We start from the raw sequence: 57671 nt of genomic DNA, 5'->3' as shown, positions 1-57671 counted from the left end.
AGGCGTTGGGTGGACCAGCTGCGTACCATCTGCCGCGATCGCGGCTGGTCCACGCAGATCGAGATCGCGCCCAACACGCAGCTACCGGCTGATCGCCTGCGCATCGAGGTGCAGGTCACCGTGAGCACCGATTGAGCCCGGCGCCTGCAGCTGGGTTTCAGCCGCCAGCCAGGCAGGCAGGCACAACCCTCTGCCCGGAATTGGCATGGACCAATCGCGAAATGGCTGTGGATGCTGCCTGGAGTTGAAGGCCAACCGCAGCCGTTGGGCAGCAACTGTTTACCCGTGCCACCGCAAGAGCAAAGCGTGGGGGCACCGCCCGCACCGATGTATTCGACCCGAGCCGTTCGCTGTTGCGCAGAGGTTCGGTCACGACAGCCGAGATTGCAGCGACTTGCTGCGGGCATGCGGGCGGCAGGCGGCAGGCGGCAGGCGGCAGGCGGCAGTAGCCTAAGCCCAGCGCATCCGCGTACAAGCGTTCCACCTTCAGGCTCACAGCGCATCGGTGCGCGTGCGCCTCCGGCGTTGGTGTCGGTGCCAACTCACTCCATCGAGTACAGCAGCTCATCGGCGCGCTTGGCCGTTGAATGGGCGGATCATCGCGCGCAGTCCACCAAAGTCCCGGCCAAGGCAGATTCACGAAGTGCGCCCTCCCCGCGCCATCCCGGCATCGACGCTTGGTGCAACGCGACTCCAGGCATCAATGCTCGCCAGCAGTGTGCAATGACCAATAACAGCACAGACGTCAACAACCGCCGGCCTTCACTGCACCAATCAGCCTTCGGCCACCTCACCGTTCTCGCCAGTCTCGCCGTCCTCGCGCAACAGGCTGCTCAGCACGTGGTCGCGCCACACGCCATTCAACTGCAGGTAACGCCGTGCGCGGCCTTCGATCTGGAAGCCCAGCCGCGCCAGGACCTGTGCGCTGCGCACATTCTCCGGCACGTACTGCGCCATCACCCGGTGCAGACCCAACGGACCGAACACGAACGCGATGCCCTGCGTGGCAGCCCAATGCATCAGGCCACGCCCTTGTGCCGCGGCATCCAGACCATAGCCAAGATGGCAGGCTTGAAACGCACCGCGCTGGATCTGGGTAAACCCTACCGTACCAATCACCTGCTGCGCCGCGACCAACACCAGCTGCAGTTCGCGCTCGCCAGGAACCGAAGTGCGATAGGCGATGCAGAGCCGCCGCCAGCCGTCTGCGGTGTAGAACGCCTCCGGTCGCAGCGGCATCGCATTGGCCAGATGCGTGCGGTTGCGCGCGTGATAGTCGGCGACAGCCGCAGGGTCGACGCTGGCAAGGTCGCAGAGCAGCACACCGTCGGCATGCCGCCGCGGCAAAAATGCCGGCAAGCTCATTGCCTGCCTCCATCACTGCGTTGTTGTACATAGCCGCCTGCGTGAGACACGGCTAAAGCAGAAACCGGGTCAGCCGCCCTCAGGCGGCGTCGGCCGCTGCAAGCGCCTGCGCCACCTGCCACTCGATGGCATCCAGGTTCGGCAGCAGCGCGCTCTGCTCGCCGAGCAGCACGCGCATGTGCACGCCTTCCGGCAACGCGTCTTCCGACGCGTCGGCCAGCAGTCCGTCGCGCGGCACCGAGATCAGCTGCGGGAACGAGGCCGTCAGCAGGGCGAAGTACGGCAGTGCGGGATTGCCGCCCAGCGCCTTCAGCACGATGACCTTGTTGTTGAGCGCGGTAGGCTCGTCGCCCAGGCCGCTGAGGCGTGCGAACGACAACAGCGGCACCTTCCAGCCGTACCAGTCGATGCGCCCGACCACCCAGCGCGGCATGTCCGGCAGCGCTTCGACCGCCACGCGCGACATCACCTCGGCCACCGTCGCGTTGGGCAGCAGCACGCGCTCGTTGCCCGCCTGAATCAGGACGCCGCGGATTTCGTCGTTATTGGCGTAGCTCATCGCACTGTTCCGATCTGAGAGGGAGCGCCCGACTTACGCCGGCCAACGCTGTGCCAACGCCTGCGCCAACTGCGCGGGGTCGCCGGTCAAAATACCTTGTCGCGCCAGCCGCGCTGCCGCAGCCGGGTCGTAGCAGCCGTCGGCGGACTGACCCGCCAGCCAGGCGCCCTGCTCGGCCAGCGCCAGCGAGGCCTCCACCAATGCTTCGTTGGCACCGCTGAGCATCAGCACGGCGCTGTCGGCCGGCGGCAAGGCAGCGATCAACCCGGCCGGATCGCTCTGCGCCACGAAGGCCAGTGCGCCGGCGTGCTGCTGCAGGCCGATCTCGTCGGACAACACATAGACCTTGCCCGGCGCGACGGTCTGCCCGGCTTCACCCAGCTCCACCGGCAGCGCGGACACACGCCCCATCTGCCGCACCAGGTTGCCGTACTGGCCACCATCGAGCGTCATGCGCACCAGGACGGCACGCGGAAATTCCGGCGGCAATGCGGCCAGCAGGCGACGGATCGCATCCGGCCCGCCGATCCCGGCCATCACCAGCACAGCACCTGTGACCTCGCCGCTGTGCTCCAGATCCACCAGCGACAAGCCGCCGGTCGACAACGCGTCCATGTTCAATTCGGTGCGCGGACGCACCACCACGGTGACCTCATCCACCAGGCCCCAGGTGCTGGAATCGCCCAGCGTCTGGCCGGCTGTGTCGGCACCGGCCGATGTCTCGGCGTGCTCGGGGGCGTGAGTGAACAAGCCATCACCGGGCACGCTTTCGAAGGCATGCGCGGCCGCTTCCAGATGCTGGTCCAGTTGCAGGTCCGAATGCTGCGGCGGCGCCAGCGCCAGGCCCGGCTCGGGCTGCAGCGACGGCTCGCTTTCGGTGCCGGGCGGCAACACGTCGGCATGGCCATGCAGCTTGGCGGCCAGATGGCGCACCCAGCGCTGCGCTTCCCAGCCCTCGCGGCGCACGGTCAGCTCGGCTTCGTCGAAGATCACCGTGACGCCGGGCATGTTGAAGGCCGGCTCCAGCGCTTCGAGCGCGTCTTCGATCGACGGCTCCAGCGCGACCAGCACCGCCACCGGCTCGGCATCGCGCAACATCTGCACATCGACTGCGCAGGGCTCGTCTTCCAGCACGACGTGGGCGCCGGCCAGGCCGAGCGCTTCGCGCAGGCGCTCGCGCGCCTGTCCGGGACGGCCCAGCAGGGCGACCGGAGTTCCCATTGCGCCATTAGTCTCGGACACGGGCGATCCCCAGCAGGTCATACACGTTTCGCATCAGATCCAACTCTTGGTAAGGCTTGCCCAGGTACCGCTGCACGCCGATCTCGAAGGCGCGCTGGCGATGCTTCTCGCCGCTGCGCGAGGTGATCATCACGATCGGCACCGCCTTGAAGCGCGGGTCGGCGCGCATCGCGGTCGCCAGTTCGTAGCCGTCCATACGCGGCATTTCGATATCCAGCAGCATCAGGTCGGGCACGCGCTCTTCGAGCAGTTCCAGCGCCTCGACACCGTCGCGTGCGGTGGTGACGTCCAGGTTGTGACGTTCCAGCACGCGGCTGGTGACCTTGCGCATGGTCAGCGAGTCGTCCACCACCATCACCAACGGCACCTGACGCTGCGCTTCGGTCTGCGTTTCCAGCGCCGGACGCGCCGGTTGGCTGAGATAGCGGCGCACCAGCGGGGCCACGTCCAGGATCACCACCACGCGGCCATCGCCGGTGATGGTGGCGCCGTAGATGCCCGGCACCGAGGCGATCTGCAGGCCCACCGGCTTGACCACGATTTCGCGGTTGCCCAGCACCTGATCGATCGCCACTGCTGCGCGCAGGTCGCCCGCACGCACCAGCAGCAACGGCACCTGCGCCTGACCATCGGCGCGCGCGGCGGCCTGGCCGACCAGCGAGCCGAGATCGTGCAGCACGTACTCTTCGCCGGCGTAGTGGTAACCGCCCTCGCCCGACTCGTAGCGGCTGCGCGAGATGCGGCCGATACCGCTGACCGACGCCACCGGCACCGCGAAGGTGGTGTCGCCAATGCGCACGAATACCGCCTGGGTGACCGCCAGCGTCTGCGGCAGGCGCAGGGTGAAGGTGACGCCCTGGCCGCGCACCGAGTGGATGTCCACCGAGCCGCCGAGCTGACGCACTTCGTTGCGCACCACGTCCATGCCCACGCCACGGCCGGCCAGCTGGCTGACCTGCTCGGAGGTGCTGAAACCGGAGGCGAAGATCAGCCCATCCAGTTCGGCCTCGCTGAGCTCCTGGCCGGGTTCGATCAGGCCGCGCTGCTCGCCGCGGCGACGGATCGCCTCGCGGTCCAGCCCGGCGCCGTCGTCGGCCACTTCCAGCACGATTTCCGAGCCTTCGCGGCGCAGACGGATCGCGATGCTGCCCTCTTCGGGCTTGCCCGCGTCGCGCCGTTGCTCGGGCGCTTCCAGCCCGTGCGCCACCGAGTTGCGCAGCATGTGTTCCAACGGCGCGACCATGCGGTCGAGCACGTTGCGATCGAGTTCGCCCTGGGTGCCTTCCAGCAGCAGATGCACCTGCTTGCCGGTGTCGCTGGCGGCCTGGCGGACCACGCGGCGCAGACGCGGCACCAGGCCGTCGAACGGCACCATGCGCGCACGCATCAGGCCGTCCTGCAGCTCGGAGCTGACCCGCGACTGCTGTTGCAGCAGGCCGTCGTATTGACGCGAGAGATCTTCCAGCACGCCTTGCAGACCGCCCAAGTCGGCGGCCGATTCGTTCAGCGCGCGGCTGAGCTGCTGCAGGGTGGAGAAGCGGTCCAGTTCCAGCGGATCGAAGGTGCGATCGCCCTGGTCCTGCTCGCGCTGATAACGCGCCACGATCTGCGCTTCGGTTTCCAGATCCAGACGACGCAACTGGTCGCGCAGACGGGCGTTGGTGCGATCCAGTTCGCCCATGGCGCCGCGGAAGGCACCCATCTGCTGTTCCAGGCGCGAGCGGTAGATCGCCACTTCGCCGGCGTGATTGACCAGGCGGTCGAGCAGGTCGGCACGCACGCGCACCTGTTCCTGCTGCGCGCGCGGCAGCAGTTCTTCCTCGACCTGGCCGTCGACCGGGATGGGCGCCGACAGCGGTGCCGGTTCCACCGACGCCTTGGCGATCGCACGCACATCGGCGTCGCTGGGCTCTGCGGCATTGCGGCCACGGGTGCGGGTCTCGAAGGCTTCCACCAGGTCGGACGGCATCGCCACGGCGCGGTGCATGCCGGTGCGGGTCAACAACTGGTGCAGGCGGTCGAAGCCGCGCTCGAACAGGCGCACGTCGTCGCGGTCGATGTCGGTGCGGTTGGCCGCCACGGCTTCCAGCAGCGATTCGATCGCATGGCCGAGGTCGCCGATGGCGTTGATGCCGGCCATGCGCGCGCCGCCCTTGAGCGTGTGCAGGTCGCGCTGCAGTCCGTTGAGGACCTCGCGGTCTTCCGGCACCTCGCGCATGCGGGCGATCAGACCATCGCAATGGTCGAGCAGGTCGCGGCCTTCCTCGACGAAGATGTCAACCAGTTCGCCATCGAGCTGGTCGAAGTTGAGCGGGCCGGTATCGAAGGCTGCGCCCACGTCGCTGGCGGCGCTATCGGCCGCTGCGGCGTCTTCCACCGGCGCGCTGAAGGCCACGGCTGCGACGTCTTCGTGTTCGCTTGCGGAGTCGGCTTGCCCGACTTGGTCGGCGTGTTCGGTGTGTCCGACTAGTTCGGCGTGTTCGGTGTGTCCGACTAGTTCGGCGTGCTCGGGATACTCGACTTGTTCGGTGTATTCGACTTGCTCGGGATGCTCGACGCTCGTTGCGTCGATGGCATCGAGCGTTGCGTCCGCGTCTGGATGCTGCGCATGGACCTCTGCATCGGCACGGGAATCCGCCTCGGCGTCGGCAACAACGTCCGATTGCAGCTCCGGCGCAATTTCCGACTGCGGATCGCCGGTCTCTTCGACCCGATCGGCCACCTGCGCCATCTCGAAGGCCTGCACCGATTCGATGGTGTGTTCGGGTAGCGCTTCCGCAGCCTGCTGTAGGTCCGCCGCGTGCTCTGCGTCTGCGGCCTGTTCCACGTCCGCAGTCTGTTCCGCCTCTGTCGCCTGCTCTGCTTCAGCGTACTCTGCTGCTGGAGTCTGCTCTGCTTCTGCAGCGCGCTCGGCTTCCGCAACGTGCTCGACTTCGTCGGCATGCGCGTGCGCGTTCAGGTGCTCCTGCTCGCCCGAATCGACATGCGCTTCCGATTGCGCAGCCTCGTCCGCATGCGCAGGTTCCTGCAGGTGCACCTGCTCGCCCGACAGCGCGTGTTCTTCGGAAGGCGACTGCTCGCCCACCGGCGCCGTGTCTTGCAACTGGTCGCCAAACTGCGCGTCGGCATCGTGCGACAACGCCACATCGCCGTGCTGCGCTGCCTCGTCGGCAGGCAGCTGCGCGTGCTGCGCCTGCGCATGTACCGCTTCCAATGCCTCGATGGTCTCGACAGGTGCTTCGTCCGTGGACGCCGCGTCGGCATCCTGCGCGCTTGCGTCGCCCCCGCGCTGGTCGTGCCGGTCGTGCACGGCAGCGGGCTCGCCCGGCGACGCCTGCTCGGCGTCTGCACGCTCGGCAGCAATCTCCCCGGCTTCCGGCGCGGCGAGCGTCTGCGCGTCGCCCAATGCGGCTTCCGCATCGGACAACTCGTCCACTGCCAGGTGCCCGCCAGCTTGCGGCAGGTCGCTTGATTGCTCATGCGCCGCCGCATCGTGACTGCCGGCCTGCTGCAATCCGGTCGCATCCCAGGCATCGGCGTCGACCACCGGCTCATCGGCCGGCGTGTCGTGCCCATCGACGCCAGGCGACTCGGCCTCGGCTTCGTGCTGGTGCTGGGCAGCATCGCCATGCGACGCCTCGGCGAGCTGCTCCGCTCCCGCATCGGAGGCGACTGCATCACCGGCCGGGGCCTGCGCAGCCTCGACCGAATCAGCAACCTGCTCCTGCTCCAGCGCAGCAACGTCAGCCGTCTGCGTCTGTTCGTGCGGCGCCGGTGCGTCCAACGCTAGCGCCGAGGTGTCTTCGGCCTCGGCCTCGGCCAGCTCGTCCACCGCGATCGCTGCATCGGCGTCGGCATCGGCGTGCGCATCGGCATCCCCTGCGTCATCGGCGACATGCGCGGGCGCGCTGTGATCGCTCGCATCCGCCGGCAGGATGCTGGCGTCCAGGTACCGCGACAGATCCTGCGCGCCGGTCAGCTCGACCGCCGACTCGCTGCTGACCGCCATCTCGCCCGGCGCATCCAGATCCTCCAGCTCGTCCAGGAATGCCTGCGGTGGCCACTGCGCTTCCGGCAGCGTCTCCACCAGCGCGCGCAGGTGCTCGCTCAACGGCGCAAACGACGGGATCAACGGCGCATCGGCACGCAAGGCGGTCACGGTGGTGGCGATTGCCGCCGCCGTTGCGGCAATGGCGTCGATGCCCTCCTGCGAGGGGAGCAGCGATGCGGCAAGCAGACGCTTGACGTAGCTCTCGGCCGGCGTGGTCACCAGCGTGATTTCCGGCACGTCGGTCATCGCAAACGCGCCACTCATGGTGTGCACCGCGCGCAGCAATGCTTCGCTCGCCAACTGCGGCCCGGCCTGGCTGGCCTGCAGCCAGGCGTTGACGGTTTCCAGGTGGGTGGCGACTTCGGCTTCCAGGATCTCGCGCAGCACGCTGTCCACCGACGCCGGTGTGCCACCGGTCGCCGCGAACACGCCTGCCGTTGCCGGAACGAAGGCGACATCCGCAGCCACCGGCGTCGCCGGCACGGCCACGTAATAGACTTCTTCGCCCGCGGCCACGCGCTCGGCAACTGCCTGGATGTCCGGCAGATCGGCGCTGATGCGGCCCTGGTCGCGCAATGCGGCGTTGAATTGCGGCAGCACCTCGTAGGCCAGCTCGACCATTGCCACCACTGCGGGGCTGGCCGGCCGCGAATTGTCGAGCACGCGGTTGAGCATGCTCTCGATCTTCCAGCTGAACTCGCCGAGCGCCTGCGCACCGACCAGACGACCGCTGCCCTTCAAGGTGTGGAAGACGCGGCGGATCGGGCGCAGGTTGTCCTGGCTGTGCGGCGCGGCGCGCCAGACCGGCAGCAGCTGGCCCAGATTGACCAGTTCCTCGTCGAATTCCTCCAGGAACACGTCGCGGATGTCGTCGTCGATATCGCTGTCGCCAAAGCCGCCGAAGATGCCGGCATCGGCACCGGCCTGGGCCGGCTCGCTCACTGTCGGCTCGGGCGCTGCCTTTGCAACCTGAGCCTCGGTATCGCCAGTCTGCGCTGCCTGCGGACGCTGCACATCGAACTGCGCGGCGGCCGCGTCGAGCTCGGCCAAAAACGCCGTCGATGCGGCGTCCAGTTCGAACTCGCTGACCACCGCCTGCTGCACGCGCGGCGCGCTCTGCTCGGCGGCGGCGTCGGCCGGGGCTGGAGGCGGTTCGGGCGCGGAGTCGACGAACGGGTCGTCCCGCTGCTGCGGCGCCACGGGCGGCAGCGGCGGTGGCGAGAACGCATCCTCGAGGCTGGTCTGCGCGCGCCTGGTCTGGGCCTGCGCGATGAAGTCCAGCGGTGCCTCGGTCTGCTCGGCATCGCCCGGCAACTCGATCTGCTCGATCTGCAATGGCGCCGGTTCGGCAAGCGCCGGCGTGGCGTTGTCGTCCTGCTCCAGCGCGCTCAGATCCACGGTATAGCTGACCTGCGCGGCATCGGCCGACACGCTGCCGTCCTGCTCGGCCGACACCGGGTCGAACACGGAGGTGGCGATCGGTGCGGCGTGCTCGGTGGTTTCCAGCTGCCAGTCGCCGGGCGCCTGCGCGCCATCGTCGGACAGGTCCAGCGGCGCAACCGTCAACGGCACGTGGGCCTGGCCGGAGACGCTTTCTTCGGCGGCGACCGGGTCGAACGAGAACACCGTATCGGTGGCGGCAGCACCGGTGTCGTGCACCACGCTGGCGGCAAATGGCGCCTCGACCACGGTTTCGTTGGCCCATTCCAGCGACGGCACAGGCGCGGCATCGTTGTCGGCCTGCGGCGTGTCGGCACGCTGCAACGGCGGGGCGACCACCGGCTGCGGTTCTGCCAGGCTGCCCGGCTGATCGGCACCGACCGGCAAATCGGACGGCTGGCCCGAGGGCAGCGGCCAGTAGCGCAGCGTCTCCAGGCTGTTGCGGGTGATGTCCAGGATCTCCTCGCGGCCGGGACGGCGCTCGCGCAGGGCTTCCAGGTAGTACTCCAGGCTGGCCATCGCATCGGCCAGGGTGTCCAGCTGGCGCCCGCTGGGCACGCGCTGCTTGCCGATCAGTTCCAGATCGACATAACGGCGCACGCCCTCCAGATAATCGGCCGCCTGCGGCAGCTCGAGGATGCGCAGCGCCCCGCCGACTTCGCCGAGCAGATGCGGCACCTCGGCCAGGCGGGCGTGGTCCCAGTTGGTCTCGATGAAGGCGACGAAATGCTCGCGCGCCGCACCGAAATTGGCGATCGCCTCCTGCGCCAGCACGTCCACCGTGCGCCGCACTTCCGAGGAGGTGGCGCTGTTGCCGGCTTCGTTGCCGTCGCCGACATCGGCGCCCAGGCTGGCGACCTGGTCATCCAGCGAGGCATCGACATACAGCAGCGCGCCGGCGATATCCAGCAACACGCCTTCGTCCATCTGCACCTGGCCCTCGACCACCCGTGCCAGCGCATCGCGCTGCTGCACGACCACATTGCGCGCCACGCCCAGGCCCATCATGCCCAGGGTGTCGGCAACGCTGCCGAGATCCTTGACCTGGGTCTGCAGCTCGGCGATCTCGCCGCCGGTGCGCAGGTGCAGGTCCAGCGCGTCCTTGACGCGCAGCAGCTCTTCCTTGACCGCATTGCCGACGGTGTCGAGCAATTCGCGATTGCGCCCGCTCAGGCTGCCGCGCGCGTGATCCAGCTCGGCCTCGGTGGCGACGCCGGCCTGCGGATCGAACGCGAACAGCACGCTTTCGTTCAGGCCCGGCTGACCGCGCGTGGCGCGGATCTCATTGAGCAGCGGCAGCAGCACGATCGGAATGTCGCGGTGACCGTTCTGCAGGCGCTCCAGGTAATCGGGCAGCAGCACGGTGCCGCGCATCAGCATGGCGCAGGCTTCGTCGCGGTCGGCGACCTCGCCGGCCTGCACGGCCTGGGCCAGCAGTTCCAGCTCTTCGGCCACCATCGCCGGGGCATACAACTCGACCATGCGCAAGGTGCCCTGCACCTGGTGCAGGTAGCCGGCGCAGAAGCGCATCCGACTGGTGTCGGACGGTTCTTCGGCAAAGTACTCGATCTCGTTGCGCGCCTGGCGCAACGTCTCGTCCAGCTCCGGCTTGACCCAGCCCAGCGCGGCGTGACTCATCGCATCGCGAAGCGCACTCATTGCAGCCCCCTGCCTACGGCCGGGCTACCGCCGAGGCGGCCACCGGTCTGTTCCTGCATCGACGTAACGCTACTACGCGCCATCTGCTGATCCTTTCCCGTTCCGCGTCGTGCTCACGCCGGCAGCTTGAAGTCGGCGACCGAACGGCGCAGATCGGCAGCGAGCTGGGCCAGGTTGCCGATCGACTCGGCCGTCTGCTCCGCACCCTGCGATGTCTGGCTGGTGATCTGACGGATCACGCCCATGGTCTGTGTGATATCCGTCGCCGCGGCCGACTGCTGGTGCGCGGCGATGGAGATGTTCTTGATCAGGTTGTTCAAGGCGTTGGACACACGCTCGATTTCGGTCAGCGCGGTGCCCGCGTCTTCGGCCAGGCGCGCACCGGACACCACTTCGGAGGTGGTCTGCTCCATCGAGCTGACCGCCTCGTTGGTATCGGCCTGAATGGTCTGCACCAGGCCTTCGATGCGCCGGGTCGCACCGGAGGTGCGTTCTGCCAGGCGCTGCACTTCGTCGGCCACCACCGCGAAACCGCGACCGGCCTCGCCGGCCGATGCTGCCTGCACCGCGGCGTTGAGCGCCAGGATGTTGGTCTGCTCGGAAATGTCGTTGATCAGTTCCACGATCGAGCCGATCTCCTGCGAGGATTCGCCCAGGCGCTTGATGCGCTTGGAGGTTTCCTGGATCTGGTCGCGGATCTGGTCCATGCCCTGGATCGTCTCGCGCACCACGCCGGCACCTTCGGCGGCGATCACCACCGAGCGCTGCGCCACTTCGGCCGACTCGGTGGAGTTGCGCGACACCTGTTCGATGCTGGCGGCGATTTCGCTGATGCGCTCGGAGGCGGTAGTGATCTGGTTGGCCTGCTGGCCGGCCGCGTCGGCCAGCTGCATCGCAGTGGCCTGGGTCTCCTGGGTCGACACGGCGACCTTGGCCGAGGTGTCGTTGATCGTGGTCACCAGGTGGCGCAACTCGTCCACGGCGTAGTTGATGGCGTCTGCGATCGCGCCGGTCATGTCCTCGGTCACCGAGGCCTTGACGGTCAGGTCGCCCTCGCCGAGCGAGCTGATTTCGTCCAGCAGGCGCATGATCGCCTGCTGGTTGCGGCTGTTGAATTCCACCTGCGCCTGGTAGCGCACGTCCTGCTCGCGCGAGCGCACCCGCACCGAGCTCCAGACAAAGCCGATGATCGCCAGCAGCGCCAGCAGGCCGGACACCACGCCCAGCCAGAAGTTCGGAAACAGGCGCGTGTCGCGCACCGAGCCGAATGCCGAAAACGCATCGAACAGCTTCTTGCTGTCGTCCAGCATCCTGTTCGAGCCGGCGGTCAGCGCGGCGGCCGAGGACTGCGCGGCGAACAGGTTGCGCGAGCTGGCCAGGATGGCGTCGACGTCCTTCTTCATCGTCGCCCACTGCGCCTGCGACTGCTCCAGCGCCGACAACGCGGCCGGGTTGCGCACCGCGGCGATGCCCAGTTCGTCGTTGCCTGAGCGCAGGCCTTCGAGCATCTGCGTGAACACCACCGAGTCGCGTGCCAGCGCATCGCCGGAGGCGGCGGCATTGGCGCCACCGGCGCGCATTTCGGTCACCCGGCGCGCCATGGTGCCGGCGACCACGACCTGCTGCAGCGTGTTGTAGATCTGCGCCGCGGGCGCGCCGCTGACCGTCATCGCGCGCACCACTTCGTTCAACTGCGCTTGCAGCTGCGGCACGCTGCCGGAGAAGCGTTCGGCGTTGCCGGCCAGACCGAGCACCGCCGGTTCGCTGGCGATGACCTGATCGGCGTTCTTGCTCAGCGGCACCCAGGTCGCCTTGAGCTGGGCCATCGCACCGGCGACCGAGCCTTCCTGGCCGTAGCGGCCATCCAGTTCGCTGACCGTGCTGTCGATACGGCCCTTGGTGTCCTTGAACGCGGCGAACGCCTTGGGGTCGCCGGAGACCGCTTCGCGGCCCTGGTTGGCCAGCTGCTGCGACAGCACCTGCAGATCGGCCGCGCCGGTGCCGGCACCGGCCAGGCGACTGCCCTGCCAGGTGGCGACGCCGGTATTGGCGCCGAACACGATCATCGACAACACCAGCAAACCAAGCCAGAAGCTGGTGCTGACGCTGCCGAGCTTGTTGGTCTTGCGGGCGTCCGGGGCGGTACTCATGGTTCGACCTCGATCTGTATGACGTGGCGGGGTCGCGGCTTAGGCCGCGGCCTGCCGGAATTCAGGAGTGCGCGACAGCAACGCCAGGGAGAACACGCCCCAGTCCTGCGTCTCGTTGCGGAAGGCACGGTCGATGAAATGGGCATAGCGGCCTTGCGCCAACTCGCCGGGTTCCACCGCCTGGACCTGCTCGAAGCTGCGCTGGCCGTACAGCTCGTCGATGGTCAGCGCGACGTCGCCGCCGCTCTGGCGCATGATCAGCACGCGCTGGCCTTCCTGCAGCACCGTGCGACGGCCCTCCAGGAACTGCTTCAGGTCGATCACCGGGAACAGGTTGCCGCGCAGGTTGCCCACGCCCAGCAGCCAGGGCTGCGCGCCCGGCACCGGCGTGACCGGCGGCATCGGCACGATTTCCGCAACTTCGCGGAAATCCGAGACCAGCCGCCGGGTGCCGACGCGATAGCCGACGCCGCGCCAGATGTCGGCCGAGAACTGGCGTTCCGGCAGCGGCGTGGCGTGCGCAAGACTACGCCGCTCGTAGTCTTCGAGAATGTCGAATGGAGAGCGCATCAACGCACCAGTTGTTTGATGCGCGCGATCAGATCGTCTTCGCGCGGCGGCTTGACGATGTAGTCGCTGGCACCTTGCCGCAAACCCCAGGCCTTGTCGGTTTCCATGCCCTTGGTGCTGACCAGCAGCACCGGGATGTCCTTGGTGGCCTGGTCGCGCGCCAATGCACGCGTTGCCTGGAAACCGCTCATGCCGGGCAGCACCACGTCCATCAGCACCAGATCGGGCGCCTGGCTGCGAATCAGCGCCAGTCCCTCTTCGGCATTGTCGGTGGCGACGACCGTATGGCCTGCTTTTTCCAGCCATTGACTGAAGACTGCCCTGTCGGTGGGCGAGTCCTCGATCAATATAATTCGAGCCATGTTGCCTTTCCCCCTGGTCAGGCGTGGACGTACGTGCGAATCGCGCTCAGTAGTTCTTCACGTGTGAACGGCTTGGTCAGATATTGCTCGGAGCCGACGATGCGGCCGCGTGCCTTGTCGAACAGGCCGTCCTTGGACGACAGCATGATCACCGGCGTCGACTTGAAGAGCTGGTTGCCCTTGATCAACGCGCACGTCTGGTACCCATCCAGGCGCGGCATCATGATGTCGACAAAAATGATCTGAGGTTGCTGGTCGGCAATCTTGGCCAGTGCCTCGAAACCATCGGTTGCTGTCACCACTTCACAGCCTTCCCGCTTCAGCAGCGTTTCGGCGGTGCGGCGAATGGTCTTCGAATCATCGATCACCATCACCTTCAGTCCTGCGAGTTCCCCACCCGCAGCCATGTTTTCAGTCATGCAAATATCCCCGGACGCGCGACGCTTCTTCCCTGCCGGCGTCGCTACGAAACTGCATGTATATCCCAAGACCCGCATTGACTGTCAAGGGTACCTTGCCGGGGGCCCGCCAGGCGGACGTTCCGACCGTGTGCAGCTGCGGGCCGAGCGGCAAGTCGCGCATTCACGACCGGCCGGGCGCGCCATCGCCACCGCTTGAAGTTACCATCGGCAGCCTGTTCCAAAGGTTTAGCTCCCCATGTCGCTCGACGTCGTCGTGGTGATGGATCCCATCGCCTCCATCAAGATCGCCAAAGACACTACCTTCGCCATGTTGCTGGAAGCGCAGCGGCGTGGTCACCGCCTGCAGTATGTGCGTCCGGGCGGCCTCAGCCTGCGCGAGGGACGCGCGGTGGCACAGGTCGCGCCCTTGCGCGTGCGCGAGGACAAGGCCGGCTGGTTCACCCTGGGCGAGTTCGCCGAACTGGAATTCGGCCCCGGCCAGGTGGTGCTGATGCGCAAGGACCCGCCGGTGGATGCGGAGTTCGTCTACGACACCCAGGTCCTGACCGTGGCCCAGCGCGCCGGCGCGCAGGTGGTCAACGACCCGCAGGGCCTGCGCGACTACAACGAGAAACTGGCCGCATTGCTGTTTCCGCAGTGCTGCCCGCCGACCCTGGTCAGCCGCGACTCCGCCGCGCTCAAGGCGTTCGTGCTCGACCACGGCCAGGCCGTGCTGAAGCCGCTGGACGGCATGGGCGGGCGTTCGATCTTCCGCAGCGGCAGCGGCGACCCCAACCTCAACGTGATCCTGGAGACGCTGACCGACGGCAATCGCAAGCTGACCCTGGCGCAGCGCTTCATCCCCGACATCAGCGCCGGCGACAAGCGCATCCTGCTGGTCGATGGCGAGCCGGTGGACTACTGCCTGGCACGGATTCCGCAGGGCGACGAATTCCGCGGCAACCTGGCCGCCGGCGGACGTGGCGAAGGCCGGCCGCTGTCCGAGCGCGACCGCTGGATCGCCGCGCAGGTGGGCCCGGAGATGCGTCGCCGCGGCATGCGTTTCGTCGGCCTGGACGTGATCGGCGATTACCTGACCGAGGTCAACGTCACCAGCCCCACCTGCGTGCGCGAGCTGGATGCGCAGTTCGGCCTGAACATCGCCGGGCTGCTGTTCGACGCGATCGAGGCCGGCGCGGCGCAATGAGCGCGGCCGCGGCACTGCCGGCTCCCATGGACGAGCGCCGCCGGCTGACCGCGACGCTGGTGATCTCGCTGCTGCTGCACGGCGTGCTGATCCTGGGCGTAGGGTTTGCGGTCAGCGAGGACGCACCGCTGGTGCCGACGCTGGATGTGATCTTCAGCCAGACCAGCACCCCGCTGACGCCCAGGCAGGCCGATTTCCTGGCCCAGGCCAACCAGCAGGGCGGCGGCAATCACGCCACCGCGCAACGCCCGCGCGACAGCCAGCCCGGGGTGGTGCCGCAGGACCGCAGCGGGCTGGCACCGCAGGCGCAGCGTGCGACCACGCTGCAGGCGCCGGAGCCGACCCAGACCCGCGTGGTGGCCAGCCGCCGCGGCGAGCAGGCCGTGCCAACGCCGCAGCCGAATCCGCAGACCGACCTGCCCTCGCCCACCGATGCGCAACGCGTGCAGCGCGACGCGGAAATGGCCCGGCTCGCCGCCGAGGTGCATCTGCGCTCGGAGCAATATGCCAAGCGCCCCAATCGCAAGTTCGTCTCGGCCAGTACCCGCGAATACGCCTACGCCAACTACCTGCGTGCGTGGGTGGACCGTGCCGAGCGCGTCGGCAATCTCAATTACCCGGACGAGGCGCGCCGGCGCCGACTCGGCGGCAAGGTGGTGATCAGCGTGGGCGTGCGCCGCGACGGCAGCGTGGAAAGCAGCCGCGTGCTGGTCTCCAGCGGCACCCCGGCGCTGGATGCGGCAGCGCTGCGGGTGGTGCAGCTGGCGCAGCCGTTCCCGCCACTGCCCCGGACCAAGGACGACGTGGACATCCTGCAGGTCACACGCACCTGGCTGTTCCTGCCCGGCGGCGAGCTGCACGACGATCGTTGAGCCGTCGCGCGTCCCGACAGGGACGCGTCATGGTCGCGCACCGACAACGCACGCAGCGCCGGTGTCGACAGCCCTTCGCAGCGGGTCTGCAACACCTGCTGGCGCTGTCCGCCGAGCAACGCGGCACGCAACTGGAAAGCGAACAGCCGGCAGGCATCCAGCGCTTCGTCAGCGGCATGCATGGTGCGCGAACTGTCGGTGGTGCCGAGCGCATCGCCCACCGCCAGGCCCAGCAGACAGCCGCGGAAACGCGCGCGCTGCAATTCATCGGTCATGGCGCGGTGCCGGCGGCCTTGGCTGCGCGCGCGGCCTGCTGCTCGAGCAGGGTCAGCGCCACGTTGTCGCGCAGATAGGCCGGTTCCACCCGCTCCGGCGCCACGCCTTCGCCGCGCAGCAGCGCGGGCACGGCCAGCGTCAGCAGGTCGGCGGCATGCGGCAATGCGGCGGCATCGATGCTGCTCAGCCGGGTCGCAAAGCGTTGTTGCAGCACTGCCTCGGCAGCGGCGAATCCGCTGCCGACACCGGCAAAGCGCTGCAGCGCGTCCGGCACGAGGCATTCCTGCGGTGCGCAGACCACTTCCGGCACCAGCTCGCGCAGCACGTCGCCAGCGCGCGCGAAGACGCCGGCATACACCTCGCCCATGCGCGCATCGATGCAGGCCAGCACCTGCGTCGCCTCGGCGGGCGCGCGCAGGGCCAGCACCTGCAGCGTGGACACCGCCAGCACCGGCACGTCCAGGCCCAGCGCGATGCCCTGCGCAATGCCGATCGCCAGCCGCACGCCGGTGAAGGCGCCCGGGCCACGACCGACCGCAATCGCGTCGAGCTGGCGGCGCGCAATGCCGGCGTCGGCCAGCAGTTGCCCGGCCCACGGCAGCGCCAGTTCGGCATGGCGACGCGGCGCCAGTTCGAAGCGCTCCAGCACGCGGCCATCCACGTGCAGCGCGACGGAACAGGCTTCGGTGGAGGTCTCGAACGCGAGGACTTTCATGGCAGGACCGCAGGCAGGAAGGAGAAAGCTCAGGCGTCGCCGAACGGCAACGCGAGCACGCCATTGTCGCCCACCGGCTCGGCGACGCCAAAGAACGCGCGCACGTCGCCGATCTCGCGGGTGCGCGCAAACGGCGGCAGCGACTGCATGAAGGTGCGGCCGTAGCCCTTGTTCACCAGGCGCGGGTCGCACAGCACCAGCACGCCACGATCGGTCTCGCTGCGGATCAGCCGGCCCACGCCCTGCTTGAGCGCGATCACCGCCTGCGGCAACTGCTCGTCGCGGAACGGGTTGCCGCCGTCGCGGCGGATCGCATCCAGGCGCGCTTCGAACACCGGGTCGTCGGGTGCGGCGAACGGCAGCTTGTCGATCACCACCACGCTCAAGGCATCGCCGACCACGTCCACGCCCTCGCGGAAGCTGGCCGAGCCCAGCAGCACGCCGTTGCCGGAAGTGCGGAAACGCTGCAGCAAGGTGGCACGCGGCGCCTCGCCCTGCACGAACAGCGGCCACGGCGCGCCGCGCAATGCGTCGGCCGCCTCGCGCAGCGCGCGGTGCGAGGCGAACAACAGGAACGCGCGGCCATTGGAGGCGTCCAGCACCGGCATCAGCGCCGCGATCAGCGCGGTGCCGAATCCGCGTGCGGCAGGATCGGGCAGATGCGGCGGCAGGTAGCACAGTGCCTGGCGCGCCCAGTCGAACGGGCTGGGTTGCAGCAAGGTCACCGGATCGCTCAGGCCCAGGCGCTGCGCGATGTGGTCGAACTCGCCGCCCACCGCCAATGTGGCCGAAGTGAACACCCAGGCCGCATGCGATTTTTCGCGGTGCTCGCGCAGCGGGCCGGACACATCCAGCGGCGTGCGCTGGCAACGGAATCCACGCGGGCTGAGTTCGTACCACAGCACATCGTTGTCGACGGTGTCCGGCAGCTCCTGGTCGAAATCCGCCACCGGCGCATCCTCGCCCAGCCACCGCGACAGCCGCGCCAGCGCTTCCTGCGCACGTGCACTACAGCCATCGAACCCGGGCGAGGCCTCGCGCAACGGCAGCAGGGCCTCGCCCAGCCGCGCCAGCGACGACAGCACCGCATCGAAACCCTCGCGCACCTGCGGCTTGGCCAGCGCACGCCATTGGGTGCCGCGTGACGGCAGGCCCTCCATGCCCGCACGCAGGCCGCGCAGAGCCTCGTCCAGGGCGAGGATCGGCTCCTGCAGGCTGGCCTGCGCACCGGCAACCAGGCGCGCTTCGACCATGCAGTCGCGCGCCAGTTCCTGCCACGGCCGCATGCCGAAACTCTCGCCGAAGAAGTTCGCCGCCAGCTCCGGCAGCTGATGCGCTTCGTCGATGACGAAGGCCTGCGCGCCGGGCAGGATCTCGCCGAAGCCTTCCTGCTTGAGCGCCAGGTCGGCCAGCAGCAGATGGTGGTTGACCACCACCAGATCGGCCGCCTGCGCGCGCTGGCGCGCCTGCACCACAAAACACTCGCTGTAGAACGGGCATTCGGTGCCCAGGCAGTTGTCGACGGTGGAGGTCACCAGCGGCAGCAGCGGCGAGTCGTCCGGCAAGGCTTCCAGCTCCGCCATGTCGCCGAATTGGGTGCGCCCGCTCCAGGCCACGATGCGCTGGAACTGCGAGACCTGCTCGGGCGTGGCAAAGCGCGGCTCACCGCGCGCCTGCTGAGTGCGGTACTTGCACAGATAGTTCGCGCGGCCCTTCAGCAGCGCGCTGCGCAGGCCGATGCCGAGCGCGGCGCGCACGCGCGGCAGGTCGCGATGGAACAACTGGTCCTGCAATGCGCGTGTGCCGGTGGAGACGATGGTCTTCAGCCCCGACAGCAATGCCGGCACCAGGTAGGCGTAGGTCTTGCCGGTGCCGGTGCCGGCTTCGGCCAGCAGCACCTCGCGCGCCTCCAACGCCTCGGCAATGGCGCCGGTCAGGCGCAACTGCGCGGCACGTGGCGCGAACGCATCGAGCTGACGCGCAAGCGCCCCGCCCTCGCTGAGCGCCTCGATGCTGGCAGTGGCAAGTTGGGACATGGGACCGGAAGCTGGGGCAGGAAGCGCGACAGCCTAGCGCGTGCGCGCTGCCGCTGCCTGGGTTGCGCCGGTGGGCCGGCGGCGGCACTGGCCGCGCAGCCGGCGTTTACGCGCCAAGATGGCCGCGTGGCGCCGCTGACGGTCGCGCGCGGGAACGGACGGCTCGCGTCGAGCAGGTGCGCGAAACTGACAGGCCGCATCACGCTCGCCGCGCCCGTCGTGCAGCAGGCGCAGCCGGCGTCCTGGCCGCGCTCAGTAGCGTTTCACGCCCGGCACCGTGCACCCGGCGATCTGCGACTTGGCCGAGGCGGCGTTCTCCTTCTCGCCGCGTGCCAGCCGCGACTGTTCGATGGTGGCCCAGTGCCGACGGCACAGCGGCCCGGTCTTGGAGCCCAGTTCGATGGCCTGCTTGGCGAAACGCTCGGCGGCGGGCCAGTCGGCCTGCAGCACCGCCACTTCGGCACGCTCCTGCAGGATGGCAGGATCGCCGGAGACCAGGCCCACGGCCTGATCCAGCGACGCCGCCGCGCCGGCCAGGTCGCCGGCCTGGCGCCTGCTCTTGGCGGTCTCGCGCAGATCGTCCACCTGCGGGTCGCGCAATGGCTGCACCGACAGCTCGGTATCGTCGACGCCGGCCTCGCGTTCGATCAGCAGCAGCCGCTGGGTCGGCGTGGTCGGGTCCACCGGGGCCGGCGGCGGCAAGGGGGGCGCGCTGACGCAGGCGGTGAGCGCGGCAGACACGCCAGCGAGGGCAAGCAAACGGTGCAGTCGGTTCATCGGGTCACTCCAGTCAACGTGCAGGTGCAGCCGCGGCGGGTGCCGGCGCGGGGTCTTCCGGCTTCTTTTCCAGGCCGAAGAAGCGACGCCAGCCACCACCGCCGGATTGCTCGGCCGGCGCGGATGCATCGCCCGGCACGCCTTCGATCGACGGCGCATTGCCGGCACAGGGGGCGTAGGCCGGCGTGAAGCCGACCACGAACGGGAACTGGCGCGCGCCCGGGCAGCCGGCATCGGTCACGCCGGTACCGGCCGCGTCCACCCACTGCCAGTCCAGGCCCTTGCCGCTGACCTTCAACGGCGCACTCGGCAGCCGCGCGAAGATGCTCGACCATACCCGCATCGCGCCGGTGGCGCCGTACAGGCCGGTCTGCTCGTTCTGGTCGTTGCCCATCCAGATCACCGCCAGGTGGTCGCCGGTGTAGCCGGCGTACCAGCTGTCGCGGCCGTCGTTGGAGGTACCGGTCTTGCCGGCCGGCGACAACCGGCCCAGGCCATCGCCCAGCAACTGCCGCGCAGTGCCGCCGCTGACCACCTGCTGCAGGGCGATGCTGATCAGGTTGGCCGCCACCGAATCGCCCTCCTGCGCCGGCGCCGGGGTCTTGTCGTAGCGCTTGAGCAGCTTGCCCTGCGGATCGAGCACGCCGCGCACCGCGTGCAGCGGCTGGATCTCGCCACCGGCAGCCAGGAACTGGTACAGCTGCGCCATGCCGTACGGGCTCTGGTCGGTGGCACCGAGGATCAGCGAGGGATTGCTGTCGGCCTTGATGCCGGCCAGTACCTGGATCAGTTGTGCGATGCGCTCCGGGCCGACCTGCATGCCCACGCGCACCGTGGCCTGGTTGTAGGAATGCGCCAGCGCATCGATCAGCCGCACCGTGCCGTGACTGCGGTTGTCGGAATTGCCCGGCGACCAGGTCTTGCCGCGGCTGAGCTGCACCGTCACCGGTGCATCGTCGACCCAGCTGGACAGCGCCCAGCGGTCCGGCGAGGCCAGCGCCAGCAGGTAGACGAACGGCTTGAGCAGGGAGCCGACCTGCCGCTGCGCTTCGACCGCGCGGTTGAAGCCCGGCTTGGCCACGTCGCGGCTGCCGACCACCGCCAGCACGTCGCCGTTATGCACGTCGGTCAGCACCAGGCCGGCCTGCAACGGTGGGCGCTTCTTGTTGTCCAGCCGCTTGATGGTGCCGGTGACAGCGCCTTCGGCATAGGCCTGCGCGGACGGCGACATGCCGGTGAGCACGCTCATGCCGGCGCCCTGCAGCACGCCTTCCGGGTAATCGTGCGCGAGCTGGCGCCGCACCAGATCCACATAGGCCGGGAAGCGGTTGGCCGCGACCAGGCCCGGCTCGGTGGGCACGCCCAGCGGTGCGGCCAGCGCGCGCTTGTATTCGGCCGCGTCGATCAGGTTGTTTTCGTGCAGCTTGCCCAGCACGAAATTGCGCCGATCCAGCGCGCGCTCCGGGTTGCGCCGCGGGTCGTAGTAGGACGGCCCCTTGACCAGCCCGATCAGCAAGGCGATCTGCTCGGTGGTCATCGAATTGAGCTCGCGGCCGAACCACAGCTCCGCGCCCGAGGACACGCCATGGATCGCCTGCCCGCCGCGCTGGCCCAGATAGACCTGGTTGAGATAGGCCTCCAGGATGGTGCGCTTGTCGTAACGCGCCTCCATGATCACTGCGTAGAGAATTTCGTTGAACTTGCGGGTGAGGGTCTGTTCCTTGCCGATGCCGAGCAGGCCGCTGCGCGCCAGCTGCTGGGTCAGGGTGCTGGCGCCCTGGCGGACCTGGCCGCCGGAGCGCGCCATGATCCAGGCCGCACGCACCATGCCGCTGAGATCGATGCCGTGGTGGCTGTTGAAGTCGCGGTCCTCGACCGCCTGCAGGCCGGTGACCAGCAGCTCAGGCACTTCTTCCATGCGCACCAGGCGGCGCTCTTCCTGCTTCTGCCCGTACAGCGTGGCGATGCGCGCCGGGTCCAGCCGCGCACTCTTGAGCGCCTTGCGGTCGCCGGCGTCGCGCAGGCTGGCCACGCGCCCGCCGGAGAGGCTGACTTCCACCCGCCGCGCAGGCACGCGCCCATCCACATCGATATAACCGCGGCTGGCGATGGTGAAGCGGCTGCCGTCCTGCTGGTAGGTGCCGGCCAGCCTGGCTTGCCCGTCGTCACGGTACGAGGCGGCGTCCAGCTCGGTCTTCAAGGTGGCCGCATCCAGCGCATTGCCGGGTGCCAGCACCAACGGCCGCCCGTACACGCGGGTCGGGATCTGCCAGCGCAGCTCGCCGAACCGCTGGGTGACCTGCTTGTTCAGATACACCGTGTAGGGAATCAGAAAACCGAACGCCAGCGCGAATGCCGCAAAAGCCCAGACAATCAGCCTGCGTTGCCAGCGGGAACCTTGCTCGGTGGAGTCGTCCTCGAAATCGTCGGGAGCGTCGTTGTCGTGGCGTCGGGGCACAGGAATGCGAGAATGTAGAGTCCGGCGAGTCTAGCGCAGCGCTGTCGTGGTTGTGGCCGGCCGGCCCCTCTGACTTAAGCGCGGCTAACAAAACGGCCACGCGCACCGTCAGCGGGCACGGACCGTCTTCGGTATCTGCAGGTACCCTGCGTCCCCTGCGCTTGCCTTGCGCCGTCCTCGCCGCCTGACGACTGCTCGCCGGGTTTTCTTCGCCACGCCACGTCTGGAGTTCCAACGGAATGTCGATGTCCCTGGCCGATGCACGCTATCTGTTAAATCGCGTGCTTGGGCTGATTCACCGCAGCGTGGCGAGCATGCGCACACGCGGCTGGCGCGCCACCTGGCAGCGCATTCGCGTGCATACGCAGGCACCGCCGGTGGCGCTGGGCACGCCGCTGTGGTTGCCGGAGGCTGTACCGTTTGCCGCGTTTGCGGTCCCGCACAGCGACGCCCCGCGGGTGACGCTGGTGATTCCGGTCTACAACCACATCGCGCACACCCTGGCGTGCCTGCGCGCACTGGCAGCACATCCGCCGCTGCTGGAGGTGGAGATCATCGTCGTGGACGACGGCAGCAGCGACGCCACGCAGGCGCAGCTGCCGCTGGTGCAAGGGCTGCACTACCACCGGCGCGCCAGCAATGGCGGCTTCATCGCCGCCTGCAACGACGGCATCGCCCTGGCGCGCGGCGACTACGTGGTGCTGCTCAACAACGACACCATCCCGCAACCCGGCTGGCTGGATCGGCTGATCGACACGTTTGCCCAGCACCCCGGCGCCGGGCTGGTCGGCGCGCAGCTGGTGTACCCGGACGGACGCCTGCAGGAATCCGGCGGCGTGGTGTTCGCCGACGGCAGCGCCTGGAGCTACGGCCGCTTCGAATCGGCCGACGATCCGCGCCATGCCTATGTGCGTGCGATGGACTACTGCTCCGGTGCGGCCATCGCGCTGCCACGCGCGCTGTTGCAGACGCTGGGCGGGCTGGATCGCCGCTACATGCCGGCGTATTACGAAGACACCGACCTGGCGTTTGCGGTGCGTGCCGCCGGCTACCGGGTGCTGGTGCAGCCGGCCAGCGTGGTGGTGCACGACGAGGGCACCAGCAATGGCACCGACACCCGCACCGGGGTGAAGGCGTACCAGGTGCGCAACCAAGGCGTGTTCGCCGACAAGTGGCAGCAGGCGCTGGCAACGCAGCTGCCGGTCGGCACGGTCCCCGGCCCTGCGCTGCTGCATCGTGGCCAACGCCAGGTGCTGATCCTGGACGAATGCGTGCCGCAACCGGACCGCGACTCGGGCTCGTTGCGGCAGTTCAATCTGATCCGCCTGCTATGCGAAGAGGGCGCGCACGTGGTGTTCGTGCCGACCCGCCGCGAACACGCCGGACGGCACACGCAGGCACTGCAGCAACTGGGCGTGGAAGTCTGGTACGCGCCGTTCCTGGACGGCATCGGCAACTGGCTGCGCACGCACGGCCCACGGTTTGCGGTGGTGTTGCTGGTGCGTCACCACGTTGCGCATGCCTGCCTGCCGCTGCTCAGACAATACGCCCCGCAGGCGCGCACCCTGTTCGACACCGTCGACCTGCATTACCTGCGCGAGCGCCGCGGCGCCGCGCTGGCCGGCGATGCCAACCTGTTGCGCGCGGCCGAACGCACCCGCCTGCGCGAGCTGGAGATCATGGCCGCCACCGATGTCACGCTGCTGGTCTCGGCAGCCGAACAGGCGCAGCTGCAGGCGGATGCACCGCAGATCCGCACCGCCCTGCTCTCCAACCTGCATGAGGTGGCCGGCAGCGGCCGCCGCTTCGCGCAACGCCGCGACCTGGTGTTCGTCGGCGGCTTCCGGCATCCGCCCAATGTGGATGCGGTGCAGTGGTTCATCAGCGCGATCTTTCCGCAGGTGCGCGCGCAATTGCCGGAGGTGGTCTTCCACTGCATCGGCGCGGACATGCCGGCGGCGCTGACACTGCTGGCGGACGAATGCCCCGGCGTGCAATTGCACGGGCATGTGCCGGATCTGCTGCCGTTCATGGAGAATGCACGCATCGCGGTGGCGCCGCTGCGCTTCGGCGCCGGCGTCAAGGGCAAGATCAATCTGAGCATGGCGCACGGGCAACCGGTGGTCGGCACCACCTGTGCGGTGGAAGGCATGCATCTACGCGACGGCGAGGACGTCTGCGTGGCCGACGATGCCGAGGCCTTCGCCGCAGCGATCGTGCGCCTGTATCGCGATGCGGCGCTGTGGCAACGCCTGGCCGACAACGGGTTGCATAACGTGGCCCGGCATTTTTCGCTGGATGCGGCGCGTGGCACGGTGCGCGCGCTGTTTATCGCGGAGTGAGTGTGCGCCGGGCGCTCGGGGATGGCGCTGTGAGTGGCGCCGCCGAGGACAGCCGCTGCGTCACCGGTGCTCGGTCACGGCCTTGACCCGGCGCGTGAACTCGGCCAATTCCGGCAGCCCCGGATCCAGCTGGTGCGCCTCGTCCTGCGCGCGTCGTGCAAAGGCGGCGTCTTCCTGTCCCAGGCGCTCGCTGCCCACCGCAACCCAGCGTTGCGCAAGCCGTCGACGCGCGCCGGCCAGTGCATCACCATTGGGCGTTAGCGCCTGCCAGGCATCCAGACAGCCGCGCGCGGCACGCAGGCGGTTGTTGCGCAGCTCGTCCTCGAAGCAGCGCTGACTGGCCGGCACCACCCGTGCGGCGGCCTGCAGCACGCGTGGATCGCGCGGCGCCAGCGCCTGCGCGGCACGCACCGCGTCGTAGGCACTGGCGCCGGGCGGCGTCATCCACTGCTGCTGCGCTTCGGCAGCTGCCACCCGTTGCAGCAGCGCGCGCAGGCGGCGCTCGCGGGTACCGCGCGACAGCCCGGTCTCGGGGCTGCGCTGGGCATCGCGTGCACGCGCGATCGCCTGCTCGGCCTGCGCGATCGCGGCGGCGCCGGGCAGCAAGGTCTTGGCGTCCTGCAGCGACTGCAGCGCGGCATCGAACTGGAAATCTGCCGCCTGCCGGCCGGCTTGCGCGGCATATTCGCCGGCCACCTGCTCCAGCCCACGCTGGGCGGCCGCATCCGCCGGCTCGGCTGCCAGCACTGCGGTGAAATCGCGCGCGGCCGGTGCCAGCCGGCCACGCCGCAACAGGCCCTGCGCGCGCTGACGGCGCTGCTCCAGCGCACGGTGATAGTGACCTTCGGTCAGCGGCACATCGGCATGCCCGGCGTCATAGCGCTTGGCCGCGGCCAGCAGCATCGCCGCATCGGCCAGCGCATCGCGCGCCAGGGCCTGGCGCGCCTGCGCCAGCAGGTCGGTCAGGGCGTCCTCGCGCCCTTCCAGCGCATCGGTGCGGTCCGGTGCCAGGGTCAGGATGCGCTGATACAACGGCAGCGCGCTGTCCGGGCCGCCATCCAGGCGCCCTTGCCGTTGCGCGGACACCGCCTGTGCGAACAAGGCGTCCAACCCGGCCCGACGCGCCTGCAACTGGCGCAGGCGCAGTGCCACCGGTGCGATCTGCGCCTGCGGCACCTCCAGCGCGTTCGCCAGCGTCAAAGCGCGCTGCGCAGCAGCGGCGTCCCCGGCCGCAATCGCCGCGCGCGCCTGCACCACTGCGGCGGCACCGGTGCGCGCCAGCCCGGCGCGGGCTTCGCCACGATCGCTGTCCAGCGCAAGCGCAGCAGCGAACAGTTCGCGCGCGCCATTGCCATCGGCCGCACTGAGGTGGCCGCGCGACAGTGCCGCATCGCCCCGCTGCAGCAGTTGCTGGATGCGCGTGTCCGGCCACAGCCAATCGGCCAGCGGCTTGCGTAGCACGATCGTGGCCAGCAAGAGACAGGCGCACAAGGCCAGCACCACGCGCCATAGCGCGCGGCTGCGCAATGGTGCCCAGAGGCGAGGCGATCTTGCCCAGCGCGGAAGCGGGAGCATGCGGTAGCGTCCGTCCTTGGCGCGACCTGACGGGGACGCGTTCACCCGGTCATGGTAGCTGTCTGCTGCGAAGACGATGTGGGCTTGGGAATCGGGAATCGGGAATCGGGATTCGGGATTCGGGAAGCGGCAGGCGGGCACACCTTGCTTGCTGTGGGTGCGGTCTGTTTCCAGGCGATGGGCGCCGGCGGGCTGCGGCGCACTCAACCGAGTCGCCGCACCTCGTTGACGCCGGGCAAGGCATCCAGCTTGCCGAGCAGGCTGGACAGCTGGTCGTAGTCGCTGACCTTCAGGCGCAGGCGCAGTTGCGCCCTGCCGGTGTCGCGCACGTTGTCGCTGTTGATTTCCAGCACGTGCGCATCCTCCTGCGCGATCAGGTTGGTGATGTCCTTGAGCAGCCAGCGGCGGTCGACCGCGCGCACCTGCACATCCACCTCGTAGCCGCTGCCGGCCTGGCCCCACTCCACCGGCAACACCCGCTGCGGATGCGCCGCGGCCAGGCGCGACAACGCCGCGCAATCGGTGCGGTGCACGGTGATGCCGCGGCCGCGGGTCAGATAGCCGGCGATCGGCTCGCCTGCCACCGGCTGGCAGCAGCGCGCCAGCTGCACCAGCAGATTGCCCACGCCCTGCACGGTGAACTTGGACTTGCCCAGGCCGTCGCGGCGCGCGGTGGGCCGTGGCGGCGCCGGCACCGCCGGCTGCGAGGCGGCCCGCTCGGCTTCCAGCAGCGCACGGCTGACCTGGTTGGGCCCGGTATCGCCCAACGCCACCTGGATGTACAGATCGTCGACATTCTCGGCGTGGAACTTGCGCGTGGCCACGCTCAAATCGGCGTGCTGCAGGCCCAGCCGCTTGAGCTCGCGATCGAGCAGGTCCTTGCCGGCCTGTACGTTGCGCGCGCGGTCGAGCTTGTGGAACCAGGCGCGCACCTTGTCGCGCGAACGCCCGCTGGCCAGGAACCCGTTGGACGTCAGCAGCCAGTCGCGGCGTGGGTCGGCCTCCTTGGCGGTCATGATCTCCACCCGGTCGCCGCTGCGCAGCCGGTAGGTCAATGGCACGATGCGGTCGTTGACGCGCGCGCCGCGGCAGCGATGCCCCACCATGGTGTGCACGTGATAGGCGAAATCCAGCGGCGTGGCGCCCTGCGGCAGATCGATCACCTCGCCCTTGGGCGTCAGCGCATACACGCGGTCTTCGATCAGCTCGGCATCCAGCGCGCCGGCCAGTTCGCCGCGGTCGCCTTCCTGCACCTGCTCCAGCAACTGGCGCATCCACAGGATCTTGCGGTCGAAGGCTTTTTCGGCGCCCTTGCCGCCTTCCTTGTATTTCCAGTGCGCGGCCACGCCGAGCTCGGCCTGCGCATGCATCTCGTGGGTACGGATCTGGATTTCGATCGTGCGCCCTTCCGGGCCGACCACCGCGGTATGCAGCGAGCGGTAGTCGTTGGCCTTGGGCCGGGCGATGTAGTCGTCGAACTCGCTCGGCACCGGCGCCCACAGCGAGTGCACCGCCCCCAGCGCGGCATAGCAGGCGGCCACGTCGTCGACCATCACCCGCACCGCGCGGATGTCGTACAGCTGGTCGAAGGACAGGCGCTTTTTCTGCATCTTCCGCCAGATGCTGTAGATGTGCTTCGGCCGCCCGCTCACCTCCGCGCGCAGGCCCTGCTGGGCCAGCGTCGTCGACAGGGTGCGCTTGACCGCGTCCAGGTAGCGCTCGCGCGCCACCCGGGTTTCGTCCACCTCGCGGGCGATGCGGCGGTAGGTCTCCGGCTCCAGATGCCGGAACGCCAGGTCTTCCAGCTCCCACTTCACCTGCCAGATGCCCAGCCGGTTCGCCAGCGGCGCGTGGATGTCGCGGGTGAGCTGTGCCAGCGCGCGGCGTTGTTCTTCGCTGAGGCGGTCGGCCACGCGCATGCGCGCCAACTGGCGCGCCAGCAGGATCGGCACCACCCGCAGGTCGTGGATGATGGACAGCAACAGCCGCCGCAACCCTTCGCTGTTGCGCCCGGCCTCGCGCCCGGCATGCAGCGCCCAGACCTGGTCGGCCGCATCCAGGCCATCCAGCAGGCCTTCCACTGCCACCCGGCGCTCTGCCGGTTGCCACGGCAGGCCGGCGATTGCGCCGCGCAGCGCGGGCAGGTCGAACAGCAGTGCCGCAATCAGGGTGGCTTCGTCGGCGGCCAGCGACGCCAGCGCGTCCAGCGTGTCGGCGAGCAGCGCCCAGGCCACGTTCTCGCTCGGCGCCGGCAGCTGCTGCCAGGCCTGCGCCAGGGCGTCGCGCAGATCTGGCGCGATCGACGCGATGGCGGGGCGCTGCAGCAAGGCATGCAGGCGCTCGATTGAGGAACTGGTCACAGCGGTGGACACGGCGATGGGCAACAAGGGGCTGACAGCTACGGTAACGTGCGCGTCACCTTCTCCACAACGCGCAGTGCATTGTGGTCGGCGCAATGCCGCACGCTCGCGCTTATGGTCGGTTCACCCGCCAACGCCTTGATTCGCAACCGCTGTGCGCCGCTTGTGCGGCAACGCTGCAGGCCAATCGGCACGCTCGATCGGCTTTTTACATGCTTTTTACAACTCGCCCAAACCGCCTGCCTATCCTCCAGTGGCGTTGTCGCTGCGTCCTGCCGCGGCGACGTCATCCCATCAACTGCGAGGTAGCCGATGAAGACCTGGAAGAAGCCTGTCGTTCGTGAAGTCAACTGTGGCGCCGAGATCAACTGCTACGTCTCCGGCGAATTCTGAGCTCACCTGCCGCCCCTCCTCCCGATGCATGACCGGCAATCGCCGGCAGATAGGTCATAGTTCTTCATGCGCATCATCGTTCTGGGATCGGCGGCCGGCGGTGGGCACCCGCAGTGGAATTGCCACACACCCGCCAGCCGGCGGGCATGGCAGCAAGCCGACGGTGCCCAACGTCGTACCCAGGCCAGCATCGCCGTCAGTGCCGATGGCCAGCGCTGGGTCCTGATCAACGCCTCACCCGATTTCCGTCAACAAGTGCTTGCGACGCCCGCGCTCTGGCCGCAGCACGGTCTGCGGCATTCGCCGATCGAAGCGGTGCTGCTGACCAGCGGCGAGATCGACCATATCGCCGGATTGCTGTCGATGCGCGAGAGCCAGGCGTTCTCGCTGCATGCCAGCCACCGCGTGCTGGACCTGCTGTCGCAGAACCCCATCTTCGATGCGGTCAATCCCGCCTACGTGCAGCGCCATCCGTTTGCGCTGGACACACCGGTGTCGCTGCTGGGCCTGCAGCTCACACCGTTCTCGGTGCCCGGCAAGGTGCCGCTGTTCATGGAATCGCGCAGCGGCGGCGACCTGGCCGGCTCCAACGAAGAAACCCTCGGGCTGACCATCGACGATGGTCGGCACCGCGTGCATTACATTCCCGGCTGCGCGGCGATGACCGATGCCTTGCGCGCGCGCCTGCAAGGCGCCGAACTGGTGTTCTTCGACGGCACGCTGTGGCGCGACGACGAGATGGTGCAACTGGGCATCAGCCAGAAGACCGGCCAGCGCATGGGCCACATGAGCATCGACGGCCCCGACGGCACGATTGCCGCGTTCGCCCCGCTGGAGGTGGCGCGCAAGATCTTCATCCATCTCAACACCACCAATCCCGTGCTCGACACCCACTCGCCGGAGTACGCCAGCGCGCGTGCCAGCGGCTGGGACGTCGCGCACGACGGCCTGGAGATCATCCTGTGACCACCCTGCTCACCCCGGACCAGCTGGAGGCGGACCTGCGCGCCATCGGCGCCCGCCTGTACCACGACCAGCATCCCTTCCATGCGCTCCTGCACGAGGGCAAGCTCGATCGCGGCCAGGTCCAGGCCTGGGCGCTGAACCGCTTCGAATACCAGCGTTGCATTCCATTGAAGGACGCCGCAATCCTGGCGCGCATGGAAGACCCGGCGTTGCGGCGGGTCTGGCGGCAACGCATTCTCGATCATGACGGCAACAGCCCCGGCGATGGCGGCATCGCGCGTTGGCTGCACCTGACCGACGCGCTCGGCCTGGAGCGCGCGCTGGTGGAATCCGGCCGTGCGCTGCTGCCCGGCACCCGTTTTGCGGTGCAGGCCTACCTGCAGTTCGTGCGCGAAAAAAGCCTGCTCGAGGCGATCGCCTCCTCGCTGACCGAGCTGTTCGCCCCCAACATCATCGGCCGGCGCGTGGCCGGCATGCTCAAGCATTACGACTTCGTCTCGCCCGACGCGCTGGCCTATTTCGAGCATCGCCTGACCGAGGCGCCACGCGATTCGGATTTTGCGCTGGACTACGTCAAGCAGCACGCCGATACCGTCGAAAAACAGTCCCTGGTCAAGGCCGCGCTGCACTTCAAGTGCTCGGTGCTGTGGGCGCAGCTGGATGCATTGCACGTGGCCTACGTCGCCCCGGGCATCGTGTGGCCGGATGCGTTCGTGCCCGACCGCGACGCCAGCCGGGCCGCGGCGTGAGCAGCATCACCCGCGACAGCCAGCCGGCCCTGCGCGCAGGCGTGCGCCTGCAGCACGACCGCGCGCGTGACCAATGGGTGCTGCTGGCGCCGGAACGCGTGGTCGAGCTGGACGAGATCGCCCTGGTGGTGGCGCAGCGCTACGACGGCACGCGCTCGCTGGCGCAGATCGCGCAGGAACTGGCGGGCGAATTCGATGCCGACGCGGCCGATATCGAGCTCGATGTGATCGAGCTCACCGCCACGCTGCATCAGAAGCGTCTGCTGCGGCCATGAGCATCGCCCCGCCGCCACTGTCGGTGCTGCTGGAGCTGACCCATCGCTGCCCGCTGGCCTGCCCGTATTGCTCCAACCCGATCGCGTTGGCGGCGCTGCGCGAGGAAATGGACACCGCCGGCTGGCGCTCGCTGCTGCTGCAGGCCGCCGACATGGGCGTGCTGCAGGCGCACTTTTCCGGCGGCGAGCCGATGCTGCGCAAGGACCTGCCCGAACTGGTGGCGCATGCGCGTGCGCTCGGACTGTACAGCAACCTGATCACCTCCGGCGTGGCCGGCGGCGAGCCGATGCTGGACCAGCTGCAGGCCGCCGGACTGGAGCATGTGCAGCTGAGCGTGCAGGACGTCGACCCGGCCGGTGCCGACCGTATCGCCGGCTACCGCAACAGCCTGGCGAAGAAGCGCGAGTTCGCCGCCGCCGTGCGCGCGCGCGGCCTGCCGCTGACGCTCAACGCGGTACTGCATCGCCATAACGCCGAGCGCGTGCCCGGCATGATCGCGCTGGCGCTGGAATGGCAGGCCGAACGCATCGAAGTGGCGCACACCCAGTACTACGGCTGGGGCCTGCGCAATCGCGCCGCGCTGATGCCCAGCCGCGAGCAGCTGATGGCCACGATTGACGCGGTGGAAACCGCCCGCCGCGAGCTCGGCGACCGCCTGGCGATCGACTTCGTCACCCCCGATTACTACGCCCGCCAGCCCAAGCCGTGCATGGGTGGCTGGGGCCAGCGCTTCGTCAATATCTCCCCGCGTGGCGATGTGCTGCCCTGCCATGCGGCCGAGACCATCGACGGCATGCGCTTTGACAACCTGCGCGAGCGGTCGCTGGCCGACATCTGGAACAACGGCGAGGCCTTCGTGCGCTTCCGCGGCACCGCCTGGATGCCGGAGGTCTGCCAGGGCTGCCCCAAACGCGAGATCGACTGGGGCGGCTGCCGCTGCCAGGCGCTGGCGCTCAGTGGCGATGCCGCCACGCTGGACCCGGTCTGCGAACGTTCGCCGCGACACACCGAGGTACGCGCCACCGCCGAACGCGAGGCCGCCGCCCCGCCGCCGGAGTTCGTCTACCGCCGCCCCGGACGCGCGGCATCGGCCAGCACAGAGGCACGAGCCGCCGACGCACCATAGCCGGCTGCGGCAGGCGCGGGCTAGCGTCTACACTAGCCGCCTCTCCTGATCGGATGGCCTCCATGTCGCTCGCGCGCCGCATTCCCTTGCTGGTCTGCCTGACCCTCGCCCTGAACGCCGCTCCGGCCCTCGCGCAGCGCGCGGTGCAGGGCGACCTGCAGTCGCAGATGAGCGCCGAGCAGTTCAAGGCCGCCGGCCTGGACAAGCTCGATGCCGGCGAACTGGCCGCGCTCAACGACTGGCTGCAGGGCAAGGTCGCCAAGGAAGCGGCGGTCGTGGTCGAACAGGCCAAGGAAGCCGGCCGCCAGGAAGTGATCGTCAGGAACCGCGGCTTCTTCGACTTCGGCAGCAACGAGCCGATCGAGAGCACCATCGTCGGCGAGTTCAAGGGCTTTTCGAAGGGACGCGTGTACACGCTGGCCAATGGCCAGGACTGGGAGCAGACCGACGCTGCGACGTTGTCGGGCGTGCGCAAGCAGGCACCCAAGGTCAAGATCAAGCCGGGTCTGGTCGGCGTGTGGTATCTGCAGATCGAGGGCTACAACACGCAGGCCAAGGTGCGCCGGGTCAAGTAAGCGCGCCCGGGACACTGCCGGCCCGCCACCGCAGACTGCGGCAGCTCACCCGGAGAACACGCATGCGTTCGATGCCATGTTGCAGCCTGGCGTTGCTGGCGTTACTGGCCTGGTTTGCGGGCGTTGCGCCTGCAGATGCGGCCACTGCGCCCACCCTGTCAGCGCAGCAGTGCGCCGACGCGCCCGAGGTCGGCATCGACCAGGCGCTGGTGTGCTATCACGATGCCATCGAGCGCCAACCGCTGGTGTACCGGCGCGTGGCCACCCGCACGGTGGACGGTGTCGAAAGGCGCGATTACCTGCTGACCTCGCAGCAGTGGTCGCCGGAGGACCTGGTGCAGCCGGCCAGCTGGCAGCACGATGTGGCGATCTACGTCCCGGCCGATGCGTTGCCGACGCGTGCGCTGCTGATCTCCACCAATGGCACCCGCCAACCGGCCGATGGCGGCGCGCCACAACCGCCCAGCGAATTGCCGCCCGAGGCCCTGGCCGCATTGGCGCGGCGCAGCCGCACCGTGGTGATCGCGCTCGGCGATCTGCCCAGCCAGGCACTGACCTACCGCAACGATGGCAGGCCGCGCCGCGAGGACGACAGCGTCGCCTACAGCTGGTCGCTGTTCCTTGCATCGCCGCAACGACGCAAGACCATGCCGCTGCATGTGCCGATGGCCGCGGCGATCGCGCGCACCATGAGCCTGGCCGAACGCGAATTGGCGCCGTTGCAGGTCCGTCGCTTCATCCTCGCCGGCGCCTCCAAGCGTGGTTGGGCGAGCTGGCATGCCACCATCGCCGATGCGCGCGTGGAGGCCGTGGTGCCGTTCGTGATCGACATCCTCGATATGCCGGCGGTGCTCGAGCACATGTCCCGGGCCTATGGCGGCAACTGGCCGATCGCGTTCGGCGCCTACGCCAGGCAGGGAATCACCGCGCAACTGCACACACCGGCATTTGCGCAGCTGGTGCGACTGCAGGACCCGCTGAGTTATCTGCACACGCCGCAGCGCAAACGCTTGGCCGTGCCCAAGTACATCGTCAATGCCAGCGGCGACGATTTCTTCCTGCCGGACAACACGCAGTTCTTCTACGACGCGCTGCCCGGCAGCAAGGCGCTGCGCATGGTGCCCAACAGCACGCACAACGGCATCCGCGCCGCCATCGTCGACAGCCTGGTGCCCTTCGTGACCCGACTGCAGCAGCAGCGTGCATTGCCAAGGGTGCGTGATTCCCTGCACGCAGGCGAACACCCGCAGATCCGCTTCCGGTCGTCCGAGCGCCCTGCGCAATTGCGTCTGTGGCAGGCGCGCAACCCGGCGGCGCGCGACTTCCGCTATGCCTGCGGCATTCGTTACAGCGCCACGCCGATCGCACCTGCACGCGGCAACACGGTGTCGGTCCCGGTGCAGATTCCCGATGCCGGCTGGAGCGCGTACTTCGTCGAGGCCACCTACGCGGACGGCTTGGTCGCCACCAGCCAGGCCTACGTGCTCGGCAAGCAGCACTACCCGACGCAGGCGCCACCCACCGACGGCGCGGCCTGCAGCACCTTGCCGGGCAACGCCTCTGCGGCGGCTGCGCGCTGAACTGGCGACTGCGCGAGCGCTGACGCAACCAGGCTGTCGGTAGCCACCGCCGAGGCCAATATTGCTGTCACGGGGCGATGCCAGCGCCGCTCAGCGTCCAGATGGCGACAACAGACGTGGTGTTTGCGACGGCGCAGTAGCGCGTGCGCGCTCTCCCGCACTGCGCAATCACACCCACGCAGACAGCCCTGGAGTGAGCGATTTCGCACTCGAGCCCGCCAGCAAGATCGATCCAACCCGACTGAACCATTGACATCGTTGTCACCAACTCCTACACAGGCCGCTACTCGCCGATCGCATTGGCCGCTCGGACGACTCCAAAGGACTGCACGTGGCTGCGACTTCGCGTTCTGCTCTCGCTTCTGGCTTGCCTACCGCAGCGGTTGCCACCGGCTTCATCGCGGCCGACGTGGGTGGCACGCATGTGCGGGTCGGCCACATCGCGCGGGCAGGCGATGCTGCGACCGAGCTGTCGCATTACCGCACCTACCGCTGCGCCGAACACGCCAGTCTGGACGCCATCCTTGCCGACTTCCTGCAGCAACGGCGCGACGTCGAGGCGGTGGTGATCGCCAGTGCCGGGGTCGCGCTGGACGATGGCAGCTTCATCAGCAACAACCTGCCGTGGACGATTTCGCCTGGCCGCATTCGCGCCGCGCTCGCCGTGCCCAGCGTGCACCTGGTCAACGATTTCGAAGCGGTGGCCTACGCCGCACCGCTGATGGAACAACGCGCCGCGCTGCAACTGAGCGGGCCGACGCCGCGGCATGCGCGCGCCAGCGGCCCGATCCTGGTGGTCGGCCCCGGCACCGGGCTGGGTGCGGCGGTCTGGATCGATGCCAGGCCACGCGCGATCGTGCTCGCCACCGAGGCCGGCCAGGTCGCCCTGGCCAGCAACGACGAGATGGAACTGCAGATGCTGCGGATCCTGCTGCGTGGCGAGCGCTATCTGCCGCTCGAACATGTGCTGTCCGGGCCTGGCCTGCTGCATCTGTACGACGCCCTGTGCGAACTGCAGGGCGCCACGCCCCGCCATCGGCTGCCGGCCGCGATCACGCATGCCGCGCTGCACGAAGACGATGCGCTGGCACGCGATTGCCTGCAGGTCTTCTGCGCCATCCTGGGCAGCGCGGTCGGCGACATGGCGCTGGCCTACGGCGCCGGCGGCGGCATCTATCTGGCCGGCGGCATCTTGCCGACGATCGGGCCATTCCTGCAGACCAGCCGTTTTCGCGAGCGTTTTCTGGCCAAGGGACGCATGCGCGCGGTACTCGAACGCATTCCGGTCAAGTTGGTCGAGCACGGGCAGCTGGGCGTGCTTGGCGCGGCCAACTGGTATCTGCAGCACCACGCTGACCTGTCGTAAGCGATCCACCACCCGCTCGGCCCCGGGCGCGCGTCTGCAAGACCCCGCATCCGGCGAGCAGCAGCCCGCCGTCCATCCCCGTGCGTGATGAGGAGAGACATCATGAAATACAGCACCACCCTGCTGTCCAGCGCGATCGCGTTGTCGCTGGCATTCGCTGCGCAAGCCCAGGACGCGGTCGACCAGGCCACCGATCTGGATGCCGTGCAGGTGGTCGGCATCCGTGCCAGCCTGGAACAATCGCTAGACACCAAACGCAACAACGCCGGCATTTCCGAAGCCATCACCGCCGAAGACATCGGCAAGTTTCCAAGCACCAACGTGGCCGAGGCGCTGTCGCAGATTCCCGGCGTCACTCTGGACCGGCGCTTCGGCCAGGGCGAGCGCGTCAGCATCGACGGCACCGACCCCAGCCTCAATCTGTCCTTCCTGGACGGCCACCCGGTGGCGCAGGCGATCTGGCTCTACGGCGAGCAACCCAGCCGCGGATTCGACTACACCTTGCTGGCGCCGCAGATCCTGGGCCGCGCGGAAATCCTCAAATCCTCCGAAGCGCGCCTGACCGAAGGCAGCCTGGGCGGCACCGTGTTGATGCACACCCGGCAACCGCTGGACCTGGACGTCAACGAGGTGGCCGCCTCCATCGGCTACAGCTACAGCGCGCAGGCCAGCGAAGGCAAACCGAACGCGGCGCTGCTGTACAGCTGGAAGAACGCGGCCGACACCTTCGGCATCGCGGTGTCGGCGCAGCATTACGAAGAACGCGTCGATCGTCGCGGCATGGAAGTGTTCGGCTACGCGCCGGCCCGCACCTTCGCCAATGCCGCAGGCGGCGTGCCCGCCGATGCGGACGTGCCCAACTCGATCAACGCGGCCTGGTTCCAGCAGGATCGCGAGCGTGACAGCGCCGTGGTCAACCTGCAACTCAAGCCCAGCCAGGCGCTGGAATTCAACCTCAGCGGCCTGTACATCAACGAGAACTTCGACAACTACAACCAGTCGATGTACAGCTTTCTGACCTGGAATGCCGGCACGGTGGCGGCGGTGGACCAACTCGGCGGCCTGCGCAATGGCGTGGTGACCAGCGGGCATTCCGGCGCCAATGCCGACCCGCTCGGCGGCACCGTGATCTACGACAACAACGTGCGCGAATCGGAAGTCACCACCAAGGGCCTGGACCTGCGCGGCGCATTCCGCGGCGATGGCTGGGGATTGAATGGGCAGGTGGGCCAAAGCAGATCCGAGAACGAGGACCTGTCGCAGTATTTCATCGAGCCGTTCTACAACGGCGGCTTCAGCTGGGACACGCGGCGCGGCATCCGTTTCGACGATCCGGCGCGCGCGCGCGATCCGGCCAACTGGGGCTCGGCCGGCGGCTGGTTCGGCAATAACGGCATCTTTTCCACAGAAAGCAAGGACACCTACGGGCAACTCGATCTGAATCTGCGGTTCGACAGCGTGGTCAACCAACTGCTGCTGGGCGTGCGCCATGGCAGGCATGAGGAGCGCTTCGAGCTCAACGTCTATGGCGGCGTGACGCCGGGCACGCTGGCCGACGTGGGCACGATCGGACTGACCGATCTGCAGGATTTCTATCCGGACCACGGCCGGCATGTGCAGGCAGGCCGCAACAACGTGCTGAACTGGATCCGCAACAGCCCGGTCGACTACGGCGCACCGGATCCGGCCAGCTACCTCAACAACACCTGGGCGCTGCAGCAGACCAATAACGCCGCCTATGCGCAATTGAACTTCTCCGGCGGCGACCTGCGCGGCAATCTCGGGCTGCGTTATGTCGATTCGAAAACCGAGGGCAGCGGCTTCGTCTACAGCGGCACGCCCACACTGCAGAACGCCGACAGCCTGTGGCAGACCCGCACGCGCAAGGAGGATTTCCTGCTGCCCTCGCTCACGCTCTCCTACGAGGCCGCTGACGATTGGGTGTTCCGCTTTGCCGCGGCCAAGGTGATCGCCTGGGCACCGTACAACCAGATGGTCAACAACACCTTCCTCAACGACACCACGCTGACCGGCAGCGGCGGCAATGCCGAGCTGTCGCCGTACCAATCCTGGAACTTCAACCTGTCGGCCGAGTATTACTTCGCGCAGCAGTCGGTGGTGGCGTGGTCGCTGTTCTACAAGAAGATCGACAACTACATCGACACCAGCGCCAGCGTGGAGCGCCAGTACAACGCGCTGCGCGATACCGCGCCGCAGAGCTGGGCGCAGTTGCTCGGCAGCAACGGCTGCAGCGCCGATGGCTATTGCGATTACAGCATCCAGCGGCCACGCAATGCCGGCGATGGCAAGGTCAAGGGCTTCAACATCGCGTTCCAGCAGCCGTTCGGCGACAGCGGCTTCGGTTTGACCGCCAACTACACCTACGCCAATGGCGAAAACAACACCGGCGATGCCCTGCCCTACCAGTCGCGCAACAGCGTGGCAGTCAGCCCGTACTACGAAAAAGGCCCGCTCAACGCACGGCTGACCTACAACTGGCGCGACAGCTATCTGGCCGGCGGTTACGTGGCTGGCGCCGCGCCGGCAAGCGTGGATGACTACGCCGAACTCGGCGCGAGCATCGGCTATGCGTTCAGCCCGAACTGGTCGCTGCAGATCGACGCGCAGAACCTGCTGGACGAGCAATACCTGCAGTATCTTGGCGACACCGACCATTTGGCCGGCCGCTACAAGAGCGGGCGCCGATACATGGCAACCCTGCACATGAAATTCTGACAGCGGCTGGCAACCGGACGGCGCGCACCGCCAGGCGGTGCGGCCAATATCCGGAACCGGCATGTACCGGGCGTACACGCCGGTTCCGGGCATCGTCCACGCCGCGCTGACCACTGTGCGCTGGGTTGCGTTCACCGCTCAAAGCACAGCGCTCGGCCTGAGCGGCCAGCCGGTGGCAAAACCTCCGCCGACACAACGCGCTGGCGATGGCGGCAAGCCGTCGTCACCAGCGCCTCCGGCACCCGTCAGTTGCGCAACGCGGCCACCCGCTGCGACAGCTTCTTCGCCGACACGCCCGCTTTGGCACCCAGCTCCTGCGCGAACACCGACACGCGCAACTCCTCCAGGTCCCAGCGCAGCGACTGCCATTCATCACGTTGCTGCAGACCGCGCGCAGCCGCCTGGTCCAATGCATCCACGAATGGCTTGAGTTCGAGCATGCGCGCCTGGTCGCGGGCCGGATCGCGTTTGGCGCGCTCGGTCCGCAGGATCATCGCCTTGAGATAGCGCGGGTAATTGGCCAGCGCCTCGGCCGGTGTTTCGCGCAGGAAGCCGGCGTGCACCAGCGCGCGCAGCTGCTGCTCCATATCGTCCAGGTTGCCGCGCGCCCAGCCCATCAACGGCGCTTCCAGCAGGGGCTTGAGCTCGGCCACCGCAGCGAGAATGCTTTCGGCCAGATTCAGCCGTTCCATCGCCTCGCCGAACAGCCGCTTGATCGCCTCGTCGCGGCGCTGGGCAAAGGCACCGGGGTCGCGGATCGCGCCCAGACCATCGGCCAGCACCGCGTTGAGTGCGGCATCGACCAGATCGCCGCGCAGGCGCTCCTGCGACTCGATCGCCGCGTACAGCAGGCCGGTCTTGGGCGACACCGGCAACTGCTTGCGCGCCTGCTTGATCTTGTCGGCCAGCGCGATTTCCAGCAGCCGGCGCACCCCGCGCGGGTGCGCCTGCGCCGCCTCGTTGCGGTCGGCGAAGATGCGCAGCGCCGCGTCGTCGCCCTGATCCACCAGCGCCGGATACGCCGGCACGCCGGCTTCGCCGGCAACCTGTTCGGGAATCGGCGTGGACGGAAAATCGCGCAAGCCCTCGGCAGCCAGCGCACGCCCTGCACGCGCGGCGAACGCCTGGCCGGCACGCTCGCCAAAGCGTGCGCGCAATCCATCCAGATCGCGCGACTCGGCCAGCACCTTGCCGTCGTCATCGCGCAGGCGCAGGTTCATCAGCAGATGCGTGTCCAGCGACTCTTCGTCGAAATCCAGCGCCGCCACCTGCGTGCCGGTGGCCTTGGTCAGAAAGCGCGCCAGCTCGCCGCGGATGTCGTCGGCCGAGGCGACACTGTAGGCCTCGTAGAACGCGCGCCCGAAATCCGGGGCCGGCACATAGTTGCGCCGCTGCGCCTTGGGCAGGCTGCGAATCAAGGCCGATGCCTTGTCGGCAACGAAGCCCGGCGCCAGCCACGACAGCCGCGCCGGATCCAGCGCGTTGAGCAGGTGCAGCGGCACGTCCAGCGTCACGCCGTCATCGATGGCGCCCGGCTCGAAGCGGTAATGCAGCGGCAACCGCGCATCGCCCAGCGGGAAATACTTCGGGAAACGATCGGCCTCGCTGCCTTCGCCCGGCAACAGGTCGTTCAATGTCCAGTGCAGGCTGCGGCGCTTGTCCGGCGGCAGGGTTTTCCACCACGCATCCAGCCCGCTGGCCGAATGCAGGTCGGCCGGGATGCGGTCCAGGTACCAGCGCGCCTGCCAGTCCTCGTCGGCCACGATGCCGGCGCGGCGCAGCTTGGCTTCTTCTTCGCGCGCCTGTTCCAGCACCTTGAGGTTGTCGGCGATGAACGCCGCACGTGTGTTGATCTCGCCCGTGACCAGGCCCTGGCGTACGAACAGGTCATGCGCGCCGGCCGGGTCGATCTTGCCGAAATGGACCGGCTTCTTCGGTGCCAGCACCAGACCGAACAGGCTGATCTGTTCGGACGCCACCACCTGCCCCTGCGCACGCGACCAATGCGGGTCGAAGTGCTTGCGTGCCAGCAGGTGCCCCAGCTCGGCGATCGCCCAGTCCGGCTCGATCGCGGCGTTGGTCATCCCCCAGACTTTTTGCGTGTCCAGCAGCGTGGCCGCCAACATCCACGGCGGCGGCTTGCGTGCCAGTGCCGAGCCGGGGAACGGCACGAACCGGCGTTGCCGCGCGGCGAGAAAGTCGCCTTTTTCGGTGCGATGGCCGATCTGCGTGGGCAGGCCGGCCAGCAGCGCGCGATGCAAGGCCTGATACGCCGCAGCGCGTTCGCGCTCGCTGGTGCGTGCCGTGGCTTCGGCCGCTTCGGCCTGCTTGCCGCCAGCGGCAGCGCTGTGTTGTGCAGGTGGCGCGCCTGGATCCGGTTTGCCTTCGCGCGCCAGCCGCGCAGCGCGATGCAGCTGCCCGCGCATAGGCCGGTTGGCGTTGTGCCCATCCTCGCGCGCAGGCGCGCTGGCACCGGCCAGCAATGGCGCCAGCATCGCGGTAGCCGGCTCTTCGCTCCAACCCAGTTCTTCGCACAACAGGCGCAGCTGCCGATGCAGCTCACGCCATTCGCGCATGCGCAGGAAGCCGAGAAAATGCCGGTTGCACCAGTCGCGCAGCTTGGACTGGGTGAGATCTTCGTGCACCTGTCGGTACGCCTCCCACAACCGCAGGATGCCGACGAATTCCGAGCGTGCGTCGGCAAACAGCGCATGCGCGTTGTCGGCCGCTTCGCGTGCCTCGGGCGGGCGCTCGCGCGGATCCTGGATGCCCAGGAAGGCGGCGATGACGATCATCTCGCGCAGGCAACCATGCTGTTGCGCAGCCACCAGCATGCGCGCCAGCTTGACGTCCACCGGCAGGCGCGCCATCTGGCGGCCGGTCGCGGTCAGGCGGCGGTTGCCGTCGATCGCGCCCAGCTCCAGCAACTGCTGCCAGCCATCGGCGACCGCACGCTCGTCCGGTGCTTCCAGGAACGGGAAATCCTCGATCCGCCCCAGCCCCAGTTGCAGCATGCGCAGGATCACGCCCGACAGCGACGAGCGGCGGATTTCCGGATCGGTGAATGCCGGCCGCGCGGCAAAGTCCGCTTCGGCATACAGGCGGTAGCAGATGCCCTCGGCAATGCGCCCGCAGCGGCCCATGCGCTGGTTGGCGCTGGCCTGCGAGATCGGCTCGATATGCAGGCGGTCCAGCTTCTGGCGCGGGCTGTAGCGCTTGATCCGCGCAAAACCCGGGTCCACCACGTAACGGATGCGCGGCACCGTCAGCGAGGTTTCGGCCACATTGGTGGCCAGCACCAGGCGCCGACGCGGCCCCGGGTTGAACACGCGGTCCTGGTCGGCCGCCGACAGCCGCGCGTACAGCGGCACCACTTCGGTTTCGCGGTACTTGCGCCGTTCCAGCGACTGGTGCGCGTCGCGGATCTCGCGCTCGCCGGGCAGGAACATCAGCACGTCGCCACGCGGATCGATGCGGGTGATCTCGTCGATCGCCGCCACGATCGCATCGTTGACGGTGCGTTCGCCATCGCGGCCATTGCCACGCTCGCCGTCGTCAATGTCGCCGGCCTCGCCTTCGAGCGGCCGGTAGCGCACTTCGACCGGGAAGGTGCGGCCTTCCACATCGATCACCGGCGCATTGTCGAAATGCTGGGCGAAGCGCTCGGTATCGATGGTGGCCGAGGTGACGATCAACTTGAGATCGGAGCGCTTGTGCAGCAACTGCTTGAGATAGCCCAGCAAAAAATCGATGTTGAGGCTGCGTTCGTGTGCCTCGTCCACGATAATGGTGTCGTAGGCCGACAACCAGCGGTCGCTGGCGATCTCGGCCAGCAGGATGCCGTCGGTCATGAACTTGATCCGCGACTGCTCGCCGACCCGGTCGGTGAAGCGCACCTGGAAGCCCACCGTGGTGCCCAACGGCGTCTTCAGCTCCTCGGCCACGCGTGCCGCCACCGCGCGCGCGGCAATCCGGCGTGGCTGGGTGCAGCCGATCATGCCGGCCGCACCACGCCCGGCCGCCAGGCACAGCTTGGGCAGCTGGGTGGTCTTGCCCGAGCCGGTTTCGCCGGCGATGACGACCACTTGATGGTCACGGATCAGCGCGATGATGCGCTCGGCCTCGCGCGCGATCGGCAGTTGCTCATCGAGTGTGATGGCCGGCTGCTGCTCGGCGCGCGCCTGGCGTTGCGCCTGCGACGCCGCCAGCGCCTGCTCGAACGCCGCGCGCATCTGCGGGTTGCCGGGCTTGCCCTGCCAGCGCGACCATAGACCGAGCAGCCGGCCACGGTCGCGGCTCATCGCGCCATCGACGGCGCGGCGGCGCTCACGCAAGGTGTTGGCAAGGTCGGTGTCGATAGCGTTCATTGATGGAAAAATGTGAAAGATTGAATGACAACAGATCCTTTAGCCTGTCTATTGTGACCCGATATCAGTTTCCTCAGGAGGACCATTCCCATGTCCAAGAAAAAGAACGCCAACAAGCCCGTCGTGATCAATGAAGCATTGGACGCACTGCCGGTCGCCGCAGCATCGGCCCCACACATCGATATCGGGATCAAGGACAGCGATCGCAAGCAGATCTCCGACGGTCTGGCCCGCTACATGGCCGACGCCTTCACCTTGTATCTGAAGACCCACAACTTCCACTGGAATGTCACCGGGTCGATGTTCAACTCGCTGCACACCATGTTCGAGACCCAGTACACCGAGCAGTGGGCGGCGCTGGACGAAGTGGCCGAGCGCATCCGCGCCCTGGGCTACAACGCACCGGGCTCCTACAGCGAGTTCGTCGCCCTGACCTCGATCCCGGAAGAACAGGGGTTGAGCGACAGCGCCGACTGGCGTGAAATGGTGCGCCAGCTGGTCAGCGGCAACGAGGCGGTCTGCCGTACCGCACGCAAGGTGCTGGGTACCGCCGACGACGCCGGCGACGACCCGACCGTGGACCTGCTGACCCAGCGCCTGCAGACCCACGAGAAGTACGCCTGGATGCTGCGTTCGCTGCTGCAGTAACCCCTCGGGCTTCGCCCCTTCGGGTTTGAGCCCCTCTCCCGCCGGGGCGAGAAGGCACAGCTTGCGCGGCACTGCCGCGCGTGCCTTGGAGCGCCCGCGCCGCTGGCGCGGGCCGGGGCGCGAAGCAGGGGTTGGGGTGAGGGTACGGTGCGAAGCCCACGTCATCCCAACCGTATAAGGCTTCAGTGCGGACCCTGGGCGCCGACATACAGCACATCGCGGCAATCTCCGATCTGCCATTGCGCGCAGCTGCTCCCATGCCATCCGACCAGATCTTGACCCGCGCGGTATCCTAGGCCGATGTCCTCCCCCGCCCACGAACTGCTCAGCCGCGTCTTCGGTTACGACGACTTCCGCGGCCCACAGCAAGCCATTGTCGAACACGTCGCTGCGGGTAACGATGCCCTGGTGCTGATGCCCACCGGTGGCGGCAAGTCGCTGTGCTATCAAGTGCCGGCGCTGTTGCGCGACGGCATCGGCATCGTGGTCTCGCCGCTGATCGCGCTGATGCAGGACCAGGTCGAGGCCTTGCGCCAGCTCGGCGTGCGCGCCGAATTCCTCAACTCCACGCTGGACGCGGAGAACGCCCAGCGGGTCGAACGCGCCCTGCTGTCGGGCGATCTGGACCTGCTCTACGTCGCCCCGGAGCGCCTGCTGACCCAGCGCTTCCTGTCCTTGCTGGAACGCAGCCGCATCGCGCTGTTCGCCATCGACGAGGCGCATTGCGTCTCGCAATGGGGCCACGATTTCCGCCCCGAATACCGCCAGCTCACCGTGCTGCACGAACGCTGGCCGCACATCCCGCGCATGGCGCTGACCGCCACCGCCGACCCGCCCACCCAGCGCGAGATCGCCGAACGCCTGGACCTGGTCGACGCGCGCCACTTCGTCAGCTCCTTCGACCGCCCCAACATCCGCTACACCGTGGTGCAGAAGGACAACGCGCGCAAGCAGCTGCAGGAATTCCTGGGCCGTTATCGCGGCTCTGCCGGCATCGTCTATGCGATGTCGCGGCGCAAGGTCGAAGAGACCGCGCAGTATCTGTGCTCGCAGGGCTTCAACGCCCTGCCCTACCACGCCGGCCTGCCGGCCGAGGTGCGCGCGGAAAACCAGCGCCGCTTCCTGCGCGAGGACGGCATCATCATGGCCGCCACGATCGCCTTCGGCATGGGTATCGACAAGCCGGACGTGCGCTTCGTGGCGCATGTGGATCTGCCCAAATCGCTGGAAGGCTACTACCAGGAAACCGGCCGCGCCGGCCGCGATGGCGACCCCGCCGAGGCCTGGCTGTGCTACGGCCTGGGCGATGTGGTGCTGCTCAAGCAGATGATCGAACAGGGCGAAGCCGCCGAGGAGCGCAAGCGGCTGGAGCGCGCCAAGCTCGATCACCTGCTCGGCTACTGCGAATCGATGCAATGCCGCCGCCAGGTGCTGCTGGCCGGCTTCGGCGAGACCTATCCCAAGCCCTGCGGCAACTGCGACAACTGCCTGACACCTGCCGCCGCCTGGGACGCCACCGTGGCCTCGCAGAAGGCGCTCAGTTGCGTGTACCGCAGCGGCCAGCGCTTCGGCGTGGGCCATCTGATCGACATCCTGCGCGGCAGCGGGAACGAGCGCATCAGGCAGCTCGGCCACGACCAGCTGAGCACCTACGGCATCGGCCGCGATCTGGACGAACGCACCTGGCGCGGGGTGTTTCGCCAACTGGTGGCGGCCAGCCTGCTGGAAGTGGATAGCGAAGGCCACGGCGGGCTGCGCCTGACCGATGCCAGCCGCCAGGTGCTCAAGGGCGAGCGCCAGGTGATGATGCGGCGCGAGAACCCGGCTGCCGGGCGCGAGCGCAGCGCGCAACGGACCGGCCTGCCGGTGCAGCCACAGGATCTGGTGCTGTTCAATGCCTTGCGCGGCCTGCGCGCGGAGCTGGCCAAGGAGCAGAACGTGCCGGCCTTCGTGATCTTCCACGACAGCACGCTGCGCAATATCGCCGAACAGCGGCCGACCAGCATCGACGCGCTGTCGCGTGTCGGCGGTATCGGTGGCGGCAAACTGGCCCGCTATGGCGTGCAACTGATCGAGATCGTGCGCGAGCAGGGCTGATGCAACCGCGTGTGTCATCGCGATGGCGGCGCCGGCACAAAAATCCGCAGAATCGACAGCGCGCATTCAATCAATCGTTGCTAGTTTCACCAGGCGATCTGGCACGCGCTGCCAGTCCCCCTTGAGTAGAATCCACCGATGAAACGCAGCCTGCTCCTCCTGGCCACCCTGTTTGCCGCCGGCAGCGCGCTCGCCCAGGCCGGCGAGAACAGCGCCGAGCCGGGGTCGGCACGGTCGCTGGACCTGAGCGTTCCGCAAGCCCCGGTGCAGTACCGCTCCGATCCCGAATACAGCACCGACCCGCCGGGCACCTTCTACGGCGACAAGAGCGGCCCCAAGCCTGCGTTGAGCCGCCCCAGCGCGGCCTCGCTTGCCGCCGAACGCGCCGAGCAGTGCCAGGGCAAGCTGCATGGCGCGGTCGAAACCGGCATGGGCTATTCCAGCCGCGGCGGCAACAGCAACTGGCAGGCCGTCAACCTGAATTCCTGCAAGACCTATTACGACGACGACGGCAAGGCACACCAGATCGGCGTCAGCATCAGCGTCGGACGCGGCGAAGGCGCGCTGTTCGGGCCGCGCTACGGCCCCGGTGGCTATGGCCCCGGCCCGTTCGGCTGGTAACCGTACGGCTCCGTCTGCATTGACAGAGGGTTCACTGCCGCATCGCCGAGAATGTGGCCTGCCTTACGAGATGTGCTCATGTCACAGAACAAGGAACGGCCAGTTGTATTCGTCGTCGAAGATGGCGATGGCACCCGACAACTCAGCTGCCTTGTGCTGGAAAGCTATGGTTTTACCTGCCGCAGCGCAGGCTCGGTCGAAGAAGCGCTGGCCCTGATCGAAAGCGACCCGCGCGTCGATGTGCTGTTTTCCGACATCCATTTCCCTGGCGGCCTGACCGGTGTGGATCTGGCGCTCAAGACGACCCACGCACCCTACAACCTGCCGGTGCTGCTGACCTCCGGCCTGGCGGTCGAATATGTGGAAGAGATCCTGCCGGACGGTGTGGCCTTCCTCGAGAAGCCCTATACCCCCGAGCAGCTGTTGAGTGCGATCCGCAGCGTGATGGCCAGGCACCGGGTATTTTCCACGCCGGTTGCATGATGCAGGCGGCCGCAACTGGACGGCGGCCCGCAATCCCGGTATGAAGTGGCGGCCGGCGCGCGATGCGTCGGCGACGGGGATTGATCACGACACGGTTGTGCCAGGGACGCGGCGCCATGCCCACCTGGCCCTGCCTTGCCTTACGCCAGGGGACAGCATGAAACACCTAGTGACTGCAGCCATCGCCACGGCTGCGTTGAGCGGTTGCGCAACGGTCATGAGCGACGCGACCCAACCCATCCGCGTCGACACCAAGACGGCCGACGGGCAGGTCATCGCTGGCGCCGACTGCGCCCTCAGCAACGACAAGGGACGATTCGCCCTGAAGTCCGGGCAGACCGTGCAGGTCCGTCGCTCCTCGCGCGACCTGGAGGTCACCTGCGTGCTGCCCGGTCAGCGCAATGCCGCCGGTCGCTCCATCTCGCGCGCCAACATCGGGATCTGGGGCAACATCCTGATCGGCGGCGCGATCGGCGCCATCGTCGATCACAGCAAGGGGACCGGCTACACCTACCCGAGCTGGATCCAGCTGGTATTCGGACAGACATTGAGCTTCGACCGCCACCGCGAGGACCGCGGCCAGCCGTTGCAGGGCGACAACGCACAGGGGCGCGCTGTCGCAATCACCGCCGCCAGCGGCGGCAATGCGCCCAGCGGAGCCGTCACGCTGCCGCTGGCAGGCGTTGTCGCCCCGCCTGCGCCGGGCAGCGCGGCAGCGCCTGCCGGCCACGCCGCAGCCACCGTTGCGCCTGCCGGCCCGGCCATGTCCACCGAATCGGCCATGACACGCGCCCAAAGCGTCAGCAGCGGCCTGAATTGCGGCGCGGTGCAGGCGCACAGCGCCACCCGCTTCACTGCAGCCTGCAGCGGCGGGAGTACGCTGCAGATCGATTGCGCCGGGTTCCGCTGCAGCGCGAGCTTCCCGTGACCTGACAAGGCTGCGCTCGGAAAGGAGCGCAGCCCCATGGCATCACGATCGTCGGGGATGAGCCGACCGGCTGTCGGCGCAGCCTCTATGTACGTGATGTATTGCTCATCTAGACTGCAGCCACCGGACGCGAGGCCTGTTGGGCCGCTCAACTCGCAATGCGGCGTATTTCACGTCATCAAGCAGCCCGCTCGCTAGGCTGCTGTCGGTGCAGCACTTGGCTGCGAAGACTTCCAGGAAATTCTCATGGGCGACAATTCGTTTCTGTCACCGGCCTTCGTCATTCTGGTTATCGGGGTGATCGCGGTGGTGTTCTGGCTGGTGACGCGCGCCAAGAAGAAACGCAACAAGAAATAAGCGATGAAGGAAGCGGGTCGGTTGTCGGGATGCGCGGCGCAGCCTGCGCACGATGCGCAAGCGCCCTGCATTGCCGGTGCCGGGCGTCGGTCTGGGCCAGCCCTTGCCAGGCACAGCCGTTACGTGCCACTTTCCGCGCAACAGCGCGCCAGCAGCATCTGCAGGCGACCGCATCGCGACTAGGCGCGCCAACCACCGACGCCAGTCAAAACCGCTCGCCTGTCGGCAGATAGCGCCATTCACCAATGGCCAGCTTGCCCAGCGACACGCGACCCACGCGCAGGCGCCGGATGCTGACCACCTCCAGCCCCACCTCACCACACATGTAACGCAGCTGGCCGGGTTGCACGTGCTTGATCGCAAACCGCAGGCGCTCCTCGTTCTGCCAGCTCACCTTGCACGACGACAGGCTGCGCTGCTGATACACCAGGCCATGCGCAAGCCGCGCCATGCCGTACGGGCGCAGCTCACCGCGCACCTCCACCAGGAATTCCTGTTCGATCGAGGCTGCATCGGCACTGAGCCTGCGCAGCACGCGGCCGTCCTGACTCAGCACCAGCAAGCCGCTCGCTTCGTCCTCCAGCGGCAGCGGCGCGTTCAAGCGCAGGAAGTGCCGCTTCAGCACACGCATCTCGAGCTGGTCCAGTGCGCTGCGCGTTGCCGGCGTGGCCAGTGCCAGCGCCGCCTCGGCGCGCATGCCTGCCGGTTTGTGCAGCAGCAGCGTGGCAGGCTCGGCAGCTGCGAGCACGGCGTCTTCCGCCAGCGTCACCTGCGCCGCAATGGCCAAGGCTTGCGGCTCTTCGACCACGACCCCGTCCACCCTGACCCAGCCGCCTTCGATGTACTGCTGCGCCTCGCCACGCGAGCAGCCGAACAACGCGGCCACGCATTTGTCGAGACGGATCGGATCGGACATCGGGCGAGCTCGGCTTCAGGGGACGGCAGTGTACGTGCTGGGTCGATGGATGCGTGAGGCCGGCTTCTGCACCGCCCGACAACATGGGAAACTGGACGCTCACACAGGAGATTGCAGATGTTCATCCAGTTCGGTACCACCCGGGTCCGCCTCAACCATATCTCCGTCATCAGCGATCCCTTCAACGCAGGCGAAAACTTCGGCTCGTATTGCCACTCGGTCCGGATCGGTCTGCTTTCCGGCGAGGAAATCTTTGCGCGCTTCAATACCGAAAGCGGCGCCGAGCAGCTCCATGCACAGATGCTTGCTGCACTGGAAGGTTGAGCGCAAGACCCACAGTGCCACCACGCGCGTGATGCTTCACGCGCGATGCGCGTTGCCGGCAGAGCCGCCAGCACGTGCGGGCCCGCAAATCGCTCGCGGCAACGTGGCCTTGTCGCACTGCATCACGGCCGATCCAAGCACCTGAGCACTTGGCAGCACCGACACCGACGCGGCTTGAAGACAAGCGTATTGCCGGCATTGCGACACGAGACGAATCGGGGCCCGCCCCGGCGTCCGGCTTGCTGCGGATGCGTTGCCACGTGTCGGCAGAACGTCGGAAAATCGTTCCGCTGTTGGCATGCTTCGATCCACCAGTAACGCAATAAACAAGCAATTTCTGCGCGCCTGTGAGGCCGCCGCAGACGGCTGTCGGGAAATTTATTCCACCCGATGAATTCAATATAAGTAATTTCAAATATGAGCCTTTAGCTCGTCACGATCCGGCCGCTAGCTGGGGCAAGACGCTCTGGTGGATAACCTAATCATCGAGTCCCTCAGCTGCACTACCTGGATGCGGTAATGAACACATATCTGCAACACCTCAATGTCGGCCGTCGCTTGGGCATGGCCTTTGGCATCTTGATCCTATTGTCGGGCCTGCTTGTGGCCACCGGCCTGGTCACCATGTCCAACGCCCGTTTCGAGCTGGACACCATCGTCAACAGCAACATGGAGAGGATCCAGCTGTCCTCGGAAATGCTCGACGCCAACACCAATGTGGCGATCGGCCTGCGCGATATCGTCATGGTCGCTGGCGACGCAGCCAATCGCCGCGCGATGGACATCATCGACAAGAACCGCGCACGCTACAAGCAGGCACACGACGCCTTGGCCGCATTGCCCAGCAGCACGAATGAGAAACAGGCGCTCGACCTGGTGCAGGAACAGCGCGACATCTCGGTCAAGCTCAATGACCAGGTTCTCGAATACGGTCTTCGCGACCAGAACCAGGAAGCACAGGCGTTGCTGCAAGGCGATGCCGCAGCGGCCATGGATGCGCAGCAGACGGCGATCCGCGAGAACGCTGCACTGGAGCGCCGCCTCAGCAAGGAGGCCTATGCCGCCGCGGTTGCATCCATGCATCGAGGGAAAGTCATCCTGGCCACCGGCGGCATTGCCGCACTGGTCATCAGCGGCCTGCTCGCATGGTTGATCACACGCAGCCTGACCCAGCCGCTCAGCCAGGCCACGCGCACTGCAGAAGCCATCGCGGCCGGCGACCTGCACAACGACGTGCACACCAACGCCACCGACGAAACCGGCCGTCTGCTCAAGGCCATGGACAAGATGCAGCTGCAGCTGCGCAACCTGATGGCCGCGCAAACCGACATGGCCAGGCATCATGACAACGGCCAGATCAGCTTCCGCATCGATGCGGCGGCATTCCCGGGCGACTATGGGCGCATGGCCACCGACACCAACCTGCTGGTCGCCTCGCACGTGGCCGTGCAGACCGATCTGGCGCGCATCATGGGCCGCTATGCGGTTGGCGAACTCTCCGAGGACATGCAGCCGCTGCCTGGCGAGAAGGCCGTTTTCAGCGACACCATGGCACAGGTCAAGCTCAACCTGTCGGCGATGAACCACGAGATCAAGCATCTCGCCCAGGCGGCCGCCAACGGCGACTTCGGCGCGCGCGGCGATGCCGAGCGCTTCCAGTTCGATTTCCGCATCATGGTCGAAAGCCTCAACCACCTGATGTCCACCGCCGACGGCAATCTGCAGTCGCTGTCGTCGTTGCTGCAGTCCATCGCCGCCGGCGACCTCACCGCACGCATGAGCGGCGACTTCCGCGGCGTGTTCGCGCAGATGCGCGATGACGCCAATACCACCGCCAGCCAGCTGGCGCAGATCGTCGGCAACATCCAGGAATCGGCCATGTCGATCAACTCCGCGGCCAGCGAAATCGCCGCCGGCAACCAGGACCTGTCGCAACGCACCGAACAGCAGGCCGCCAACCTCGAAGAAACCGCCGCATCGATGGAAGAGCTGACCTCCACCGTCAAGCAGAATGCCGAAAGCGCGCGCGAGGCCAACCAGCTGGCGATCGGCGCCGCACGCGTCGCCTCGCAAGGTGGCGAGGTGGTCGGCAAGGTGGTGGACACCATGACCGGTATCGAGGCCTCGTCAAGGAAGATCGCCGACATCATCAGCGTCATCGACGGCATCGCCTTCCAGACCAATATCCTGGCCTTGAATGCGGCGGTGGAAGCCGCCCGTGCCGGCGAGCAAGGCCGCGGCTTTGCCGTGGTGGCCTCCGAGGTGCGCACGCTCGCGCAGCGGTCCTCCGGCGCCGCCAGGGAGATCAAGGACCTTATCGACGACTCGGTGCAACGCGTGGCCGAGGGGTCGGCACTGGTGCACAGCGCCGGCAAGACCATGGGCGACGTGGTGGCCAGCGTGCAACGCGTCACCGACATCATGGGCGAGATCTCTGCAGCCTCGCAGGAGCAGTCGGCCGGCATCGAGCAGGTCAACCAGACCATCACGCATATGGACGAAACCACGCAGCAGAACGCCGCGCTGGTGGAAGAAGCCACCGCCGCCGCACGCGCGATGGAAGAGCAGGCGGTGCAGCTCACCGATGCGGTGGCGATCTTCAAGATCGACGCACGCAAGGCACGGCAGTCCGCCACGCGCGCAGCGGCACCGGTCGCACAGCTGCTGAGCAAGGTCCGCAACGCCTGAGCCAACGGCCCGTGCTGCGCCGTCGATCAGATCGCCGGCGCAAGCATGCTGACCGGCCGATGCGGAGGCGGCCGCCACCGTCTGCCCCGGCGCAGCGTCACGCAGGGCCGCGCAACAGGCCGCCCAGCCGCAGCATCGTGTCCAGATAGACATGCGGGTTGAGGAAGGTAAATGCCAGACACGCCAGCATGGTGCGCTGCCAACGCTGCGCACCGGTCTGCGACGGCGCCAACCCGCTGGTGCCACGCCAGGCCCTGCGTGCAGCCAGCGCGCCATATGCCGCGAGAAATGCAGCTCCCGCAGAGCGAAATCCCTGCAGCAGCTCCGGCCATTGCGTCACCAGCACGCCGATCCCGGCCACGCCCGGCACGATCAGCGCGATATCGCCGAACGCGCAGATCGCCACCACCAGACCGACATGCTGGCGCCGCCGATCCATTACCTGCCGACCTCGACCGGCTTCGTCGAAGCGGCCGCACGCGGACTCGGCTGGTGTCTGGCGCCGGAATCGATGGCCGTGCCTGCCGTGCGCGACAGGCAGGTGGTCATCATCGACCCGACACGCTGGCTCGATGTGCCGCTGTACTGGCAATGCGCTGCGGTGCGCTCGAGCGCCTCGCAGCAGCTGGGCCAGGCCCTGCGCAAGGCGGCGTCTGCAAGACTGCGCTGAGACCGGCCGTGCCGCAACCCGACGCGCGCAACACCGATGCCCGAGGCGTGCCACTGCCGGCAGGCTATCGCACCGGATCGGCCTGCAGGTGCATCACTGCCCCGCCCGTGCACGCGTGGCACAGCCGCGTTGCCCGGCATCCCGCTGCCGCCGCAGCGACTGCCGGGTCGCCGTGCCACGCCGAGCCTGCTAGCCTTTCCGCCTATTCCGTTGTGATTGCCGATCCGTCATGAAAAAAGCCGTTGTTCTGTTGTCCGGAGGCATGGATTCCGCTGCCGTCATCGCGCTTGCGCAGGAGCAGGGCTTTGCCGTGCATGCCTTGAGCGTGCGCTACGGCCAGCGCCATACCTCCGAGCTGGACGCCGCCGCGCGCGTGGCGGCGGCGCAGGGCGTCATCGCGCACAAGGTGGTGGACGTGGACCTGCGCAGCATCGGCGGCTCGGCGCTCACCGACGACATCGACGTGCCCGATTCCGGTGGCGACGGCATCCCGATCACCTACGTGCCGGCGCGCAACACCATCATGCTGTCGCTGGCACTGGGCTGGGCCGAGGTGATCGGCGCCAACGACCTGTTCTGCGGCGTCAACGCGGTCGATTATTCGGGTTACCCCGACTGCCGGCCCGAATTCGTGCGCGCCTTCGAAGTGCTGGCCAACCTGGCCACCAAGGCCGGCGTGGAAGGCGCCGGCCTGCGCGTGCACGCACCGCTGCAGTTCCTCAGCAAGGCCGACATCGTGCGTGAAGGCGTGCGCCTGGGCGTGGACTTCGGCCTGACCGTGTCCTGCTACCGCGCCGACGCCGGCGGACGCGCCTGCGGCCACTGCGACGCCTGCCGCCTGCGTGCCGCCGGTTTCGCCGACGCCGGCGTCGCGGACCCCACCCACTACGCCATTTCGCCTTGACGCCGCTGTAGGGTAGAATGCGCACCCCGGCGCACTGCCGGGACAGTGGGCCGTTAGCTCAGTCGGTAGAGCAGAAGACTTTTAATCTTTTGGTCGATGGTTCGAATCCATCACGGCCCACCAATCGAATCAGCAACTTGAAGAGCGCCAAAGGCGCTTTTTTTGTGCCCGCCGGAAAGTTGCCGGGACGTGCGTTGCCGGGGACCCTGCGTCACGGCCGCGAAGTCGGATGGCATCCACCATCTGCCGCAACTGGCGCGCCGCCGTCAACGCCGGCTTCTCCCCTGCAGATCGCGCATCATCTTGCAGGTCGTGGGCCCGGCGCAGGCGGCCGTGGCGTTCTCGCCAATCATGTGGCTCCCGTCTTCTGGATACGCGATTGCACGCGCCGCGTTCGTCGCGCAGCTCCTGCGGCGCGTGCCTGCTTGCGCAACCAGCTGAGGACGTCCACTGCAGCGTCCACGCGCATGCAGACATGCAGGCGGCCCAGCACGACGCTCTGCGCGTCGCCGCCCGGCAAAATGTCGTCAAAACCGGTGGCTTCGCAGGCGATCAGGACCGGCGAGGCATCGGGCTGCGCGTCGGAATGCAGCATGGCCAGCACATAGCCCTGCATCATCTCGAAGCTAAGGACGACGCCCGTGCAGACGCGGAACTGTTTGCCCATGCTCATTGCTGCGGCTCCAAAGAGGGGCAAACGATCACTGCAACGAGAGGAAGACAGGCAGACGCAAGGGTGTGGATGGCTTTGCTCGTGCCTGCGAGGCTCGGCCTCATGTTGAGCGAAGCGGCACGGTTCCATTCGAGAGCGCTGGCGGTCAAATTGAAATGGCGGCCGAATCGGCCTGCCGCAGACGCGGATACTCCTTGGGTGTCGTAGTACATGCAGAACTCCTGAGTAGATTGGAGTCCGCCAACCCGAGACCAAGCGGGGTGGCGGACGGCACGGGTTGGTCTACCGGACTCAGGGACCGGCGGGGCCGAAGCCCCCCGCGTACCGCCCGCCATAAACATGGCAAGCACGCACCCCGCTCGATGCCGGGCAACAAAAAAGCGCCTTGCATCGATCGATGGGCGCTGGTGCGCCTGAGTAATCGGGAGACCAATCCCGGTCGCCGATTGTGCGGCGACGTTGGCATACTCGCGCCGCCGCTTGGCGCCTGTCAACGCAAAACGCGCAACGCGGCGACGACGGCTGCGAAGAAACGCGGCGAAAGCACTGCCCGCGCAGCCAGCAAAACCTGAAACTCCAGCACATCCCGCCGGACGATCAGCCCGGGGCGCTGCGGCTGCGCCCATATGCCACAAGCCCTGGCGGGAGTGGACTGGCGCGGCAGCAAATGCGAATTCACATGCCGCGCCACGTTTCCTATCGTTGTTGGCTCAACGACACGCGAGCGCCACGCCATGACCAACATCGAAAAAGCCGGAACGTTTTTGCTTGGAGACCGCAAGCTCACCCGCATCGGCTACGGCGCAATGCAGCTGGCGGGGCCTGGCGTGTTCGGCCCGCCCAAGGATCGCGACGGTGCGTTGGCGGTGCTGCGCGAAGCCATCGCGCTGGGCGTCAACCATATCGACACCAGCGATTTCTACGGGCCGCACATCACCAATCAGCTGATCCGCGAGGCACTGCATCCCTACCCGCGGGAGTTGACCATCGTCACCAAGATCGGCGCCGCGCGCGGCACGGATGGTTCCTGGCTACCTGCCTTCTCGCCGCAGCAGCTGGTCGAGGCGGTGCACGACAATCTGCGCAACCTGGGGCTTGAAACGCTGGAGGTGGTCAACCTACGCGTGATGTTCAACGCGCAGGAACCGGCAGAAGGCTCGATCGCCGAGCAACTGGCGGCCTTGATCAAGCTGCAGCGCGATGGCCTGGTGCGGCATATCGGCATCAGCAACGTCACCGCGACGCAGGTGGCCGAGGCACGCGCCATGACCGACATCGTCTGCGTGCAGAACATGTACAACATCGCGCATCGACACGACGACGAAATCATCGACACGCTCGCGCGCGACGGCATCGCCTACGTGCCGTTCTTCCCGCTCGGCGGCTTTTCGCCGTTGCAATCGTCCACGCTTGCCGCTGTTGCCCAGCGCCTGGCCGCAACCCCGATGCAGGTGGCGCTGGCGTGGCTGCTGCAGCGCTCGCCCAACATCTTGCTGATTCCGGGGACCTCGTCGGTGGCGCATCTGCGCGCCAATCTGTTCGCGGCGGAACTGAAACTGCCGGCCGATGCCGTCGAAGAATTGAACAGGATTGCCACGTAAACGCAGACGGCCGCATCCTGGCAGGCAGCGCCTCGCACCCGGGACCGGGAGCGGCCAACGAAGCGTTGCGGGTGATCGTCAGGCCGGTACAGACGGCATGCCGGCAACCGCAGTGGATGCGTGGCATGCCGATTGCGGGCAACCGGCCGCGCCCGCCTTTTTTGGGTGAGCGCAGTGGCTCTATCGCTCGGGCTTAGCGCCCAGGCTCATCGTTCCACAGCAGCTTGTGCAGCTGCATCTGGAAGCGCACCGGCAGACGATCGGCCACGATCCAGTCGGCCAGCTCCCGCGGCGTCACTTCGCTCTTGCTGGGCGAAAACCACACCGTGCAGCGGCGGTCCAGCGCATGCGCAGCGACGCGCTCGCGCGACCATTCGTAATCGGCGCGGCTGCAGATCACGAACTTGATCTGGTCGCGCGCGGTCAGCAGCGGCAGATTTTCCCAGCGATTGCGCTGTTCCTCGCCGGAGGCGGGCGTCTTGATGTCGACCACCCGCGAAACACGCGGATCCACGGCCGATACGTCCAATGCACCGGACGTCTCCAGCGAAACATCGAAGCCGGCATCGCACAGTTTCTGCAGCAGCAGCAGGCAGCGCTTCTGCGCCAACGGCTCGCCGCCGGTCACGCAGACATGGCGCACGCCGTGGCTGGCCACCTCGGCGAGGATCGCATCAATGTCGTGCCACTCGCCGCCGTGGAAGGCGTAGGCGGTGTCGCAGTAATGACAGCGCAGCGGGCAACCGGTCAGACGCACGAACACGGTCGGCCAGCCGGCGGCCTCGGCTTCGCCCTGCAGGGACAGAAAGATTTCGGTGATCTTCAATCGCGGCAACGGCGACTGGACGATCTCGCTGGGGACGGCGGCGGCGTTCATTGGCAAAGTATGCGTCACGCCCGAAGGCGCGCACGCGCGGGCTCAGCGCAGTTGCTGGCCGAGACGGATGGACTGCAGACGCTCCTGGGCCACGCGCGCTGCGTCGGAGCCGGGATACTGCGATGCGACCTGCTGCAGGGTCTGCTGGGCCTGGTCGTTCTTGCCTTCGCCATACTGCGACAGGCCAAGCTTCAACAGGCCGCCAGAGGCCTTGTCATGCGTGGGATAGCGGCTGACGAGATCGCGGAACTGCGCCTCGGCCAGCTGGAAATTTCGGGTGGCGTAGTAACTCTCGCCCAGCCAGTACAAGGCATTGGGGGTGTAGACGCCGTTTGGATACAGCTCCAGAAAACTCAGGAACAACTGCGAGGCATCGTCGTACTTGCCGTTCTTCAATGCATCGAAGGCGACGTTGTAGGCAGTGCGTTCCTCGTTGCTGACGGCCAGGGTGCCTGGGTCGCCATGCACGCTGGGCGGCTTCTCGGAAGTTGCCGCCGCTGCAGGCCGCGCGGCCGGAGCCGGGGCGGGTGTGACGCTGCCGGTGGGCGATGGCAATGGCGGGGTTGCGCCACCTGCACCTTCCAGCCGATTCAGGCGTCCGTCCAGATCCAGATACTGATCCTTGGACTGCTGCTTGAGTTGTTCGTTGTCGTGCTGCAGCTGCTCCACCGTCGCTCGCAAGCCCTGCAGGTCCGAACGCGCCTGCTGCAGCTGATTGAGAAGATCGTTGTTGGCCTGGCTGTTGGCCTGCTGCTGCTCGAGAACGGCAACACGATCAGCGAGACTGGCTCGCTGCGCGTGCGCCGGCGCGGCGACCACAAGGGCCGCCGCGACGAACAGGGATGTCACTCGAAAGCGCATCGCTTCTTACTGAGCCGTGTACACGATTTCGACGCGACGGTTCTGCGACCAGCAGCTTTCGCTGGTTTCGGTGCAGACCGGACGCTCTTCGCCGTAGCTGACCACGGTCAGCTGGCTGGCGGAACCGCCGGCAGCCTGCAGCGAGGACGACACGGCATTGCCGCGACGCTCGCCCAGACCCATGTTGTACTCACGCGAACCGCGCTCGTCGGCATTGCCCTGCAGGGTGATGCGCGAGGAAGGACGGTCACGCAGGTACTTGGCGTGGCACGCCATGATGGCCTGGAATTCCGGCTTCAGGGAGTCCTGATCCAGATCGAAGTAGACGACGCGCTGGCGCAGGCAGGCATCGGTATCCAGGTCGCCCGGGCCGTACAGGCCAGAGGTGGACGGGCCGGTGGGAACGGAGGAACCAGCGGTGGTGTCAGTCGCAGGAGGCGGAGTTTCCTTCACCTTCTTCGAACAACCGGCC

At 67.7% G+C, this 57671-nt stretch carries 42 protein-coding genes, 1 tRNA gene and 5 pseudogenes (2 of these 48 cut by a window edge); 24 read left to right on the top strand and 24 right to left on the bottom strand.

Going from position 1 to position 57671, the window contains the following annotated elements; all coding sequences use genetic code 11:
* A protein-coding gene (locus XarbCFBP7408_RS23110) for a hypothetical protein (protein WP_104562664.1) crosses the window boundary here: on the top strand, positions 1 to 135 show its 3' portion. The gene continues 1812 nt to the left of window position 1, outside the view; the window shows 135 of its 1947 coding nt (coding positions 1813-1947); its start codon lies off the left edge, out of view; its stop codon occupies positions 133 to 135.
* A gap of 639 nt (positions 136 to 774) precedes the next feature.
* Here the strand turns inward: XarbCFBP7408_RS23110 and XarbCFBP7408_RS09015 are convergent.
* The 9 genes and pseudogenes from XarbCFBP7408_RS09015 to pilG form a co-directional block, all read right to left on the bottom strand.
* Complete coding sequence (locus XarbCFBP7408_RS09015; RefSeq protein WP_104562663.1) at positions 775 to 1365, bottom strand: GNAT family N-acetyltransferase; 591 nt, start codon at positions 1363 to 1365, stop codon at positions 775 to 777.
* Positions 1366 to 1444: 79 nt separating this feature from the next.
* On the bottom strand, positions 1445 to 1924 hold the full coding sequence (locus tag XarbCFBP7408_RS09010; RefSeq protein ID WP_064507419.1) for a chemotaxis protein CheW: 480 nt from the start codon (positions 1922 to 1924) through the stop codon (positions 1445 to 1447).
* A 33-nt stretch (positions 1925 to 1957) separates the two neighbouring features.
* Positions 1958 to 3145, bottom strand: coding sequence for a chemotaxis protein CheB (locus XarbCFBP7408_RS09005; protein WP_104562662.1), 1188 nt, complete (start codon positions 3143 to 3145; stop codon positions 1958 to 1960).
* A gap of 7 nt (positions 3146 to 3152) precedes the next feature.
* Positions 3153 to 5591, bottom strand: a pseudogene (locus tag XarbCFBP7408_RS23465) (hybrid sensor histidine kinase/response regulator); the annotation flags it as partial.
* 1334 nt (positions 5592 to 6925) lie between these two features.
* Positions 6926 to 10316, bottom strand: a pseudogene (locus tag XarbCFBP7408_RS23460) (Hpt domain-containing protein); the annotation flags it as partial.
* A 113-nt stretch (positions 10317 to 10429) separates the two neighbouring features.
* The gene (locus XarbCFBP7408_RS08995; RefSeq protein WP_104562660.1) at positions 10430 to 12466 is read right to left on the bottom strand and encodes a methyl-accepting chemotaxis protein; all 2037 of its coding nucleotides are present in this window, start codon (positions 12464 to 12466) and stop codon (positions 10430 to 10432) included.
* A 39-nt stretch (positions 12467 to 12505) separates the two neighbouring features.
* The gene (locus XarbCFBP7408_RS08990) at positions 12506 to 13036 is read right to left on the bottom strand and encodes a chemotaxis protein CheW (protein WP_003482487.1); all 531 of its coding nucleotides are present in this window, start codon (positions 13034 to 13036) and stop codon (positions 12506 to 12508) included.
* Complete coding sequence (locus XarbCFBP7408_RS08985; protein ID WP_024940328.1) at positions 13036 to 13398, bottom strand: response regulator; 363 nt, start codon at positions 13396 to 13398, stop codon at positions 13036 to 13038. Before XarbCFBP7408_RS08985 ends, XarbCFBP7408_RS08990 begins: the two co-directional genes overlap by 1 nt.
* A gap of 17 nt (positions 13399 to 13415) precedes the next feature.
* The gene (gene pilG / locus XarbCFBP7408_RS08980) at positions 13416 to 13817 is read right to left on the bottom strand and encodes a twitching motility response regulator PilG (protein ID WP_104562659.1); all 402 of its coding nucleotides are present in this window, start codon (positions 13815 to 13817) and stop codon (positions 13416 to 13418) included.
* A gap of 238 nt (positions 13818 to 14055) precedes the next feature.
* Between pilG and gshB the strand changes: the two genes are divergently transcribed.
* Together gshB and XarbCFBP7408_RS08970 are read left to right on the top strand one after the other, a co-directional pair.
* Positions 14056 to 15006: a glutathione synthase gene (gshB, locus tag XarbCFBP7408_RS08975; RefSeq protein WP_104562658.1), complete on the top strand. Its 951-nt coding sequence runs from the start codon at positions 14056 to 14058 to the stop codon at positions 15004 to 15006.
* A complete protein-coding gene (locus tag XarbCFBP7408_RS08970; RefSeq protein ID WP_065032655.1) occupies positions 15003 to 15878 on the top strand; it encodes an energy transducer TonB family protein in 876 nt (291 codons plus the stop codon). Before gshB ends, XarbCFBP7408_RS08970 begins: the two co-directional genes overlap by 4 nt.
* Before the next feature lie 23 nt (positions 15879 to 15901).
* Here the strand turns inward: XarbCFBP7408_RS08970 and XarbCFBP7408_RS08965 are convergent.
* The 5 genes and pseudogenes from XarbCFBP7408_RS08965 to mrcB all read right to left on the bottom strand — a co-directional run.
* Positions 15902 to 16093, bottom strand: a pseudogene (locus XarbCFBP7408_RS08965) (ADP-ribosylglycohydrolase family protein); the annotation flags it as partial.
* Between the two features lie 56 nt (positions 16094 to 16149).
* The gene (tsaB, locus tag XarbCFBP7408_RS08960; RefSeq protein ID WP_104562657.1) at positions 16150 to 16869 is read right to left on the bottom strand and encodes a tRNA (adenosine(37)-N6)-threonylcarbamoyltransferase complex dimerization subunit type 1 TsaB; all 720 of its coding nucleotides are present in this window, start codon (positions 16867 to 16869) and stop codon (positions 16150 to 16152) included.
* 29 nt (positions 16870 to 16898) lie between these two features.
* Positions 16899 to 18905, bottom strand: a complete 2007-nt coding sequence (locus XarbCFBP7408_RS08955; protein ID WP_104562656.1) for an ATP-dependent DNA helicase — start codon at positions 18903 to 18905, stop codon at positions 16899 to 16901.
* 252 nt (positions 18906 to 19157) lie between these two features.
* On the bottom strand, positions 19158 to 19682 hold the full coding sequence (locus XarbCFBP7408_RS08950) for a hypothetical protein (RefSeq protein ID WP_104562655.1): 525 nt from the start codon (positions 19680 to 19682) through the stop codon (positions 19158 to 19160).
* A gap of 13 nt (positions 19683 to 19695) precedes the next feature.
* Positions 19696 to 22140, bottom strand: coding sequence for a penicillin-binding protein 1B (gene mrcB / locus XarbCFBP7408_RS08945; RefSeq protein ID WP_104562654.1), 2445 nt, complete (start codon positions 22138 to 22140; stop codon positions 19696 to 19698).
* Positions 22141 to 22379: 239 nt separating this feature from the next.
* On the opposite strand from mrcB, the gene XarbCFBP7408_RS08940 reads away from it, so the two are divergent.
* The gene (locus XarbCFBP7408_RS08940) at positions 22380 to 24482 is read left to right on the top strand and encodes a glycosyltransferase (RefSeq protein WP_181106265.1); all 2103 of its coding nucleotides are present in this window, start codon (positions 22380 to 22382) and stop codon (positions 24480 to 24482) included.
* Positions 24483 to 24542: 60 nt separating this feature from the next.
* Here XarbCFBP7408_RS08940 and XarbCFBP7408_RS22710 read toward each other — a convergent pair whose 3' ends face one another.
* A complete protein-coding gene (locus XarbCFBP7408_RS22710; protein WP_181106263.1) occupies positions 24543 to 26057 on the bottom strand; it encodes a hypothetical protein in 1515 nt (504 codons plus the stop codon).
* A 203-nt stretch (positions 26058 to 26260) separates the two neighbouring features.
* Entirely contained in the window at positions 26261 to 28444 is a 2184-nt protein-coding gene (locus XarbCFBP7408_RS08925; RefSeq protein ID WP_181106261.1) for a RelA/SpoT family protein, read from the bottom strand.
* Positions 28445 to 28729: 285 nt separating this feature from the next.
* Here XarbCFBP7408_RS08925 and pqqA point away from each other — a divergent pair, with 285 nt between their 5' ends.
* The 9 genes from pqqA to XarbCFBP7408_RS08885 all read left to right on the top strand — a co-directional run bounded on the left by pqqA (position 28730) and on the right by XarbCFBP7408_RS08885 (position 38184).
* Positions 28730 to 28810, top strand: a complete 81-nt coding sequence (gene pqqA, locus XarbCFBP7408_RS08920; protein ID WP_002812057.1) for a pyrroloquinoline quinone precursor peptide PqqA — start codon at positions 28730 to 28732, stop codon at positions 28808 to 28810.
* Between the two features lie 66 nt (positions 28811 to 28876).
* Positions 28877 to 29776 carry a pyrroloquinoline quinone biosynthesis protein PqqB gene (pqqB, locus tag XarbCFBP7408_RS08915; protein ID WP_104562652.1) on the top strand — a complete coding sequence of 300 codons (900 nt, stop codon included), beginning with the start codon at positions 28877 to 28879 and terminating at the stop codon, positions 29774 to 29776.
* Positions 29773 to 30525, top strand: a complete 753-nt coding sequence (gene pqqC, locus XarbCFBP7408_RS08910; RefSeq protein WP_104562651.1) for a pyrroloquinoline-quinone synthase PqqC — start codon at positions 29773 to 29775, stop codon at positions 30523 to 30525. Before pqqB ends, pqqC begins: the two co-directional genes overlap by 4 nt.
* A complete protein-coding gene (gene pqqD / locus XarbCFBP7408_RS22945) occupies positions 30522 to 30800 on the top strand; it encodes a pyrroloquinoline quinone biosynthesis peptide chaperone PqqD (protein WP_219820268.1) in 279 nt (92 codons plus the stop codon). Before pqqC ends, pqqD begins: the two co-directional genes overlap by 4 nt.
* Positions 30797 to 31927: a pyrroloquinoline quinone biosynthesis protein PqqE gene (gene pqqE, locus XarbCFBP7408_RS08905; RefSeq protein ID WP_219820267.1), complete on the top strand. Its 1131-nt coding sequence runs from the start codon at positions 30797 to 30799 to the stop codon at positions 31925 to 31927. Before pqqD ends, pqqE begins: the two co-directional genes overlap by 4 nt.
* 62 nt (positions 31928 to 31989) lie before the next feature.
* Positions 31990 to 32502 (top strand): hypothetical protein, encoded by a 513-nt coding sequence (locus XarbCFBP7408_RS08900; protein ID WP_104562649.1) that lies wholly within the window; start codon positions 31990 to 31992, stop codon positions 32500 to 32502.
* A 62-nt stretch (positions 32503 to 32564) separates the two neighbouring features.
* Entirely contained in the window at positions 32565 to 34082 is a 1518-nt protein-coding gene (locus XarbCFBP7408_RS08895; RefSeq protein WP_104562648.1) for a PhoPQ-activated pathogenicity-related family protein, read from the top strand.
* Positions 34083 to 34413: 331 nt separating this feature from the next.
* Positions 34414 to 35448: a glucokinase family protein gene (locus tag XarbCFBP7408_RS08890; RefSeq protein WP_104562647.1), complete on the top strand. Its 1035-nt coding sequence runs from the start codon at positions 34414 to 34416 to the stop codon at positions 35446 to 35448.
* 102 nt (positions 35449 to 35550) lie between these two features.
* Positions 35551 to 38184 carry a TonB-dependent receptor gene (locus XarbCFBP7408_RS08885; RefSeq protein WP_104562646.1) on the top strand — a complete coding sequence of 878 codons (2634 nt, stop codon included), beginning with the start codon at positions 35551 to 35553 and terminating at the stop codon, positions 38182 to 38184.
* Positions 38185 to 38429: 245 nt separating this feature from the next.
* On the opposite strand, the gene hrpA is transcribed toward XarbCFBP7408_RS08885, so the two are convergent.
* On the bottom strand, positions 38430 to 42551 hold the full coding sequence (gene hrpA, locus XarbCFBP7408_RS08880; protein ID WP_104562645.1) for an ATP-dependent RNA helicase HrpA: 4122 nt from the start codon (positions 42549 to 42551) through the stop codon (positions 38430 to 38432).
* A gap of 90 nt (positions 42552 to 42641) precedes the next feature.
* On the opposite strand from hrpA, the gene XarbCFBP7408_RS08875 reads away from it, so the two are divergent.
* The 5 genes from XarbCFBP7408_RS08875 (at position 42642) to XarbCFBP7408_RS08855 (ending at position 47328) form a co-directional block, all read left to right on the top strand.
* Positions 42642 to 43199 carry a Dps family protein gene (locus XarbCFBP7408_RS08875; protein ID WP_016903711.1) on the top strand — a complete coding sequence of 186 codons (558 nt, stop codon included), beginning with the start codon at positions 42642 to 42644 and terminating at the stop codon, positions 43197 to 43199.
* A 300-nt stretch (positions 43200 to 43499) separates the two neighbouring features.
* Positions 43500 to 45296, top strand: coding sequence for a DNA helicase RecQ (gene recQ / locus XarbCFBP7408_RS08870; RefSeq protein ID WP_104562644.1), 1797 nt, complete (start codon positions 43500 to 43502; stop codon positions 45294 to 45296).
* 138 nt (positions 45297 to 45434) lie between these two features.
* Positions 45435 to 45917: a hypothetical protein gene (locus XarbCFBP7408_RS08865; protein ID WP_104562643.1), complete on the top strand. Its 483-nt coding sequence runs from the start codon at positions 45435 to 45437 to the stop codon at positions 45915 to 45917.
* A gap of 78 nt (positions 45918 to 45995) precedes the next feature.
* Positions 45996 to 46400 carry a response regulator gene (locus tag XarbCFBP7408_RS08860; RefSeq protein WP_104562642.1) on the top strand — a complete coding sequence of 135 codons (405 nt, stop codon included), beginning with the start codon at positions 45996 to 45998 and terminating at the stop codon, positions 46398 to 46400.
* Positions 46401 to 46722: 322 nt separating this feature from the next.
* On the top strand, positions 46723 to 47328 hold the full coding sequence (locus XarbCFBP7408_RS08855) for a hypothetical protein (protein WP_104562681.1): 606 nt from the start codon (positions 46723 to 46725) through the stop codon (positions 47326 to 47328).
* 562 nt (positions 47329 to 47890) lie between these two features.
* Here XarbCFBP7408_RS08855 and XarbCFBP7408_RS08845 read toward each other — a convergent pair.
* Positions 47891 to 48601, bottom strand: coding sequence for an rRNA pseudouridine synthase (locus XarbCFBP7408_RS08845; protein WP_104562641.1), 711 nt, complete (start codon positions 48599 to 48601; stop codon positions 47891 to 47893).
* Positions 48602 to 48718: 117 nt separating this feature from the next.
* On the opposite strand from XarbCFBP7408_RS08845, the gene XarbCFBP7408_RS08840 reads away from it, so the two are divergent.
* Together XarbCFBP7408_RS08840 and XarbCFBP7408_RS08835 are read left to right on the top strand one after the other, a co-directional pair.
* Entirely contained in the window at positions 48719 to 48925 is a 207-nt protein-coding gene (locus XarbCFBP7408_RS08840) for a hypothetical protein (protein ID WP_104562640.1), read from the top strand.
* Between the two features lie 519 nt (positions 48926 to 49444).
* The gene (locus tag XarbCFBP7408_RS08835; protein WP_104562639.1) at positions 49445 to 51613 is read left to right on the top strand and encodes a methyl-accepting chemotaxis protein; all 2169 of its coding nucleotides are present in this window, start codon (positions 49445 to 49447) and stop codon (positions 51611 to 51613) included.
* Positions 51614 to 51728: 115 nt separating this feature from the next.
* Here XarbCFBP7408_RS08835 and XarbCFBP7408_RS08830 read toward each other — a convergent pair.
* Positions 51729 to 52043, bottom strand: a pseudogene (locus XarbCFBP7408_RS08830) (LysE/ArgO family amino acid transporter); the annotation flags it as partial.
* On the opposite strand from XarbCFBP7408_RS08830, the pseudogene XarbCFBP7408_RS08825 reads away from it, so the two are divergent.
* The 3 genes and pseudogenes from XarbCFBP7408_RS08825 to XarbCFBP7408_RS08815 all read left to right on the top strand — a co-directional run.
* Positions 52035 to 52283, top strand: a pseudogene (locus XarbCFBP7408_RS08825) (ArgP/LysG family DNA-binding transcriptional regulator); the annotation flags it as partial. The pseudogenes XarbCFBP7408_RS08830 and XarbCFBP7408_RS08825 overlap by 9 nt on opposite strands.
* Before the next feature lie 229 nt (positions 52284 to 52512).
* A complete protein-coding gene (gene queC / locus XarbCFBP7408_RS08820) occupies positions 52513 to 53187 on the top strand; it encodes a 7-cyano-7-deazaguanine synthase QueC (protein ID WP_104562638.1) in 675 nt (224 codons plus the stop codon).
* A gap of 47 nt (positions 53188 to 53234) precedes the next feature.
* Positions 53235 to 53310, top strand: a tRNA-Lys gene (locus XarbCFBP7408_RS08815).
* A 226-nt stretch (positions 53311 to 53536) separates the two neighbouring features.
* Here the strand turns inward: XarbCFBP7408_RS08815 and XarbCFBP7408_RS08810 are convergent.
* The gene (locus XarbCFBP7408_RS08810; RefSeq protein ID WP_258072076.1) at positions 53537 to 53854 is read right to left on the bottom strand and encodes a hypothetical protein; all 318 of its coding nucleotides are present in this window, start codon (positions 53852 to 53854) and stop codon (positions 53537 to 53539) included.
* A gap of 2 nt (positions 53855 to 53856) precedes the next feature.
* On the bottom strand, positions 53857 to 54072 hold the full coding sequence (locus XarbCFBP7408_RS22340; RefSeq protein WP_146093752.1) for a hypothetical protein: 216 nt from the start codon (positions 54070 to 54072) through the stop codon (positions 53857 to 53859).
* 522 nt (positions 54073 to 54594) lie between these two features.
* On the opposite strand from XarbCFBP7408_RS22340, the gene XarbCFBP7408_RS08805 reads away from it, so the two are divergent.
* The gene (locus tag XarbCFBP7408_RS08805) at positions 54595 to 55461 is read left to right on the top strand and encodes an aldo/keto reductase family oxidoreductase (RefSeq protein ID WP_104562637.1); all 867 of its coding nucleotides are present in this window, start codon (positions 54595 to 54597) and stop codon (positions 55459 to 55461) included.
* A gap of 193 nt (positions 55462 to 55654) precedes the next feature.
* Here XarbCFBP7408_RS08805 and queE read toward each other — a convergent pair whose 3' ends face one another.
* The 3 genes in view from queE to pal are tightly spaced (at most 42 nt apart) and all read right to left on the bottom strand, a layout consistent with a single transcriptional unit that may run on beyond the window.
* On the bottom strand, positions 55655 to 56338 hold the full coding sequence (gene queE, locus XarbCFBP7408_RS08800) for a 7-carboxy-7-deazaguanine synthase QueE (protein ID WP_104562636.1): 684 nt from the start codon (positions 56336 to 56338) through the stop codon (positions 55655 to 55657).
* A 42-nt stretch (positions 56339 to 56380) separates the two neighbouring features.
* The gene (ybgF, locus tag XarbCFBP7408_RS08795; RefSeq protein WP_024939947.1) at positions 56381 to 57199 is read right to left on the bottom strand and encodes a tol-pal system protein YbgF; all 819 of its coding nucleotides are present in this window, start codon (positions 57197 to 57199) and stop codon (positions 56381 to 56383) included.
* Between the two features lie 6 nt (positions 57200 to 57205).
* Positions 57206 to 57671: the 3' portion of a peptidoglycan-associated lipoprotein Pal gene (gene pal / locus XarbCFBP7408_RS08790; RefSeq protein WP_016904129.1), read on the bottom strand. The gene runs 53 nt beyond the window's last position; 466 of the gene's 519 nt are visible here — the last part of the coding sequence; the start codon falls outside the window, past its right edge — the gene reads right to left on this strand; its stop codon occupies positions 57206 to 57208.

This window comes from Xanthomonas arboricola pv. guizotiae, assembly GCF_002940205.1.
GTDB lineage: Bacteria > Pseudomonadota > Gammaproteobacteria > Xanthomonadales > Xanthomonadaceae > Xanthomonas > Xanthomonas arboricola_C.
The sequence above is the reverse complement of the archived record's forward strand: the minus strand, read 5'-3'. Positions and strand labels throughout refer to the sequence as shown.

Excerpts from the sequence above, each read along its gene's own strand:
- XarbCFBP7408_RS09015 (WP_104562663.1), bottom strand. The coding sequence starts at position 1,365 with ATGAGCTTGCCGGCATTTTTGCCGCGGCGGCATGCCGACGGTGTGCTG.
- XarbCFBP7408_RS09010 (WP_064507419.1), bottom strand. The coding sequence starts at position 1,924 with ATGAGCTACGCCAATAACGACGAAATCCGCGGCGTCCTGATTCAGGCG.
- XarbCFBP7408_RS09005 (WP_104562662.1), bottom strand. The coding sequence starts at position 3,145 with ATGGGAACTCCGGTCGCCCTGCTGGGCCGTCCCGGACAGGCGCGCGAG.
- XarbCFBP7408_RS08995 (WP_104562660.1), bottom strand. The coding sequence starts at position 12,466 with ATGAGTACCGCCCCGGACGCCCGCAAGACCAACAAGCTCGGCAGCGTC.
- XarbCFBP7408_RS08990 (WP_003482487.1), bottom strand. The coding sequence starts at position 13,036 with ATGCGCTCTCCATTCGACATTCTCGAAGACTACGAGCGGCGTAGTCTT.
- XarbCFBP7408_RS08985 (WP_024940328.1), bottom strand. The coding sequence starts at position 13,398 with ATGGCTCGAATTATATTGATCGAGGACTCGCCCACCGACAGGGCAGTC.
- pilG (WP_104562659.1), bottom strand. The coding sequence starts at position 13,817 with ATGACTGAAAACATGGCTGCGGGTGGGGAACTCGCAGGACTGAAGGTG.
- gshB (WP_104562658.1), top strand. The coding sequence starts at position 14,056 with ATGTCGCTCGACGTCGTCGTGGTGATGGATCCCATCGCCTCCATCAAG.
- XarbCFBP7408_RS08970 (WP_065032655.1), top strand. The coding sequence starts at position 15,003 with ATGAGCGCGGCCGCGGCACTGCCGGCTCCCATGGACGAGCGCCGCCGG.
- tsaB (WP_104562657.1), bottom strand. The coding sequence starts at position 16,869 with ATGAAAGTCCTCGCGTTCGAGACCTCCACCGAAGCCTGTTCCGTCGCG.
- XarbCFBP7408_RS08955 (WP_104562656.1), bottom strand. The coding sequence starts at position 18,905 with ATGTCCCAACTTGCCACTGCCAGCATCGAGGCGCTCAGCGAGGGCGGG.
- XarbCFBP7408_RS08950 (WP_104562655.1), bottom strand. The coding sequence starts at position 19,682 with ATGAACCGACTGCACCGTTTGCTTGCCCTCGCTGGCGTGTCTGCCGCG.
- XarbCFBP7408_RS08940 (WP_181106265.1), top strand. The coding sequence starts at position 22,380 with ATGTCGATGTCCCTGGCCGATGCACGCTATCTGTTAAATCGCGTGCTT.
- XarbCFBP7408_RS22710 (WP_181106263.1), bottom strand. The coding sequence starts at position 26,057 with ATGCTCCCGCTTCCGCGCTGGGCAAGATCGCCTCGCCTCTGGGCACCA.
- pqqA (WP_002812057.1), top strand. The coding sequence starts at position 28,730 with ATGAAGACCTGGAAGAAGCCTGTCGTTCGTGAAGTCAACTGTGGCGCC.
- pqqB (WP_104562652.1), top strand. The coding sequence starts at position 28,877 with ATGCGCATCATCGTTCTGGGATCGGCGGCCGGCGGTGGGCACCCGCAG.
- pqqE (WP_219820267.1), top strand. The coding sequence starts at position 30,797 with ATGAGCATCGCCCCGCCGCCACTGTCGGTGCTGCTGGAGCTGACCCAT.
- XarbCFBP7408_RS08900 (WP_104562649.1), top strand. The coding sequence starts at position 31,990 with ATGTCGCTCGCGCGCCGCATTCCCTTGCTGGTCTGCCTGACCCTCGCC.
- XarbCFBP7408_RS08895 (WP_104562648.1), top strand. The coding sequence starts at position 32,565 with ATGCGTTCGATGCCATGTTGCAGCCTGGCGTTGCTGGCGTTACTGGCC.
- XarbCFBP7408_RS08885 (WP_104562646.1), top strand. The coding sequence starts at position 35,551 with ATGAAATACAGCACCACCCTGCTGTCCAGCGCGATCGCGTTGTCGCTG.
- hrpA (WP_104562645.1), bottom strand. The coding sequence starts at position 42,551 with ATGAACGCTATCGACACCGACCTTGCCAACACCTTGCGTGAGCGCCGC.
- XarbCFBP7408_RS08875 (WP_016903711.1), top strand. The coding sequence starts at position 42,642 with ATGTCCAAGAAAAAGAACGCCAACAAGCCCGTCGTGATCAATGAAGCA.
- recQ (WP_104562644.1), top strand. The coding sequence starts at position 43,500 with ATGTCCTCCCCCGCCCACGAACTGCTCAGCCGCGTCTTCGGTTACGAC.
- XarbCFBP7408_RS08865 (WP_104562643.1), top strand. The coding sequence starts at position 45,435 with ATGAAACGCAGCCTGCTCCTCCTGGCCACCCTGTTTGCCGCCGGCAGC.
- XarbCFBP7408_RS08860 (WP_104562642.1), top strand. The coding sequence starts at position 45,996 with ATGTCACAGAACAAGGAACGGCCAGTTGTATTCGTCGTCGAAGATGGC.
- XarbCFBP7408_RS08845 (WP_104562641.1), bottom strand. The coding sequence starts at position 48,601 with ATGTCCGATCCGATCCGTCTCGACAAATGCGTGGCCGCGTTGTTCGGC.
- XarbCFBP7408_RS08840 (WP_104562640.1), top strand. The coding sequence starts at position 48,719 with ATGTTCATCCAGTTCGGTACCACCCGGGTCCGCCTCAACCATATCTCC.
- XarbCFBP7408_RS08835 (WP_104562639.1), top strand. The coding sequence starts at position 49,445 with ATGAACACATATCTGCAACACCTCAATGTCGGCCGTCGCTTGGGCATG.
- queC (WP_104562638.1), top strand. The coding sequence starts at position 52,513 with ATGAAAAAAGCCGTTGTTCTGTTGTCCGGAGGCATGGATTCCGCTGCC.
- XarbCFBP7408_RS08810 (WP_258072076.1), bottom strand. The coding sequence starts at position 53,854 with ATGGGCAAACAGTTCCGCGTCTGCACGGGCGTCGTCCTTAGCTTCGAG.
- XarbCFBP7408_RS22340 (WP_146093752.1), bottom strand. The coding sequence starts at position 54,072 with ATGTACTACGACACCCAAGGAGTATCCGCGTCTGCGGCAGGCCGATTC.
- XarbCFBP7408_RS08805 (WP_104562637.1), top strand. The coding sequence starts at position 54,595 with ATGACCAACATCGAAAAAGCCGGAACGTTTTTGCTTGGAGACCGCAAG.
- queE (WP_104562636.1), bottom strand. The coding sequence starts at position 56,338 with ATGAACGCCGCCGCCGTCCCCAGCGAGATCGTCCAGTCGCCGTTGCCG.
- ybgF (WP_024939947.1), bottom strand. The coding sequence starts at position 57,199 with ATGCGCTTTCGAGTGACATCCCTGTTCGTCGCGGCGGCCCTTGTGGTC.